Here is a 49,716-nt window from a genome sequence, read left to right as displayed (position 1 = left end):
ATGTTTCTTGATTTCTGTTCAATTTTCAAAGACCAAATTTTCATCGTTGACTTTCATGTCAACTTTTGTTTTATTGTGTCACCCTCAAGCGACTTAATCATTATAACATTTGATTTCTTTTCTGTCAACAAGTTTTTTAATGAGTTGAAATTGAATTTCTTAACTCTTTTCTTAACTTGTCCATCGCATATCTTTGCGACGTGTTTTATCTTAACATTATCCATAATATATATTTATATTAAATCACTCCATATTTATTAATTATATTTAGTATACTCTTTATTTCTCTTTTTAATTAATTTATTCTAATACTGACACACGTGGATAAGTTATTATTGTATTCTACTATTTTATTGACTCTTTCTATTGATATCACTATGTTAAATGCATAAATAACGCTATTAATTATATATATAATTTATCTTTATGCCATTAATAAGCTTTAATTATAAGTACATCTAATACATTCCCCCTCCTAATATATATATCAATTTTTTCTTTCTATATATTGAACTAATAATTTAACTAAACTATCTTATTTACAAATTAATATAGTTAAGGTAGACTATGGTTTTGTACGATTAATTTTGAAATAAAGGGGAAAATAAAAGATGCTGACATCAAGGATTACACAATGGTTAAATGGATTGAAAAAGATCCAAAACAAACTGATGATAGTTGTAAGTATTATTATAATAATAAGCTCTACATTGTCTTCAAGTATTATATTTAAATTTTTAGGAAATGAATTGTTTAAAGGTAGGCTAAAAAACTTTCAAGCAGAAACTAGAGGGATTTCTACTACCATAGAAAATCTTTTAGATAAAGAATTAGCTGAATTAAATCAATTTATATATGATGATGATTTTATTAATTTTACAAATGTTGATACAGAATCCTTAAAAGATATAAACTCTGATTCAAGTCAAACACAAAGTAAATTAAATATGTTATTGAAAGAGTATAGTAATAAAGATTATTTAGAAACTGTTTATTTTTTAAACAAAGATGGCCTTGTCATAGCGGCAAGTGATGATAAAGCTTTATTAATAGATGTATCAAGCCGAGAATACTTTACTACAATAAATAATGGTGAAAAATCTTACATATCCAATATAATTAAATCCAATGAAACTGGTAACTATATTAATGTACTTAGTAGAGGACTATATGATGATAATAGTGATCTTATAGGTATAATATGTAAAGATATAGTTGCAAATATATATACTTCAATATTAAGTAGTTATAATTATGATAGATTTAATGTATCTTTAACTGATAAAAAAGGATCCATTATATATGATGAAGATAAAAATTTAATAGGTAATTTAACTGGAATAAATGAAATAGATACTTCATCTAATGAAAAATTTGATGAAACTAAAACTATTTACTATTCATATAATGAAGAACCTAAAGTTGCTATGTGTAACAAAATTAAAAACTCAGATTGGACTGTCTACTCTTCTGCTTATATAGGTGATATTAAAAGTCCTATAAAAAGAGCAGCTAAATTGGTTACTTTATTATCTGTATTAATTTTAATGGTCATGCTAACAATAACTAAGTTCTTAGCTAAAAAGTTTTCTGTACCTATACAAAACTTAACAAAACACATGGAAATAGTATCCCAAGGTAATTTAAGTCTTGAAATAAACGGAATTAATACAGAAGATGAAATAGAAGAATTAGCATATTCTATAAATACTACTATTAGAAATTTATCTTCTATGTTAAAAGAAATTAAGGGTTCTATACATACTGTAAATTATAATTCACAAAATCTAGCTGCTATAAATGAAGAAGTTTCAGCTTCTAATTCAGAAATAACACAAGCTGTTAGTGGTATAGCAGAAAAAATTTGTATTGTAGCAGAAAAATCACAAGAATGTGAAAATATAACCAAAAATCTTGATTTAGCTATTAATGATTTAAAAAGCAATAACATTGAGATGAACACTCAAAGTAATGAAGTTATAAATTCTATTGAACAAAGCAGTGATAAAATAAATTCTCTAATAAAATCAAAATTAGAATCAGTAGAAAGTTTTGATGAGTTAAAGAAAACAATTGAAGGGTTGTTTTCAGGTATAAACAATATATCTAATTTTTTAAATGTAATAAGTAGTATTGCTGAACAAACAAATCTTTTATCATTAAATGCTGCAATTGAAGCTGCTAGAGCTGGAGATGCTGGCCGTGGATTTTCTGTAGTTGCTGAACAAATAAGATCATTATCAAATGAAACTCAAACAGCTACTAAAAATATTAGTACAATAATAAAAAATATAGATTCATTAGTACTAAATACAAAAAGTACATTACATAATACAGAAAAAATAAATGTTGAAGAGAAGCAAGCATTTGAAAATATGAATAGTTCATTTAATGATATGCAAGAAATATTAAATAAAATGGTTTTAATTTCAAATGAAATATATAAAAACATAAATATAGTAAATAATGAAAAAATACAAGTATTAGATGCAATAATTGACGTTGCAAATTCATCTGAACAGATAGCAGCTATTTCTGAAGAAGTTAATGCATCTGTAATTGAACAAGCAAATACATTCCAAACAGTAAATAATAGCGCGGAAGAACTTAAAAATATGGCTGAGACTTTAAATAAAGAAGTAGATGTCTTTATAGTTTAGATGCCTATAAAATAATCTAGTCCAAAATATAGTTGTAGTTAAAATCAATTATATTTTGGGCTATTTTATTAAGTTATTTCTTATATATCACTATATAACTAAATATCTATTGTTAATACTTTATATTATACTTATAAAACTACTACTGAAATATACTAGCTATTATGTCTTTTTTCAAGTTTAAAATAAATTTTATTTTTAGAAATATCCCCTATTGCACTATTTAAGACTATTTAATAAATTATCTAAGTTTTCTTTTAAAATTTTAGCTTGTTCTTGAGATATATTTATTTTACAACACATCTCATTAGGAACATTAACTATCTCCTCTTTTAACTGCATTCCTTTATCAGTTAATTCAACAATAACTACTCTATCATCATTTTTATCTCTATATCTATTAACTAATCCCATAAATTCTAATTTTTTTAATAAAGGTGTTAATGTACCAGAATCCAAATGCAATCTTTTACCAATGCCTTTTACTGTAATTTTTTCATCTTCCCATAAAACAAGCATTGCAACATACTGAGTATATGTAAGATTAAATTTATCTAAAACTGGCTTATATAATTTAATTATTTCTCTAGAAGCTGCATATAAAGAAAAACAAACTTGATTTTCTAATTTAATGCAATCATATTTACTCATAAAATTCTCCTATCATTAATATATCTAAATTCCAAATTAAAATATCAAAATTAAATTTTAACAAATTAAATCTATTAAAATAATATTATAATTATATGAATTTTATGTCAATACATATAAATAACATAGGTTTATCATATCCTATTTAAAATTAAATTTATTCAGCCTTCAAAAATTCTATAATTTAGTATACAAAAATATAAGCTTCTTATTATATAAATATAATAAGAAGCAGCTTTTTTATAAATTAGCTTCTATATTTTGTTTTAATACATCTTTAGGTAAAAATCCATTTAGTTTACTTACTTCTTTACCATTTTTAAATATCATAATAGATTGAATTGAAGGAATATCGTATTTGTTTACTAAATCTCTACTTTCGTCTATATTTACTTTCAAAAATTTTGCTTTATCAGCTACTTCATCTTTCACCTCATTAAATACAGGTGCAACTAACTTAGAAGGGCTTCCTAAATTTGAATAGAAGTTCACTACTGTGGTCCCATCTTCTATTTCTTTTTTAAAATCAAAACTATAAACTTGTTTTATCATAATTCTAACCTCCAATTTTTATATTTGCTTGTTAGAATTATTTTTAGCTTCTTTTCTTTCTATATACATAAATTTTAATTTTATTTTAATTATAAGAACTTGTTTAACAAATCAGCATATTCATTTTTTATATCTTCATATATTTTTATTAAATCATCAGTTTCTTGTTTTACTCTTCCAACTATATAATCATAATTTTCTACAACCAATTGAACTATGTTGTAATCTATTTTATTACTATTTGCCATATTTTTAAGTATTTCAACTATTCTATCTTTGCTAAATTCATTCTTATAGCTTCTAGCTCCCATTAATGCACTGAAAATATCAGCAATTGCTACTATTCTGGCTTCTCTAGATATTTCCTCTGCTTTTAATCCAAAAGGATATCCTGTTCCATCTAATTTCTCATGATGAGCCATAGCTATATTTCTAACATCATCTATATCCAAATTACTTAATATTTTGTATCCAATCATAGCATGGTCTTTCATTATTTCAAATTCTTCTTCTGTAAGTTTTCCTGGTTTCTCTAAAATATTTATAGGCGTAGCTATCTTTCCTATATCATGAATCATAGCTGAAAGTTTGATTTTGACACATAAATCATCATCAAAGTTTAACAACTTTGCTATTTCATAACTCATAGCTTGTACTATTATTGTATGTTTTACTGTAGATTCACTTCTAAAATCTATTGCATATGTCAACATTTTTACATAGTCTATAATTTCTTCTCTACTAATAGATCTTTTATCAAAAAATCTAATTAATTCACCTTTATATGTGTTATCCATAAGTTTTTTATTGAAATCTGTTATTTCTAAAGCTTTTAAATATAGATCTATATTTTCTTTTTTATAATATTTAATCTTATTTTTAATTAAAGATTCTTCTATTCCATCATGCTTTAAATGAACTAATGAAATATAATCTGATAATCCTAATAATAAAGCTTCATTGGGTATATTTTCACTATAATTTTCTTTAATTTCTTGTGCTGTAAAATGATGACCTAATACTACCTTATATAAATCAGAAACTGGTGAAAAATATTTTATAAATAATGAACCGTATATAGCATGATTCATTGGCTCTATAGAATCTATCTCCAATAATTTATTTCTTTCTGATACTTTGTATGCACCTATATCATGAAATATTGCTACTGTACATAATTTTAAGATTTCATCTTCAGTGTAATTCCCATCAGCTTGCAATAATTTTAATAATATGTATGATACTTTTTCCCCGTGATCTAACAACCTTTTATCCATAGCATTAAATGCTCTTTGCATTATTATTATTACATCTTTTAAAGTAACTTGTCTCATTATATCTCCTATTTACCCTCCTTTTAAACTTTCCATTTAAAACTATATTATGCTTATTTTATTTTAATTCCAATAATAAAGTTTATTAATATTTAAATGTTATTTTCTCTCTCTTAAAATATCGATTATTTTTGTCTCAGCTATAGTAGAAAAAACTTTTGATATTTTAGTGTAATTAAATTTTTATCTTATAAACCTCTAATTAAAAGATAAAAAAGAAATAATCCCCAAATTATTATTTAAAATTTGGAGATTATCTCTTTTTTATTTATTGAATCTATTTTAAGCGTGTGTTGGTATCTTTAATAAATTAGATTGCGTTATAATCAGACTCATCCTTATCTCACAACATCTTGCTAAAACATAACCTACTTATTCTATAAGATGACAGAAAAAAGCATGTTGTTTATTTAATTCTTTTTGATACCAATCTGTTTTTATTATACTTATATATCCATCTACTATTCTTTTTACTCGTTCTTCTTTAGTGAATTGTAGAATTAGCATAGTTAAAAAGAATCCTATAATTGCTATTATTATTACATATCTTATTGTACTAGACAAATTTAAGAATATACATAAAGAGATTGATGAAAATATTACTACAAATATTGATATATACGTAATAAAGCTTATAATTTTTTTAGTATCCTTTATTTTATTTACTAATTTGTCTACTGTAGATACATCCTTAAAAAACACATCTAATTTATCTTTGTATAACTCAATAAATTGAGCTATTATATGTTTATATATATCTTTATTTTTTATTTCCGAAATTCTCATACACATTACTAATGGATATTCATAATCACTTATGTCCTTATACTCATATTCATTTCTATTTTGAAGACTAGGAACTCTTACCTGCAATTGACCTCTTACATCTAAAACCAATTCATAATTATCGTTAACCAAGTTTATAAAGTTATCTTTAATAATTTCTAATGATTTTATAACCGATGGATTGCTTGAATATTTTTTTTCCAAAATATCTATAATTGTCATAATTCTATACCCTTTCAATAACAAAATTTACAAATATAAATAATCTAAATACTATATATTAAAATTATATCAACATTTGGACATATTGTCTAAATATTGTATTTGTATGTTATACCCATTAAAATAATCATAAAAAAATATAAATATATTTAAATATTTACCTCTATTTTAAATATCGAGTAATATTTAAATATATTTATATTTATAATTTTTTTATTTAATTATGACATACCTATAATCATGCCTATAACATATGGGATTAACCAAACAATCCATACAGTTATACTGAATTTATGAAAAATAGCTTTCTTATTTTCATCATCTTTATATAGTACTCATGTTGCCCACATTGCATGAAATAACATCAATACTATAGCTAAAAAACCAGTTACTCCATGAATAGTTTGTATTGCTGTATTTGCAATTTGTACTTGATATTTAGATATTTGCCCCATTAAAAGTGTACCTATGGTATCACATAAAAGACCTAACCAAAAGTTAATAACATGATTTTTTTAAGTGTTTTTGCCTTTCTTTCTCCAAATACGCCTATTGTATAAAATATAAGAGCTAATGTTATTGCGATAATTGCTAAAATTAATTTTAAATCCATACTAATAATTCTACTTTATTTTATTTCTAAGCCTTAATAAACTATTTTTAACTTCTACTATCTCTTCTTTAGTTATATTTTTAAATACCTTATCAAAACTTTCATTAATTTTATTTTTATATTCTTTTGCAAACTCTAATCCCTTATCTGAAAAAATAATATATGTATTTCTTTTATCATCTTCTGATTTAACCTTTTTAACATATCCTAGTGCTTCTAGCCTTGTAACTATTCCTGATACTGTTCCCTTAGATAATGACATTTTTTCACATAGCTCAGATATATTAACCTTTTTATTATGTGCTATTAGCTTTATAACCATAATTTGTTGATGTGTAAGTCCTACTTCCTTTAAACCACAACTTATTGCACCTACTGTACTTGAATATATTTCTTTTATAAGCATAACAATTTCAAATATAAAAATGCATATTATGTAAATCTTGCTATTATTAATTTTTAAATAGTATTTTGTTACAAAAGATATTATTTATTACAAATTCGATTTACTTAAAGTATTAAGTTCTACCATTTTATTGTAAATTAACTTGACAAAAATTACAATAAGCGCTACTATTTTGTTGTAAATTAATTTTACATAAATTAGAAGAGGAGAATTTATTATGAAAAATTTAAAAATTTTAACATCCACTATTTTATTAAGTTCAATGTTATGTACTAGCTCTGTTTTTGCAGCAGAAAGGAAAATACCTTTGCATATGGAGCCTGGAACTGTAATTCAATATGATTCCAATGAAAATATGAAAGTATTAAAGGAAGGTAGTATTGACATTGACATTGACAATGAAAAATTAAATACATCAAATGACTACAAAAAATCAAAAAGAAATGAAAAAGTTAATGTTCCTGAAATAAAACCTAATATGACTGTAGTTTATGATGCTTTAGGTGCTCCAATTATTGTTGGAGGAAGTTCTGATGCAAATGTTATAAGTGACAGTGATGATGATTATAAAAGTATACTTACAAGATCTAATCATGAAGATCAAGGTGAGGTTTCATGGTACAATATATGGGGTGAAAATACAGCATCTGGATCACAGGCAAGCGATGGTGCTGCACATAAAGCTATTGCATTTTATACAACTGTAACAGTTTTTAATGAAGAAAATGGTTGGGACAATACTCCAGTTAGAATATTAGATAGAGGACCATATGCAAATGGAAGAATTTTAGATATGTCACAAGAATCTTTTTCAAGAATTGCAAATACAGATGACGGAATTTTTTATGGTGCAATTCGTTGGTAAATTCAATCTTAAAAAAACTTATCATTACAACTAAAATTTCTAAAAAACTTATTTTAATGGTAAGTTTTTTAGGAATTTTATTAGTTGGCTGTAGTAATGCAAATGTAATTTCTGAATTAAATAGTAAAAAGATAACTGACTCATCTAAAGATAAACTTATTGTATCAACATTTTCTAGTGAAAATAAAGGTGATATATTATCATTAAATGTTAATGATAATACTGAAAAAATTCTTGTAAAAGATAAACAAGTGGGCATTACTGGAGATTTAAGCTCAGATGAATCTAAAGTAGCCTATGTTGATGCTGTAGGTGAAACTGATCCTTGGCAAATTTATTTACATAATTTCAATGATAATGAAACATCTAAAATTACTAATAATAAATTTGGTAAGTCACGCGCTAAAATTTCAGATGATAATTTTATATATTTTATAACTGGTTCCAAAGAAAACGTAGTTAAAGTAGGAAGAGTAAATATTGAAAATAGCTCATATGATATAGATATAATAGATACGACTGATTCAGATAGACAAGCAGATGCTTTTGATGTTAAAAATAATAAATTAATAATTTCAACAGCTTCAAGGAAATTGGAACTACAAAAATGGGAAGAAAATGATAAATATGTACCAATAACTCACACTATATTTGAAACAGATTTAAACGGAAATAATCTAAAAAAAATTGCTGAAATACAGGCTACATCAGTACAATCTATTTCTTACAACTACGATGAGAAAAAGATTATTATATGTGGTTACGATATAAATAATGATTCAGGATATGGTATTTATGAACTGTCTTTAGATACAGGAGAATTAAAAACAATACTGACAGATAATATATTAGCAAATACAGAAAATTCAATTGTCAGTGGAATTTCACATCCTCCTTTAGCTACAATGTCTAGAGATGAAAATCTTATATATTTTGCTGGAGTACCTAAAAATAGTGAACCAGCATCTATATGTGGGATGTCTTGTTATCCAACATCTATATTTACTTATAATATAAATACAAAAGAATTTAAAGAAATTTTTACTCCAAAATCTGCAAGTTTAATTTTTGATTTAAATATTAACTATGAATAAAATAATACTTAAATTTACAAGTGGCTATTGCATTTTTTTGCAATAGCCACTCATTACAAATTATAAAATTTTATTTTACTAATTCTTTAGAAACTTTTTTAATATTTTCAACAGTTAAACCATGTTTTTCTAATAATCCATCTGGATCTCCAGATTCTCCAAACACATCTTTAACCCCTATTTTCTTAACCATAGTTGGATAGTTATCACAAACTACGCTTGCTACTCTATCACCTAATCCACCTATTATTGAATGTTCTTCAACTGTTACAATTCCTTTTGTTTCTTTAGCTGCTTTTATTATTATTTCTTCATCTATTGGTTTAATAGTTGCAATATTTATAACTCTAGCATTTATACCTTCTGTTTTAAGTTCTTCAGCAGCTTTTAATACCTTATGAACCATTATTCCAGTTGCAACTATTGTTACATCATTTCCTTCAACTAAAGTACTTCCTTTTCCTATTTCAAAATTATAATCTTCTGTATATATATCATCTAATGCTATTCTTCCCAATCTTATATAAACAGGAGATTTAATTTCAGCTGCTGCTTTAATACATTTGCAAGCTTCAATATCATCAGCAGGTGATAAAACTACCATGTTAGGTAATGATGCCATAAGTGCAATATCTTCTATTGCCTGATGCGATCCACCATCTGGACCTACTGTTATTCCTGCATGAGTTGCAGCTATTTTAACATTAACATTTGGATAACATACTGAATTTCTTATTACTTCAAATGCTCTACCTGCTGCAAAAACTGCAAAAGTAGTAGCAAAAGGTATTTTCCCACCATTAGCAAGACCTGCTGCCATACCAATCATGTTTTGTTCAGCTATACCAACATTAATAAATCTATCTGGATGTGCTTTTGCAAAAATTTCTGATTTAGTAGCTTTTGAAAGATCCGCATCTAATACTACTATATTTTTATTTTCATTTCCTAATTGAGCTAAAGTTGCTCCGTATGATTCTCTAGTTGCTCTTTTCATGTGCTTTCTCCTCCTACTACTTACTTAATTCAATTATAGCTTGTTCTTTTTGTTCTTTTGATGGAGCCATACCATGCCATGCAACGTTGTCTTCCATAAAAGATATACCTTTTCCTTTGATTGTGTGAGCTATTATTACTGTAGGTTTTCCTTCTACTTGTCCTACTTTATTAAAAGCTTCATCTATTTCATCAAAATTGTGTCCATCACATTCTATAACATTCCAGCCAAAACTTTTCCATCTATCGCCTAATGGATCTACACCCATTATTTCTGATGTTCTTCCATCTAGTTGAATCCCATTTTTATCAACAATAGCAACTAAGTTATCTAATTTAAATTTAGCTGCTGCCATAGCTGTTTCCCAAACTATTCCTTCTTGTATTTCTCCATCGCCTAAGACAACATAAATATTTTCACTTTTATTATCCATTTTAGATGCTAAAGCTAATCCACAACTATTTGAAAATCCTTGTCCTAAAGATCCAGTAGAAATTTCAACTCCTGGACATTTTTTAGCGTCTGGATGACCTTGTAAGAATGATCCTAATTTTCTTAAATTCTTTAATTCTTCTCTTTCAAAGAATCCTCTTTTAGCTAATACAGCATATTGAGCTGGTGCTGCATGACCTTTACTTAATATAAATCTATCTCTACCTTCTAACTTAGGGTTTTTAGGATCTATGTTCATCTTTTCAAAATATAAATATGTAACTACATCTATTATTGATAAAGATCCACCTGGATGTCCTGAACCTGATTCATAAATCATTTCAATAATATCTTTTCTTAATTCTTTTGATATATTTTCTAAATGTTGCTTATTCATAGATTGTTACCTCCAATTTTATATTTGAAAAAATGAGGAATTTAATTCCTCATTTTTTTTATTATATATTTATTATTTTTTTATGCTTCTTTTTTCTTGCTTACCATTGTTAAGCCTATCATTATAGCAACTATTCCGAGTAATGTTGCAGTTAATCCTACTCCTCCAACGAACTCTTGAACTTTACCAAGGAATATACCAACTATTCCAAAGTCACCATCTGAGAATGTTGAGTTAGCAAAACCTAAGTTTCCTAGTACAGGTAATAATGCTACTGGTAAGAATGAAATCATAACTCCATTTACAAATGAACCTATCATAGCACCTCTTCTACCACCTGTTGCATTACCAAATACTGCTGCTGTAGCTCCTGTGAAGAAGTGAGGAACAACACCTGGGATTATGATTACTAATCCTAATGCTCCTAATACTAACATTGAAACTACTCCGCCTAAGAATGAGAAGATAAATCCTAATAATACAGCATTTTGTGCATATGGGAATACTATAGGACAATCTAATGCTGGTTTTGAATTAGGAACTAACTTAGTTGAAATTCCTTTAAATGCAGGAACTATTTCGTTAAGTACTAATCTAACACCATTTTGGATTAATATAAATCCAGCTGCAAAAGTTAATGCTTGAATCATTGAATAAACTATAAAATTCTTTCCACCTGACAACTCTGTTTCTACAAATTCTGGACCTGCTGCTATAGCAACCCCAACATATAATACTAACATTGTAAGTGAAATTGAAACTACTGAATCTCTTAAGAAACTTAGAGATTTAGGAACTTTCATTTCTTCTGTTGATTTTGAACCTTTTCCTACTAATTTACCGATTATAGCTGATACTGCATAACCAATTCCTGAGAAGTGACCTAATGCAACAGAATCATTTCCTGTAATTTTCTTCATGAACGGTTGTAATATAGCTGGTGATAAGATCATTATAAGACCAAGTGCTAATGAACCTGTGAAGATTAAGTGAGCTCCACTCATTCCAGCTGATCCTAATATAACTGCTATCATACATGCCATAAATAATGTATGATGACCTGTTAAAAATATGTATTTATACTTTGTAAATCTTGCTATTATTATGTTAGCTATCATACCAAAAGTCATAATTAAAGCTGTGTTTGTTCCAAACTTGTCCATAGCCATTGCTACTACAGCTTCATTGTTAGGTATAACCCCTGATATATTAAATCCTGCTTCAAACATAACTCCAAATGGTTCTAATGATCCAACGATTACGCCTGCAGCTGATGCTATAACTACAAATCCAACCATTGCTTTTAATGTAGCTTTTACTATTGCATCGGCTGGTTTCTTTTGAAGTACTAATCCAACTAAAACTATAAGACCTATTAATACTGCTGGTTCTGATAAAAAGTCTACTGCAATTTTTAAAATACCACCCATTGTAATTCCTCCTAAGCTTATTTAAATATTTAATTTTTGGAAAGTGGTAATTTAAATTACCACTTTATTATTTTAAAGACCTATTTTTTCTTGAATCTTTCTTTTTAATTCATCTCTATCTAATAAAGAGTCTAAAACTATAAGTTCTGGTAAGTGACTTGCACTATCTGCTAAATCTATTCCTGTTACAAATATATCTGCATCTGATGCTGTTACGTCAGCTAAAGATGTGTGATTTGCTTCATATTGATCATCTACGCCTAATTCTCTTAATACATCCGTAATGTTCATTTCCACCATAAAACTTGATCCTAAACCTGATCCACAAACTGCCATAATCTTTTTCATAATTAAAGTACCTCCTTGATTTCTTTTTCACATTTTGAATTTATTATTATATTCAATTTCTCTTTATTCATACAAACTTCTGCAATTTTTCTTAGTAAATCTAAGTGTGAGTCATTATCCTTTGCAGAAAGTGTAAAAAACACATTTATTTCTTTTCCCAAAAAGTCCACTGGATTGTTAAGTTTTACAACGCTAACACCCTCTTTTAAAGTTCCATCTTCTGGTCTTGCATGTGGCATTGCTACCCCATCAGCTATACAGAAATATGGGCCAAGATCTTCTATCTTTTTTAATATAGAATCATAATATCTTTTTTCAACAATTCCGTTTTCTTCTAATATATCGCAAGAAAGCTTTATAGCTTCTTTATAATCCTCTACTCTATCAACAACTTTTACTAGCATTTATATTACCTCTCTTAAGTTATACTTTTTATTTCATCATAGCTTGCTGCATTTTTAAGTTTTTCTATATTCTCGCCTTTTGTAATTATTTCTAATAAGTTTACTAAATTCATATTCTCAGTTTTATTTGCTAATACAACCATAGCTTTAACTGGAACTTTGTTCTTACTGCCAAATTGTATCTCTGATTTAAGAGTTAATAATGCCATAGAATTTTCTAAAACATTATCTGGTGTAGCATGAACGAATGCTACTTTAGGTATAAATACCATGTAATTGCCTAAGTTCTCTATAACCTTTATAATTTCTTTTGAATAATCTTTAGTTATCTTATTTTGATCTACTAATGGTTTTGTCGCTACTTCTATAGCTTCTTTCCAGTCATCAATGTCTACATCTAATTGAGTGACATCTTGTGGTAATAACTTAGTTATTTCACTTTCATTATCACTCTTAACTAAATCTATTAGATATTCACAATTTTTTTCATAACGTTTATTATAAATTTCAGTTTTAATTTTATCTACATCACTATTATCTAATAATGGATTTACTTTTATAACCTTGTATTTATCTGCTTTAACTGGAATAGTGCTTACTATAAAATCTATATCTGTATTTTCAAGTTCTTTATCAAGATCTTTTAATCTACATACATTTTTTATCTCTAATTCAGGAAGCATAGCCCCTATTCTTACTTTTAAAAGACTTGATGTTGCTAATCCTCCATTACATACTAGTAAAATCTTATATGTAAATTTAGATTTTATATTTCTTTCAAAGATAGCATCAAAGTACATTGCCATGTATGCTATTTCTTCTTCTGGGAACTTTACACCTATAATGTCTTCTTTGCTTGATAATATAGTTTCAGTTATTTGGTATATGAAAGACATCTTGTATTTTATTTCTTCTAACATAGGATTTTCTATAACTAAATTATTTTTTATTCTATGAATTGCTACCTTTAAATGCATTGCTATTTGGCTTGTAAATTCTAAATCATTGCTACAGTCTATATTAAGTGTTTTGCAAAGTTCATCTAATATTTCTTGTGTTATATTATTTACTTCTCCTCCAACAGCTCTTCTAGATCCATCAGATATTTTCAATAAATAACATATTTCTAAGTCATCTAAACTTAAAATTTCTTTTAAAACATTAAACTCTCTTCTCTTTATTAAACTGCTTTTTTCCTTTTCAGAATAATCAATTTTGAAATTATTATTATATCTATTTATTGATAGTAAAGTTATAATCTCTAATTCTTCTATTGATTCTTCAGAATATACTGTGCCTATGTTTTTTTCTATTTTCTCTATTTTTTCTTTAATAACAGAATGTTTTAAGTTTGTTTCTTGTATTAGTCTCTCTTGAATATCATGCTTCAGCTCATCACTTAATTTACTATATATACTGAAAAAAACATTTCTTATCTTTTCTTCATTGTCATTTATAGTTATTCCGTAATATGTTTTCTTTGAAACCTGTATATTGTATTCTTCTAATTTAGTAGTTACTAATTTAAAATCTTGAACTAATGTGTTCTTACTAACATCAACATCCTTAGCTAACTCTTCTATAGTTACTTTTCCTTTTATTATTAAAAGTAGTGTAATTATTGTTATTCTGTCATCTGAAGAATAGATTTTATAATCCTGCTCATTTATTACTTCTTGAATGTCTTGACCATTTTTAAGAATTAACTTAATTCCTACTCTTGGCTTTCTTTCAAGAATTATATTTGATTCTTTCATTAAATCTTCTATAGAGTCTAAGTCATTTCTAATTGTTCTAGAACTAACTTCAAAAAACTTAGCAATACAATCAATTGTTACGTATTCATCTTTTGATTCTAAAAAATTAATTATATCCTTCTGTCTCTTGTTAAGTGTAATCAACTTTTCCCTCCTCAAGCTACCTTATGTCATTATTGTATTCGATTTCATCAGTTTCTTCTATACCAATTTACTTCACGAATTGTGGCAACTTTTATAATATATTTAAATTTTCGTTTATATTTTAAGGCATTTTTATATTTTAATAATGGGATTATAGTATAAAATGTTCTTTTTTAGAATTACATTTAGATTATTTACTCAAAAATAAAAGTATTTCTATATTTCTATTATCTTAATATTAATTGGATTTTATTAATGTACAAATTCATTACATCATACTTAGTTAAAAGTGATCTAGTGAATTTAAATATACATTGAAATTTCCCAGGAAATTTTTCCCTATTATCTGTTTTTTAGTTTTTAAGCTGTATTTTAGCATAATGTTGATCTATGAATAAGAAGTACATATTTAAAACAGAGCCAATTTTCAAATAAAATTCTATAAACTCTAATTCTATAAATTTTTAATATCTAAAAATTATATAATTTTCTATACACCAAAAAAAGCTATAGAGACATTTCTTATCCATATAGCTTTCTCGAAATTTATATTTATAAACTTAAATATTGTGATTAAATAATGACAAAACATCTTAATTATTATTTCAATAACTTTTCAATATCATATTTGTCAATTGGAAAATAATTATAATTCACATAATACAAAAAAATAGTAGTAGCATCTTTATCTAATGCCACTACTACTTTTCTAATAATAAAACCTATCATTATATTTACTCTGTTTTAAATATCAAAAACCAATACTTGATAGCCTTGTAATGTTATTTTCTTGTCTTCAACATTTACTGTTTCATAATTATTAATTAATACATTCTTATAACTTGGTAATTCAATTACTTGTTCATCTCTTTGATAATTAGCTACTAACATTAACTTCTTATCTAAGCTCTCTCTATAAAAAGCAAAAATATTATCATGTTCTTCTAATATCGGCTTAAATTCACCATATACTACTGCATCTTTAAATTCATCAGATTTTCTTAAATTTATAAGTTTCTTATAGAATGCAAATATAGAATTTTCATCATCAATTTGTGATTCTGCATTTATTTCCTTATAATTTTCATTTACTACAAGCCAAGGTTCTCCTTCTGTAAATCCTGCATTTTTACTATCATTCCAATGGAATGGTGTTCTTGTATTATCTCTGCTATACTTATTTACAATTTTTAATGCTTCTTCTTCACTATATCCATGTTTAATTGCAACATTATATTGATCTATTGTTGAAATATCATCAATTTCTTCTATTGAATTAAATTTATTATTTGACATTCCAAGCTCTTGACCTTGATAAATAAAGGGAATTCCTCTTAACATAAGTGATATAGCTGCTAACATCTTTTTACTATGATCATTACAATATTCAGTAGGAAGATATCTGCTTACACCTCTTGGCTCATCATGATTTTCAATAATACTTGCTTTAAATCCAATATCAGCTGTTTTTATTTGGCTATCAAAAATCACCTTTCTTAATTCGTTTGGAGTAAAATCTCTATAACCATACCAACCCTTTTCATTTTCTCCTAGTATGTTCATGCTAAAATCAAACATAGAAGAGAAATAACCATCTTTGCCTATAAATTTATAAAGCTCGCCTTCTTTTTCATTAAATACTTCTCCAACTGTAAAAGCATCAAACTTGTCAAAAGTTTCTTCTCTTAATTCTTTAAGCATATCCCCAACACCTTCTGCTGCATCTAACATATTGTGCATACTACAAAGTCCGTCCTCTCTATCAGCTGGGAAATCTTCAAATCTTAAATCCTTTTTTATATTAATAATTGCATCAATTCTAAATCCTGATAAACCTTTTTCAAGCCACCAATTAATCATGTCATATAATTTCTTTTTTAGTTTAGGATTTTCCCAATTTAAATCTGGTTGCTCCTTTGCAAATAAATGAAGATAGTATTTATTACTGTTGGGTATCTTTTCCCATACACTGCCTCCAAAATATGAACGCCAATTACAAGGTGGATTTCCATCTCTACCTTCTCTAAAATAGAAATAATCAGCAAATTCCCCCTCTGGATCTGCTATTGCTTTTTTGAACCATTCATGTTGATCTGAACAATGATTAACAACTAAATCCATTAATATGTGCATATCCCTTGCTTTAGCTTCTTTTAATAACTCATCCATTTCTTCCATCGTTCCAAATCTAGGATCTATATTATAGTAATCAGAAATATCGTATCCTTGATCTACCATTGGAGAACAATAAACTGGAGAAATCCAAATTATATCTACTCCTAATTCTTTTAAATAATCAAGTTTATTAATAATTCCTCTTAAATCACCTATTCCGTCTCCATTAGAATCATTAAAACTTTTAGGATATATTTGATATGCTACTTTGTCATGCCACCATTTTTTTATCATAATTTATATTTAGTAAGAGATTTTAAATTTAATTTTTCTCTAATCCCTCACCAAAATTCACCTCCTCATAAGACTCTCATTTCTTTACTATGATTATATAATACAGTCTTAAATTCAGATTTTCTTACGTATTAATGATTTAAAGTTACGTTTTTATGACTTTTTATTGCCAAAATCTTTTCTATATTTCATTGGATTTATTCCTGTATGTTTCTTAAATACTTTAATAAAATTCCCCATATTATGAAATCCACACTCTAAACATATATCCATGACTTGCCTATTAGTTTCCATTAATAGTTCTTTAGCCTTCTTTATTCTATATTCATTAACATATTCCATAGGAGTTTTACCAATCATCCTTTTGAAAAAACGGCAAAAGTATTGTTCATTCATATTAATTTGCTGTGCTAAATCTTTTATATGTATCTTTTCTGAATAATTATTTTGAATATAAGAAATAGCTGTTTTAATATACTCTACTCTATAATCTTTATTTTTATTATTCTCTTTTATAAGCAAATTATTTTCATATAGTATCGCTAAAATTTTTAATAAAGATGCTTTTATTTTTATTTGTGAGGATAATTTTTCTGCAATATTACCTTCTGAATTTTGTGATATTTGTCCCCTTATTTTATAGGCTTCTAAAATCTCAGAATACTCTTTTAAAATTTCTTCTCCATATTTTTCTTTCTTAAAAATAAAATGTGGCATCTTTAATTCACCATTTAATAATGGTTGAATTAATGAGCCTTGTATAGAATCAAACATATCAAAACTAAGCATTTTTAAATCAAAAACAATAGCACTTTCCCTACATGGATGATTTGATTTGATAAAATGAAGCTCCTCACTATTAATAAAACAAATACATTCCTCATCTACAATATGCTTATCCATATCTATCTCTACTTGAAATTTACCTTTTTTCATGTGAATTAACTCTAACTGATCATGCCAATGATGCTTTACAATTAAGTCTCTTGACTCACTCTCTGTACAATAAAATGCACACGGAAAATATGCTGTACCGTGCTTTTTAATTTCCTTAAGTTGATTTTTTTCCATAATTTAACCTCTAACTTAAAATATAAATTAATTTTCCCATTACTTTTTATATAATTTTACCATATAAGAAATATGCAAAGTTTAAATTCCTTAACTTTAAATTAATTGCTATATAAACCAAATTTCTATAATACCCTTAGTACTAGGGCTTTATAATATAAAAATTTTATATAATTTATAACATAATAAAAAGAGTAACTACTTATTTTTAAATATCCTTAACATATAGGACATTAAAAATTTTAGAGCTACTCTTTTTTATTTAAATTTACTTATTTATAACTGCTTTAGCCATTTCAATCATTTGATCTTTATCAACATCATCATATGCCATATTCAGAATTAAATATTGAATACCATCTTCATACCAGCTTACAGATTGACTTTTGCATTCATCAATTTCATCACTACCAAAAGCCATATCTAAAAGTCCTTCTTTAATTAATTTTAAATCTTCTTCTGTTTGCACATAATCCTCTGGAACAAATTTACGTTGAATACTATTATAATATATTTTAATACCATCATATTCAGTAATATCTTTTTTATTTTCTATATCTTTGTTAAAATATTCTTCACTAATAGGAGTTGCACTCATAGATAAATATTGATTTTTTTCTGATCCAGATCTTGTATAATAAAAATATGCATCTTTAGTTTTTAAAACTGAATTACCATTATCATTTTCTAATGAGCTATCCGAAAAGTTAAATGATTGAAATTTAAATCCATTTGAAAATTCATCTACATATTTAGGACAATAGCCAACAGTATCTTTAACTACATCTTCTGTTGGAAACTTATTAATTTCATTCATTCTAGAGCTACTTGAACTCCAGTGTAATCCCCCTGTTGCTGCAACACAAGTTACAGTCGTTGCTATGCATAAAAGCCCAGCTACTATCATAGTTTTTGCTTTTAAAAATCTAATCTTCATATTAAATAACGCTCCTCTATTTTCATTTTTTTCATCTAAAATTCCAGCTCTAATTTTAAAAAACATATTTTCTGGAGCTGAAATTTCATCAGATTTTTTATTTAAACAATCTGTAATTTTTTTATCTAAACTCTCATTTAACTTTTTATCCATTAAACTCCACACTCCTTTGCTTTTGATATTTCACACTTTTTATCCTTTGATAAGGTTTCTTTTAATTTTTTCCTTGCAGTATAAAGCCTTGATTTTACTGTCCCCTCAAAGCATCCCATAATTTTTGCAATTTCTTTTACACTCAATCCATTAAAGTAAAAAAGTATTATTGCTGTTTTTTGCTTTAAATTCAAATGTTCAATTTCAGCATGAAGTGTTTCTGCCTCTTGGTTTCTTATATATATATCTATTGATTTATACATACTTTCATCATTTGCTTTTTCAAAAATATTTTCAAAAGGCAAAGCTTTTTTCTCTTTACCTACATGTTTCCAAGCAATTCTTGTAAGAATTTTAAAAAACCATGGTTTAAATTGTTCTATATTCTTTAGACTCTTAGCACTTAAATAACATTTTATAAATGTTTCTTGTACAATATCTTCACTAGTAAATCTATTACCTGTAATTAAATATGCATATTTTAATGCTTGATTTTTGTATATTTCAAATATTTCGCCTAAAGCATTCATATCACCAGACTGGATTTTTTTAACAAGTTCATTTTCGTTCACTTTAATATCTCCTTTCCTAAAGGCCTTTTTAGATGCATCTATATATAAGAGGTTTTAAATTCCAAAATGGTTCATTTATAATAATATTTTATTTTAAGTTAATATTAGTTTTTAATATTAAGCCATAATATCACTGCATTCTGCTTTTTAAAATAAAAAAGCGCCCTTTGGTTATAAAACGTACTTAAATCATAGAGTACATTTTATTTCAAAGATAGCACTTTTTATTATATAGCTATAAAATTACTTTTATTTCGTATGTTATGTATTTATTATTATATAAATAATTTAATTATCAATATAAGTAATGCTGAGAATATTGCTGTTATTGGAATAGTTAAAACCCATGCCCACACTATTTGTTTCGCTACTCCCCACTTTACATTTTTAAATCTTTTAGATGCCCCAACTCCCATTATAGTTGTTGTTATTATATGTGTTGTACTTACTGGCGCATGAAATAATGTTGCTGTTAATATTACGCAAGCAGCACCAGTTTGAGCTGCAAATCCATTTACAGGAGTTAATTTTGCCATTCCACTTCCCATAGTTTTTATTATTTTTTTACCACCTATAGAAGTTCCAAGTGCCATTGATAATGCACAAATAAAAATTACCCATGTAGGCACTTCAAATGTACTTATTAACCCACCACTTAGTAATGCCATAGTTATTATTCCCATAGATTTTTGAGCATCATTTCCACCATGGTTAAATGCCATAAATGCTCCAGCTAATACTTGTAATTTTAAAAATATCTTATTTACAACATTTCTCTTATAAGACTTTAATGCAAAATTTAATATTATTATCAATATATATCCAACTATAAATCCTATCACAGGTGAAAGAAATAACCATAAAATTACACTGTGAAAAAGGTTGTACCAATTAACAACATTAAAAGTACTAGTATATGCAATTCCTGCTCCTACAAGTGCTCCTATTAACGCATGAGATGAGCTACTTGGAATTCCAAAATACCACGTTAGTAAATTCCAAATTATAGATGAAATTAATACGCACATTATTACCCATTGTGGTATAGATGCATGGCTTACAATATTTTCTCCCACTGTTTTTGCAACGGCTGTCCCCATAAAAGCACCTAAAAAATTAAATATACAGCATATTATTATAGCTTGCTTAGGAGTAAGTGCCCTTGTAGTTATTGAAGTTGCAACAGCTGTAGCTGTATCATGGAAACCATTTATAAAGTCAAATGCTACCGCAAAAATTATTATTAGTATTGTTATAATTAACGAACTATGCATTTTTAATTACAACTCTTTCTACTATATCAGCTACTTTTTCACAATTATCCACTGTATCTTCTAAAATTTGATATATTTCTTTCCATTTCATAATTGCGATTGGATCCTCTTCATACTTAAATAATTGCTGTACAGTCTTTCTAAATATTTTATCTGCTTCACTTTCGATTTTACTTATATTCATGATTTTAGTATTTATATTTTTAGATTTACAACCATGTATTTTTAACTCTCTCATTAGTACTACAAGTTCTTCAGTAGCTTGTACTAACATATTACATATTTCTCTTAATTCTTCTGTACTTTCTGTTATATCAAACATTATAAATCTGTGAACTGTTGAATTAATGGAATCTAAAATATTATCCATTTCTTTTATTATTTCATATATGTCTTCTCGGTCTATAGGTGTTATAAATGCCTCATTTAATTCTTTAATTAAAGTGCGAACTAATTCATCACCAATGTTTTCTAATTCTGATGTATTCTTTACTTGTATTTCTCTTTTATCTAAACACTCTAAACTTGTTCTCAATTCAATAGCAGCTTCATTAACAATTTCAGCTGATTTTAATAACATCTGATAAAATTTATCTTCTTTACAATTAAAATTAAACATTTTTTCATCTCCTAGATTAATATAAAAATATTACATCTGATTTTAATCCCCCAATAATTATATTCCTTTTGTGGTAAATTTTTAAACTCATTTGAGTAAAATTTTATAAATTTAACATAAATTTAATATTTTATGTAAAGTATTCAACTTATAAATGCTGATAAAAATATATTGTTTTATAGTTTAAAATCTTAAATCTATAAAATTACAAATAATAACTATAATATTATTCATGCATAAACTATTCATATCTAACTAATTATAATAAATATTAGATAATAATTATGTGTGAGGTATGTACTTATGAAAAAATCCATTAGAATATGTTTTTTAATATTTTTAACTATAATCTTTTCTTTTAATTCCATATTATATTCTCCAAAATTTTTTTCAGATGTAAATGTTATGAAAAATTGTTCAAGTAATTATTCGCAAGATTTTAATACTGATATTTTAAAGACTAATGAACCTTATATTAAAAATTCCATTCAGCCAAAATACTTATATGTCATATCAGAAAATCACATGACTAAAGAAGAACAAACTATGATATCTACTCTACAAGGCATTATTGCAACTAAATCTGATCATCAAATTTATATTACTAGTCCTAATGAACCGGATTATGGCACTTGGCTCAAAGATTTAAAACATAATTATAATGTTAAATATAAAATTATTAAAAATCCTTGGAAATTATTAAATAAATTTAAATCATATATAGATGGATACGTATTATACAGTAAACTAAATTATCCTTCTATAAATAATGCTTGCACTCTTGCCTCTTTAAAAAATTCAATTGCCATTGATGAATCATTAGAAAACAAAGTTAAAACTTATGGAGTGAATACTTTAATTCAGGATTGCAAAGATACAGATAAATATTGGGCATATAATAATTTGTGGAATTTAGGATTAAATCATTCTACTGTGATAGAATTGTCTCCAGATAAAACTATGGCTTTAAGAGATTATGCAATACTATCAAAATCTCTAATTTTTTATGAAGATGATAAAAATGATAATTCTTTAAGAGAAACCATTTTTAAATCTATGGATAATAATTCACATTGCTTAGGTTGGGGACCTGATGAACATACTAATGTAACTATTGCTTCTAAGTTTGGTATAGATGTAATTGCTGCTGATTGGTCTTACAATCTTTCAGTATTAAGCTCATATCCATGTACTCCACAAACCCAAAAATCTAATATTGATATTTTATCAGAAGATGGTGTTCATTATGTTACATTTATTATGTCCGATGGAGATAATCAACAATGGTTGCTTGGTAGCAATTATAGTTCAAAAAATTGGTATGGATCTCCTTATAGAGGAAATTTCAATTTAGGTTGGTCTATAAGTCCATCTATTTATTATTTAGCACCTACAGTTTTTAGTAAATACTATAAAAGTGCTAGTTATTCAAAATATAGTGATAACTATATAGTTCCACCTTCTGGAAATGGCTATATGTACCCTAGTAAATTTCCTATTAACAAACTAGATGATTATACTGAAACGCTAAATGAATATATGCAAAAAGTTGATCAAAATTATGTTCTAATACTTGATGATAATGCTTTTTATAGAAAAGATTTGTGGGAAAAATATACTAAGCATAATAATATAAATGGACTTTTTTATCTTAACTATGAAAAAAATAATAGTTATGATGGGAAACTACTCTGGACAAATAATAAACCTATAGTATCCTGTCGTGATTTACTTTGGGGTGGATTAGAAGATGAAAATCAATTAATTAAAAATGTTAATGATAGAATTGACTTAGGTTATACAAATATAAACAATCCTAATTCTTATACATTTGTTTATGTTCATGTATGGAGTAATACCATGGATAATGTTCAAGATGTAGTAAATAAATTAAACGAAAATTCTAAAGTAAGAGTTGTCACTCCAGATACCTTTATGAAATTAATAAAAGACAATATAGAACCTTATTGATATTAATTATGTTTATTATGTCTAAATTTGAAATAAAAAATATTATATCTTATCCCTAAATAATTATATTCATTTTGTATAGTTTTTTAAACTAATTTGAGCAAATTTTCATAGATTTAACATAGAAGTTAATATTTTTTGAAAACCTTTTATGTGTAAAATAATTACTTTTTAGGTTATCTTCAATATATTAATATCCTAAAAAATAATTAAATAAACTAATTATTTACACAATAATTAGTTAAATTTATTATTTCCATAAATTATTTAATATAAAAGCCAAAATTTGATGTCTAAATTTGAGGTAAAAAAATCCTTAATTGATGCTTGCTAGAAATTAAAATCTGTAGTATCATTCAATTGTGATAGCAATATTAACCATAATTTAATAATATTTTATAGTAAGAGAGTTTATTGATCGCTATTTTTAAAGGTGCATTTTTTGCCTTTGTTAATAGCGCTTTTTTAATTTTATTATTACGAATTAAATGAAAACGTTTAGGAGTGGTATTAATGAAAAGAACACGTAAATTAGTAGCTTTAGCTACTGCATTAGTTTTAAGTGTAGGTCTTGTTGTTTGTGGACAAGTAAGTTGTAATGCAGCAACAATTTCAGCTTCAAAAGAAGCAAATCAAAGTATTAATAAATCTGATAAAATAATAATTGCTCATAGAGGAGCTTCAGGATATTTACCTGAGCATACTTTAGAAGCATACTCTTTGGCATATGCAATGGGAGCAGATTATATAGAAGCAGATGTTAATATCACTAAAGATGGTGTTCCAGTAGTAATGCATGACACTCATCTAGATACAACAACTAATGTGGCAGATCTTTATCCAAACAGAAAACGTGCTGATGGAAGATACTATATAGTTGACTTTACTTTAAAAGAAATTAAAAATCTTAGTGTACATGAACGTATAGATCTTGATACAGGAAATGCTGTTTTCAAAGACAGATTCACACTAGGAAATGCTCATTTTGAAGTACCTACTTTAGAAGAAGAACTTCAATTAATTCAAGGACTTAACAAGAGTACTGGACGTAATGTAGGAATATACCCTGAATTGAAATTCCCTAAATTCTATAAAGAAAATGGACATGATATTGGAGCTATAACTTTAAAAATGCTTGAAGAATATGGTTACAACCAAAAAAATGCTAAATGTTACATCCAATGTTTCGATCCAACTTATTTAAAGAGCTTTAAAGAAACTTTAAAGCCTAAATGTAAGTTAGTTCAATTAATAGGTCACTCAGATTGGGATGATAATGAGGGTGATGACGTTCCATACTTACTTTCTGCTAAGGGATTAAAAGAAATTGCAAAATATGCTGATGGTGTAGGTCCATCTATAGATCAAATATTAGATGAAGATGGAAATCAAAAGAAGAGTGCTTTAGTTGCTAATGCAAACTTTGTAAACGATTCACATGCTAATAATCTTGAAATCCATCCATATACAGTACGTAAAGATGATCTACCAAAATACGCTAAAGATGCAGATCAATTTATTAGAAAATTATTATTTGAAGTTAATGTAGATGGTTTATTTACAGATTTTGCTGACATCGGAGTAAAGGCAAAAAACGAAGGACCAATAAAATAATTTAAATAAATAGTTATTTTTTAGTCAAGTGTTAATCTATTCATAAGTACATCCAGACAGATTAAATAAAAATAAGTTACCGATAGTTTATATTTTTCTTTTAACTATCGGTAATTTTTTAATTAATTTTTATATATTATATCTAATACAATTATTAATTAAAATTAACTTAGCTTCTATAATATATCTTCAACTAATTCTTTAACATTTTCCATATCTTCTTTATTAGGATGAGATTTGGCTTCTTCATGTTTTTTAGTTATTCAACAATATGTTCATCATTTGGATTTTTTCATTCTTATAATAAAATCAAAAAAATAGTAGCTCCAGCACTGAACTGAAAAGCTACTACCTTATAATAATTCAATATGTATTACAACAAACTTATCATATGCTTATATTCTATCTAGCTTGTTGAGTTCTACCACTTTGTCTCTTTCCTTGCTGACTACCATTACCTTGGCTTCTTCTTTTATCACCATACCAATTTCTTTTTGGTTTTTTATTAGCATCAGTGGTCTTCTTATCTGCTTCTTTCTTTTGAGCTGGTTCTCTATTTATAACTATTCTTTCAAATTCAACATTCTTCATTACAGGAATGTTTTTTCCTATTGTCTTTTCAATATCCTTAAGTGCACTTTTTTCATCAACATCACAAAATGATATTGCTACACCGCTATGTCCAGCTCTACCAGTTCTTCCAATTCTATGTACATAAGTTTCTGGTACATCAGGTAAATCATAATTTATAACATGAGATAATCCATCTACATCGATTCCTCTTGCAGCTATATCAGTTGCTACTAAAACTCTTATTTTACCCTCTTTAAAATTGCTTAAAGCAAGTTGTCTTGCATTTTGAGACTTATTACCATGAATTGCTTGAGACTCAGTTCCAGTCTTAGCAAGATCTTTTACAATATTATTTGCTCCATATTTTGTTCTTGAAAATACTAATAATGACTTAATAGATTCATCTTTAAGAAGGTGAACAAGTAAAGACTTCTTATCTTTTTTCGTAACAAAATATACTCCTTGAGTAATAGTATCTATAGTTGATGAAACAGGTGCTACTTCAACTTTTACTGGATCTTTAAGAATACTGTTTACTAAGCTCTTAACTTCTGAAGGCATAGTCGCAGAGAATAAAAGATTTTGTCTAACCTTTGGTAACTTAGCTACTATTTTCTTAACATCACGAACCATTCCCATATCAAACATACGGTCAGCTTCATCTAAAACAAAGTGCTTAACATTACTTAAATCAATGTATTTTTGATCTATTAAATCAAGTAATCTTCCTGGTGTTGCAATTAAAATATCTACTCCCTCACCTAATATTCTAGTTTGAGGCTTTTGTGATACTCCACCAAATATTACTGTATTTTTAATATTAGTATGCTTACTATAAAGAGTGAAATTCTCTTCTATTTGAATTGCTAATTCTCTAGTTGGTGCTAATATTAAAGCTTTTATTGTTCTTGATTTATCTGATTTTTTTTGATTTTGTGCTATGTTTTGTAAAACAGGAATAGCAAAAGCTGCTGTCTTACCTGTACCTGTTTGTGCACATCCTAAAAAATCTTTTCCATTTAACAATGATGGAATTGATTGTTCTTGTATTGGCGTAGGATTTGTATATCCCGCTTCTGTTAAAGCCTTTTGAATTGGTTCTATTATATTTAAATCTTTAAATAACATTTTTTCTCCTTTTTAGGGCATTATAAAAATTCACTGCCCTCATAAATTATATTATTAAAATAAACTCTTATTTATTTCTTTACAAAAAACAAAGAAAGACACTAGCTATGTATAAGTAACAAACCCATACTTATAGCGAGAGTCTCTCATAATTATTATACAATTATTTTAGCAAAATAGCATTACTTATTTATTGGAATATTATTTTACTTTTATTCTTTATTTATGGTATGGTTCTCTACATTATTAGTAATTTCTAATTTTATTTACTAATAATAGAAATATCAAAAAAGGTTGTAGTTTAAACTACAACCTTATAACAATCTAAAATTATCTTCTATTTTGTTCTTTTTTAGCTCTTCTACAAGCTGCACATCTTGTTGGTTCGTTATCGAATCCTTTTTCTTTGTAGAATTCTTGTTCTCCTACTGAAAATATGAATTCACTTCCGCAATCTCTGCATACAATTGTCTTATCTGTCATAAATATTCCTCCTAAATTTAAGATTCTAAATGGATAATATAATCTCTAATTTACGAGAAACTATCTATCTAAATGAAACTTTTTTTGTTAGCATATTCGCTATTCATTTATTATATCATACTAATTAATTTATTGCAATACCTTTTTCATTATAATCTTTTGAATTAACAGAATGAACTGTATCATAAAACAATTTTATAATTTCCTTACAATCTTTTGATAGATACCTTCTTATATTCATTTTTCGCCTCTGAAATACTTTATGAACTGTAAATACTCTATTTTAAAATCCTATAACTCTCTTTACTATAAAAAACAAAATAGGCACAAATAAAGCTGGCAACATATTTAAAGTTTTACAATCTTTAATTTTCAAAATACTAATTCCGGAACTAGCTATTAAAACCCCACCAACAATAGAAAGTTCCCTCACCAAATCAGCCGAAAAGAAGGAGCCTGATAAATAATGTGCTACCAAATAAATACTTCCTTGCCAAACAAATAAAATAGGTGCTGCAACTATCATTCCTATTCCATATGTGGATGCAAATACCATTGAAGTAACTAAATCTAACGTAGCATTTGTAAATAAATATGTATTATCCCCATAAATAGCACTCATTACTGGACCTAATATAGAAAGAGTCCCAATACAGTAAAGCAATATTCCTGTTGACAATCCTTGTCCCAGATTGGACTTTGAATATTTTCCAATCAGTTTTTGAAACTTTTCATCAATATTTATCATTGAACCTATCAAACTGCCAATAGCAAGACTTACTATAAACAATACCGGATAATTACTGCTCGACATATTATTTACGATAGCATTAATACCTAGTGCCGTAGCTGCAAACCCCATGGAATTAAAAAGTGCTCCCTGATATTCATCCTTAATTCCTTTTTTAACTACACATCCTACAATGGTTCCAATAATGATGGTCCCAGTATTTATAATTGTTCCTAACATTTAAATCACCCCTATAAGTTTATAGATATAAAGATTATATTCCGTATTAATTGCGTCTTCAATCTGCGTAATGCGAGTTTGAATTTTTCGTTCTATTAGTTCCAACTCATGCTTTTTCCGCACAATTTCTTCCTGCTGTTCTTTTAACATATAAACTAATGTTTCTATGTCTCTATTTTCAAAAAAATCAATAATCTTAGATAGAGGCATATTCAGCGTCCGTAAATATTTAATAGTATTAAGACGTTCAAACTGTTTCGTTGAATAATAGCGATACTTAGAATTCGAGTCTATACATTCCGGTTTTAACAAATTTATCTCATCATAATACCTTAATGTTCTTATGTTTATTCTAAATAAATTTGCAATCTCCCCTATCGTAAATAGATCCTTCAAACTAACACCTCTTTTTATTTAATGATTCTAGTTGTTCTTTTTTATATAGTTTTATTATTTTTATTAGTTACTTTTATAATTCTATACTTTTTTTGTTTTTTACACGAGACAAAATTATAATTGTAATTATAATGCACGCCGTTCCTATCCATTGTGCTATTCCAAGCTGCTCATGTAACCATAATACAGATAATAAAGCTGCTGATAAGGGTTCTGCTGATGATAATACACTTGACTCTGTTGGTTTTATATATTTTAAACTTTCCAGGAAACAAGTAAAAGCAATTAGAGTTCCAAATAATACTACAAATGTAATAGCCAATATTGAAGTAATAGACCATTTACCAGTGCAATTCCATGGCTGCTGTATAAAGCTAAAAGCTATTCCCCCTATTAACATGCCCCATCCCACTACTAGTACAGAACCCCATTTTGTAAGAAGTGAATGAGGTTGTACAGTATAAAAAGCTGCTGCAAATGCTGAAGTAATTCCCCAGAATAATGCTAACTTAGAAATAGATATACTATGAATATTACCTTTTGTAATGATAAAAAATGTACCTAACATCGCTAATCCAATAGCAATAATTTCTTGCAAATCGGGAATTTTTTTAGTACGAATAGCTAAATAACAAGTAATTATTATTGGTGATGAATATTGAAGTATTGTTGCTGTTGCTGCATTTCCATATTTAATAGCAGCAAAATATGTATACTGCACACCTAACATACCTAAAATACTAAAAAATATAATACTCAAGCCATCATGTTTAGATTTCCAGATTTCCCATATATTTTGTTTACCTTTCATAAAAACATATAATAATAAGATTACCCCTGATACTAATAGACGGATCACAACAAGCCATTCTGGACTAAATCCTTTTTCCTGAAATAAGTATTGAGCAACAGTACCTGATATTCCCCATAGCATGGATCCTATGATTACTAGTGTTATTCCTTTTATCCGTGGCTGAAAGTTCACTATATTTTCACTCCTCTTTTGTAATTATTCTGAATAAATTTTTGATTGCAAGTGAGGTTTTTATTTATCTTTTTAAGTATATACTTCTTTTCCATTATAGTTTTTTCCATTTAGAATTTCTTCCCTTACCTACAACTTCTATTTTTCCTTCAACTCTAAGCTTTTCAAATACCCTATTTATAGTGGCTTCTCCTACATCTGGACATATAGTTCTTATTTCATTTTTAGTAAAATACCCCAACTTCCCTTCTATAGCCATTTCTATTCTTTCACTCTTACTGCCCTTAGTATTTTCAATACAGCCTACTCTATCCTCTAATTCCTTATATGCTTTTATAATAATGCCAAAAAAATATTCAAGCCATATATACAAATTATTTTTTCCATCATGCCATAACATAGATGATTTATTCAGTGCTTCATAGTAAGTTTCTTTGCTATCCTCAATAATTTTTTCTAAACTAATAAATCTTCCAACCTCAAAACCACTTTGATACAAAAGTAAAAGTGTTAATAATCTAGATATTCTTCCATTTCCATCATTAAAAGGATGGATGCAAAGAAAATCTAATATAAATGCGGCTATTAAAACTAATGGCTCTATCTCTTCTTTTGCAATCTCCTTTCTATATTCTTCACAAAGCCTTTCCATATAACTTGGTGTGCTAAAGGCATCCACAGGCTTAAATCTGATATATCTAGTTCCATTAGGCAATATTTCTTCAATCACATTATCAGTATTTTTATAGTTTCCACCCTTAGCTGATGAAAATTTGTATAAATCTCTATGTAATTGTAATAATACAGATGATTTTATAGGTATAGCATCAAAAGCACTATGAATAGTATTTAATACATCCCTATACCCAGCTATCTCACTTTCACTTCTATCTCTTGGTTCTATTTTGTTATCCATTATTTCACGCAATCTTTTATTGGAAGTATAAATCCCTTCTATTCTATTAGATGATTCTGCACTTTGTACAATTGCTACATCTTTAAGTGTATTTAATATTTGAGGTGATTGCTTTTTATACAAATCTTGCTTCCCTTTATATTCATTTATAGTAGTTAACATTCTTACTATACTCATTGGTAATGCTAAGTTATTTAATTTATTATTTTCAAAAGAAATCATTATACATTCTCCCTGGTTTATATTATATTTTATTATTATCATTTTATCATAAACATAATCATTTTAACTAATATGATTATATTTTTTAGGAAAATAACATATTAAATTTAAATAAACCTTATCATTTAATACTATATGATAATGTTCATTCTAAATATAAAATTATTCTAATTTTCATTTTCTATTTTAAAATTTTCACTTTATAACATCATGATAAATCATATCAACTATTTCATTTAAGCTTAATCCTTTATGTATACATACCTCAGGAATGATACCTAATAAATCTTTTTCATTCCACCATTTTCTCATTTCTTTTTCTCCAAATTCATGTGCATTAGGTTTTTGTTTATGACGATTTAAGGTTTCTTCAAAAGGTATATCGAAGTAATATGCAAAAATTTGATTACCAAATTCATCATGTAAATTTTCAAATAGTTTTCTATACCACTTTGAATTTAAAATGCCTTCTAAAATTACAATATTGCAATGCTTTTTCCCATATAGTACAAGTTCATTTAATAATTTAATTGCTTCTGTATCAGGACCATCTTTCACAAATAGCATTTCTCTTCTAACAACATCTTGAGAAATTAGCATTGTACCATGCCCAAATTTCTTTTGTAATGCCTTGGCTGTTGTGGTTTTACCACTTCCTGAATTACCTCTTAGTATTATTAATTTTATCTCTTTATCCATCTATTATATGTCCTTTCGAATTGATTAAATTCCTACTTTATCCTATATATTTAAAAGCTAGATTACCGCTACCTCACCTACTATTTAATATACATTTTATGTAAAAATTGTATATTAAAATCATTTTATATTATTACTTATGGTACGGTATTTTAATGTATAAAAATAGCTGCAACCAATTAATATCAATGGTTACAGTTATAAACCGCATTTATTTATGATATGGTTCTCCGTACCTCACCCAAGTGATAATGTTTTTTTATTATAGATCTAATGATTTATACCATATTTCACCCTTATCTATATCATTTCTTTCTCTATTTACAGGGATTATATTAATATTATCTATATTATCTAATCTTAATCTGTCTCTATAATAATTTTTTACGTTCTTTTCTCTATAGAAACTGCTCTCAACTAAATGTAATATAGTTATTTTTTTATTATAATCTTGTATTAGTTCTCTAAACATCCCATTTATATGTCCATCATCAGAATTAAAACCAAAACCGCATATTCCTATAATATCTGCTTCTTTAAATTTATTAAATAATTCTACATATCGTTCCGACATCTTTACAGACGTCAATGGTTTCACACCACTTTGTGTAAAAAGAAATGGAACTATTATATGCTTTCTATTTTCGTTCTCTTTAAATGAAATAATTTTATTTAGATATGGATCATAATAATCATCCACACAACCATTTAAGTACTCAACCTTAATTCCTGTTACTTCTTCAATAAATGTATTATAATTTGTTGTGCCCATACTACTAATATTACAGACTTTTTTCAATTCTAAAAGATCATGATAATATCCATTTCCACTATCAATTTTCGATTTACTATCTATTACTATATTAGAAATATACCTTCTAACTGTATGCAAAAAAATCACTATTTTACTAAATTTGCCCCAATCAGTTTGTGGATTGTATATATATCTCCAATTCATATCAATTAATGTTTGATAATCTAAAGCTCTAGAGTATATATCTTCTAAAATTAATAATCCAAATTTTAGTATAATATCTTCTTTATCTGATAATTTTTCGATATCCATATTTTCATTTTCTATTAATAATTCTAGTCCTTTCATCCCTGTATTTTTATAATCAAGAATAAATATTGAACCCAAATCATCAAATAAATCTATACTATCTGGACTTGTTTCAAATATTCCATCATTTAATCTATGTGTTAATTCTTCACCTATTGATCCTATTAACAATTCCAATATTGCTCTAGTTATATTTTTTAATGTATTTTTAAAATTGTAACTAAGATTATCTATCTGTATTGCTCTCAAAAATGCAGAAAAATACTCTGAAGAAAATAAATCATTAAATCCTTCATCGAATATATGATTTAACTTTATCTCTTTTCCATAAGTATATGCCCCTAAACTTTCACCTAATATTTCTTCCATAATATCATCAATACATATACCTTTTTTGTTTAATTTATCAACTATATAACTTATGTTATCATCAAAGTTCTTTAAATACTCTAATATTTGGTTTCTCTTATTTTCTAAACTACCTTTTACTAAGGAATCATATTGTCCTTTTGTAAATGCTGTTAATTTTTTATTTTTAATATCATCGGGTAGCCATTTTGCATATCTAGAAGTCAAATCAATATTATTTATTTGACTTTTTACTGATTCTTTATCTTTCAATGTATCCATTCTAAATATGTCTAATGCAAATTTTCCGCCTGATGGTAAACCATATGAACATTCTGCTCCTGCTCCAAAAAATAATACAATATTTTTCATAGTCAAATCCCCCTTTTAAAAATATACTTCAATAACATTATATACCATGAAATCTTAATTCTACTGCATAAACTACACAGAAATCTTTATATTAACAATATTTCTCCGTCTTATTTTTCTTGAAACAAAAAAGGAGAACCTCCTCCATCATCTGGATTTAGTTCTCCTCCGTTATTTAGATACATCAGCAAGTCATTATTGATGTTAAATTGTATTGAAGCAATTTCTCTATTCTTTAGCCCTTTGATTCTATTTTTGCCGTCATTTTTAGTGATGATTTCTTCCTATAGGCTTCAAATTCAAATAGCTTTTTCTTCTTATTATCAATCTTATTAAATCCTTCGTTATGTTTTCAAGTCTTATAAAATAGAATTTTCAATTTTAAATAATTTTTCATCTTGTGATAAGTTTACTACATAATATCTTTCATTCTTTAATTTCTGTGGTAATTTATCTTTTAAAATTGAAATAACAAGCTGTATATTTTTATCTTTTATATAATCTGAAACCTTTAATAGTTGGTTATCATGCATTAGTTCTTTTTTATCATTCAAAAGAAAATGTAAACATGGTATACCTAACGAGTCAGCAAACATTATATATGCTATATCAAAACATAATATTTCACCTTGCTTTTTACCTGAGCTTAGATTTGCATTAAATGAACTAAATTTGTATAGCTTTTGTTTTTTATTGTTCTCTATTATATCATATTTAATTGCATATCTTTCTCCATACAAACTATTAGAAACACTTGAAAAATATCTGTTAAATTTATTAATTTGCTCTTTTACATTTTTTTCAAAGTCTTTAGAAAATATTTTATCATCTATGCTATCAAGTTCTTTATTATAATTATCAATACTACCTTCTACTTCTTTTAATTGACTAATTACATTTTCATATTCGCCTTTTTGTCGGTATTTCTCATTAATCTCACCTATTAAATCTTCTAACTCTTTAAATGAATCGCTTTTAGCAATAATTTTAGATAAATTTTTTTCAATTCTAAGAAGATCTTCTAATTGTAAATTTTTATTTTCTATCTCTTTTTCTAATAAAGGTAAATCTTTTTCTATAAATTTAATCTTTTCAAATACCATTGTATTATGATAATTTACTAAATCCTCAAATGTTTTTTGTATATTTTCAATTCTAGCGATTGCTTGATTATATAAAAGCCTAAGCTGCTGTAAATCTATATTACAAACATTCTTGTTTAACTCTTCTCTAGATTCTAAAATCAGACTTTTTCTTATATTTAAATTACTTAATTCTGAGCTTAATTTATTAATTTTATATTTTGTATTATTTAATTCCTCTAAATCATTTTCAAAGTTTTCATTTATATTTAAATTTGATTTTCTTATATTAAGTTCACCTATCTCATCATTAATTAAAGATAATGCTGCCTCATATGCAGTTTTAGTTTGTTGCTTTTCTAATCTATCTTTATACAAAGTTTCTTGTTTTATCTTTGTTAAAATCTGTTGCTTTTCTTCTCCTTCTTCAAATACACATCCGAGTAAAAACAAATATAATGTCTCATATTCTGCATCTGAAGTAAACTTATCTAGATTTTTTAGTGTATTATTTATACTATTATCTTTATATCTTATATTATGTGATATAATCTGTCTAAAAGAAGGTTTACTTACTTGAGTATTCTTTAATAGTAATTTTTTTAACTCTGACTCAAATTCATCTTCTGTTTTTTGTTTTCCATTTATTTTTCTAATCAACTTTTTTCTTGATAAAAAATTTTTCTCTATTATAATATTATTTGCATTATCATTATCCAAATCTTCTGTTAAAATTAATGTTATTAGCACGTCATTATCTACTAAATAATCTTTTACTAGAGTATATATTTGTTTGCCTGAATCAGTATCAGAATATATGGATTTAGCCTTTGCTCCTAAACAAAAATCTATTAATTTAAGAACAGTTGTTTTTCCAACATTATTACCAGTTTTCTTTTCATTATCTAAATTTTCATCGTCTACAATGAGAGTTTCATCTACTATTAAATTAATTCCTTTTTTAAAAGACATTTCTCTTATTATAATCTCTCCACTAGATATCTTTAGTGATTTTATAAACATAACTCTATTTCACCTCCATCTGTATATTTTGCCAAATCTATTAAGTACAACCAATCTAAAGCTAACAAAAAAACTGAAAATGTAATGTTATGCTTAGATTTCACATTTTTATATAATTCTATCAACTCTTGCTTAGAATTTCTTTTCAAACAAGACAATACTATAGCACCATTATAGTATATGCTCATTTCTGGTTGCATATTATCTGGTAATAACATAATTATATCCCTCCGGATTCTTAAAAATTTTACATCTTATAAAAGCATCAACAACTATTATACATACACACATTTCTAATTCTTCAAATGGTATATTTTCATAATTGTTGCTTTCTAATATAATTTTTTTAATATTCTCTATTATGTTTAAGAATAGCATATCATTATTATCATAATCCTTCTTTATACACAATTTCATATATTGAGTTCTTATAGCTTGGAATACTGAAAAACTTTTGTTTACACCTTGATTATCAAATTCTTTGTACTTTTTTTCTAAATGACTGTAGTATATCTTGTAATCATTTATTATCATCTCTGTCATGTCTAACTCATTAAATTTTATTTTTTTTTCAATCTCAAAACTATTAACATTAATATCTTGACTAACATTACTTAAGCTTTCCTTAGATATTATATTTATAATTACTGCTAAATCTGAATCAACTCTTACAGTATCAACTTCTCTACCTAACTCTTTCTTTACAAATTCATATAATTCCTTTTGTTTATCAATTCCTAAAGAAGATATATGTCTTAGCATTACTGGAATATCATATATATCATTTTCACAATCAAATTTTATACTATACGGATTCTTAAAACTATTTTTTCTCAAATTATCAGCTGGTTTAGATATTGAAATAAATTTAAAACTATATCCACTATATTCTCTAAATATCTCTTTAGATAATGTACTTTCTATTTTTTGCTTGGTTGATGTAGATGAAACTTGTATTATCAATTTGTTAACTTCATCTATTAAATCAATACCCTCAACATTTTGACTAACTGTATTCAAGTTTTCTAAGCATAATCCATAAATTAGATTTAACAAATCCATATAGAAATTTTCACAATGCAGATTCAAGTCTAATATATTAATCTTTCCTCTTGCATTTATTCTATATGAAAGTGTATTCAATTTTTCTTCTATATAATTAAAGTATGTACCTCTATTCATTTATTTCCTCCCAATTATATCAATATATAAATTAACTTATTATAAGTATAACAAAATTTAGTAAGATTTTTTAATATATTTGATTTAATAAGGAGTAATTCTCTTTAAATATTAGCTCAACTATAAAACTTTTTATCTTTATAATAAATAAAACCCTATATATAAAATATAAGGTTTCAACTTTAAAATCAAATGCCTTCCGATATCCAATTTCAGTAAAATTCGCATTTATTTATGGTACGGTTCTCCATTACTTATTCTAAATGCTCTATATATTTGTTCTAATAGCATAACTCTGAAAAGTTGATGTGGAAATGTCATTTTACTAAAACAAAGACTATGATTAGATCTTTTTAAAACAGCTTCACTTAAACCTAAACTTCCTCCAATTACGAAGCATAAGTTGCTATTACCTCTTACTCCACGATTATCAATGAATTTAGATAATTCTTCTGATGACATCATCTTACCTTTAAGATCTAATGTAATTACATACATGCTATCTTTTATTGCGCTTAAAATCTTATTGCCTTCTTTATCTTTTATGATAAGTTCGTCCTTTTCAGATGAATTGTCTGGAGTTTGCTCATCTTGTAGCTCCACTATATTTAATTTACAATAACGAGATAATCTTTTTGAATACTCATCTATAGCATGTTTTAAATATTTTTCTTTAAGTTTTCCTACTGAAATAATCGTTATATTCATTTCTTTCTCCTTAGTATTAGTAATATGGTTTATTTTATTTTCACCTTATATTTTAAGTAATTCTTAATATTTTAGTACAAAAATAAGCTCGTAAAAACTAATCTTTTCTACAAGCTAAGATATATATAGAACTAAAAGTTCTACCTATACTAAAATATCAATATATACTTTAAACACAAATCTGTTTTTAATAGCCTAAAGTTTCATTTACAAATATTACATGTATTCTATCTTTATCTCTTTGTCTTCTAACTAATGTATATTCATTACAAATTCTTTCTTTGCTATCACAATCCATGCATTTTCCTATTTTTGAGCATGGTGTAGCTTTATTTAATCTTTTTGCATTTGCTGGTGCTGATACTTCTTTATTTCTTTTAATTGCATCATCTACAGTTGGAACTATCTTATTTACGCCTGCAATTATTATTACTTTTTTAGGTCCATAAAGGATAGCTGCTACCCTATTACCATTGCCATCAACATTATAAATTTCACCTTTTTCAGTAATAGCATTTGAACTTGTAAAATAAGCATCAGAAAAAAATGCTTGTCTATATAGTTCATTTACTTCTTCATGTGTGATATTAGTTTTATTTCTATCTAATAAATTGTATTTTCCGCTCTGAAGATAATCCATAACCCCACATTCAAATAAGGTCATTGATCCTCCAAATGCAATTTTATTGCCTGGTTCTATTATATTTTCTATAATACCTATTAAGTGATCTTTAGATTTAGCAAAATATCCATTCATATTACTTTTTCTTAACTCATCTATTGTTCTTAATATTTTTTGTTCATTTACCCACATAATATTATTGTCCATATTATCACCCCACCCTATATTGTATTTATAATCCCAATCACATTGAGTATAAATCATAATATCATTATACATAATTTACCATATAAAAATCAAATAATATCTATCTAATATTTTGACTTAATTTTAAAACTTATATTATCTTTTATTAATCCTAAAATCTAATAAAATAATTTTAATATTCTTAAGTTCCATTACTTTATCTAACTTTACTTATGTATATATTAACCCCTTACTAAAACATATGCTTATTTATTGATAAAAGGTTTACTATATTTATCAACTAATACTAAAAAGCAAAATAGTTAATTATGAATTTAGATTCTTATATATTTTAACCATGGTTGTCCATTAAAGTTCCCTATATATAAATAAAAGGGATCATTGTAGATCCCTTTTTAGAAAACTATTTACCACAGCACTTTTTATATTTCTTTCCGCTTCCACATGGACAATCATCGTTTCTTCCAACTTTTTCATTATTTCTAATGATTTTAGAATCTCTAAATTGTTTTTGAATTTCTTTTCTCTTTTCTTCTGAGAATATTCCATCCCATTGTGGTAAAGTGTAAAGATATTCAGCTTTTGCGTCTAACATATTATAATATAAATTTTCTAAATCAATATCTAATACTAATTCAGTATTTTCATCTAAATTTTCTAAATCATATTGATTTTTTAAACTATCATTTATTCCATCAATGAATCCCATTATGAATTCTAATGAAGAATCATATTCTTTTGCTAAACCAGCAATTGTTGTTTTCTTAGGTTCCTTATGTTTTGCTAATAAATCTTTATAAATGCTTTTTTCTAACTTACTATATTCTTGCCAGAAAGCATTTTCTCCTTTAGTTTTTACATAGTCTACAACCATATTAGTCCAATCTGTATATAAACTCATTTTTAAAATCCTCCCTTAATGTTGCTTTTGTTTTATATTTTAAATTTTTTATAGTAACCAATTTAAAATTCTATAAATTCACTAGGTTCATGCCTATTTGCCATAGCTAATGTTATGTCATTCTTTTCGTTAATTCCATTTTCTCTTAATACATTAACTACTGTTTGATATGCTAGATCGGGTTGATTATTAGTACTACTTAAATGTCCTAAAATAACCTTCTTATTAAAGCCATTCCTTAATATTTCTACAATGGCTTCACCGCAATCATCATTAGATAAATGTCCTATCTCACTTAATATTCTTCTTTTTAAGCTATATGGATATGGTCCATATTTAAGCATACTGACATCATGATTACTTTCAAGTAAAATAATTTCTGATTCTTTGATATTATCATATATTTCTTTTGTAAATGTTCCTAAATCAGTTGCTACACTAACTTTTTTATTTTTATTAACAATAGTATACCCCATAGGAGATATTGAATCATGAGGAATATTAAAAGCCTTCACATCTAAGTCTTTAATTTGAGTAACTGATCTTTTATCAATTACCTTTATATTATGCTCTTTTATCTTTCCAATTAATGATTCCATAGCATTCCAAGTGTTAGAATTTGCATATATCGGTATATCATATTTTCTTGATAAAACCCCAACACCCTTTATATGATCACTATGTTCATGTGTTACAAAAATACCATCTAAATCATTTGGTGACTGATTTATGGATTTCAATGCTTCATCAATTCTTTTACCTGGAAGTCCAGCATCTATTAATATTTTTGATTTTTCAGAAGCAACAAACATACTATTCCCACTGCTTCCACTGTATAAAGAACAGAATATCATTTAAATTCCTCCTATGATAACATAAAAAGCCACTCTATTCTACTGTAGTTCTCTTTATATCCGCTCCTAAAGCTCTTAATTTATTTTCTATATGTGGATATCCTCTATCTATATGTTCTATACTTGTTATTTCTGTTCTTCCTTCAGCTAATAAACCAGCTATAACCATAGCAGCTCCAGCTCTTAAATCAGTTGCTTTTACTACTGCTCCAGTAAGTCTTTTAACACCTTCAATAATAGCTACTCTACCTTCAACTTTTATGTTAGCGCCCATCTTTTTAAGTTCATCTATATGTTTATGTCTATTTTCCCATATAGACTCAGTAACTATACTTTTTCCAGAAATAACGCTTAATAAAGCTGACATAGGTTGTTGAATATCAGTCGGGAATCCTGGATAAGGGGTGGTCTTTACGTTTACTGTTTTTAGTGCTTCACTAGCACAAACCCTTATACAATCATCATCTTCTTCAATTACTGCACCCATTTCTTTAAGTTTTGCTGAAATTGATTCTAAATGCTTTGGAATAACATTCCTCACATAAACATCTCCACGAGTTGCAACAGCTGCTATCATAAATGTACCAGCTTCTATTTGGTCAGGTATAACACTATAAGAACAACCTTTTAGTTTTTCAACACCTTGTATTCTAATAATATCAGTACCAGCACCTTTAATATTTGCACCCATTGAGTTTAAGAAATTAGCTACATCAACTACATGTGGTTCTTTTGCCACATTTTCAAGAGTAGTAACACCATCTGCTAATGTTGCTGCAATCATAACATTTATTGTAGCACCTACTGATACTACATCAAAAAATATATTTGTTCCTTGTAATTTTTCTGCTTTTACTATTACAGCACCATGTTCTATAGTAACTTCTGCGCCAAGAGCTTCAAATCCTTTTATGTGTTGATCTATAGGTCTAACACCAATTGGACATCCACCAGGTAACACAACCTTTGCTTGCTTAAATCTTGCTAATAAAGCTCCTATAAAGTAATAAGAGGCTCTCATTCTTCTTACATCCTCAGTTGAGGCATCAAAATTACTTACATTTGTACTATCTATTTCTAATGTATTATTATCTATTTTTACTGTATTACAACCTAAACTTTCTAATATTCTTTCAAGGCAATGTACATCTTCAATATCTGGTATATTATCAATTACACATTTTCCTTCACTAGCCATTATAGCTGCTGGTAATATTGCTACAGCTGCATTTTTAGCGCCATTGATCTCAACAGAACCTCTAAGAATATTCCCTCCATTTATTATCAATCTTTCCATCGAATTCACCCTATTCATCAAATCTATATTTAAATACGTCAAACTCCTGATTATATCTATATTTTAATTAGACATTATTGTCCTATTATATTTATTAAAATCTACTTTTATCATTATATCATAAACTTAATTTATTTAAATATATTTTTTTCCTTATATTAATAGTTTTTTAAACATTTTACTTAATAAATTTCCTTTTTATAATATTAAATGTAATATAGTTAAATTTTAACGTTATAAATTATGGGTATTATGTTAAATTATTTATTTAATTACATTTTTATTATTATCATTCATATTTTAATTATTCTTCTATTTTTTTATTTGTTCTATTGTGTTATAATTTATTAAAACTTTGTAATAGCAAGACATTAGTTTAGATTGTGAGGTTTACATGAAGTATTATATAGTTGCGGTATTTGATGATGAAACATATCAATTAATTTCACCTATTCAAAAAAATATGTCAAAGAAATTTAGAGGCAATAGAAATTCACCTATGCCATTTATTCCTTTATGCATTATTGATAATCCTAATTTTGATAAACTTTATCCGATTGTAAATAAGATTATATCACCATATAAAGTTTTTAGAATTGATGCTTTGGATTCTGTTTATGTATACGATAATACTAGAAGCGTTAATTTAAGGGTTGATAATAGAGGATATATTAAGAGAATTTCTCGTGCTCTTAGTGACATGCTTATTTTGAGTGGGTTTAATATTAAAACATTTGATGAAAATTTTGTTTCTCTATCAAATTTAGGTTATATATCAAAAGACTATAAAAAGCAGGATATAAAATTAAATTTTCCATACCTATATAAAAACAATCCTTATATAAAATTAAAGATTAAAAAAATAGAAGTTTGGAAAATACCTACATCTAAAAAAGATTTACCATTAAAATCATTTGTTTTAAAAGAATTTTAAATATATTTATTTGTTTTAGTAAAAGAGAATTTGATAATTAATCATTCCCTTTTACTATTATTTTTGTATTTTTAAGAAAATTTAAAATATTTTTTATTGTAGTCGTTTTCTCTACTTTCTTTTATTTCAAAACTTTTGTAAAATAAAAATAATGATTTATACAATGATTTATAAAGTAGGGGGATTCAGTATGAATGTTAAAGACTTCTTTGAAACTCAAAGGATAATAAATAAAAATTTAACATTAAATAGTCAATTAGATGACTATAAGATTCAAACTAGAAAATATTTGGAATTCAACGTTAAGATTAGCGAACTAGCTAATGAAACTAAATGCTTTAAATACTTGAAGGATACTAACAATTTTATAGATATGCAAGTTGTATTTAGAAAATATGTATCCTGTTTATCGCAAATTATTACTATCGGACTAGATAATAATTATTCTGATATAACTGAGATTGATGTAGAACCTAATGACTACTGTTTAAGTGATCAATTTTTAAACTTATATATTGATATAAACGATTTAATTATATCACCATCGCAGGATCACTACCTTACTTTATTCGAAGACATATTAAGTTTAGCAATAACCTTAGGATTTACTCAAGCTGAACTTAAAAATGAATTTTCTAAAAATACTTACGAAAAAGTAGCTCTTTAATTTAGAGCTACTTTTTTTATTATTAAAAAAATTATAGAATTTATAATTACAAAAAATCTATGATTCCAAAAGTCACCTTTATATTTTTTTTATAACATTAATATTTGCCTAATAGTAAGGACATAATATTTTTGAGGTGATTTTTATGATGGGCATAATATATGCTATAATTTCTGGAATTTCAATGAGTTTACAAGGAGTATTTAACACAAAATTAGGCGAAAAAATAGGAATTTGGGAAACAAATGTTATAGTACAGCTTACTGGACTAATTTTAACTTTAGTTATATCTTTTTTTTGGGGAAAAGGGAGCTATTCTAATATAAAAAATGCTAATAAGCTATTTCTTTTAGGAGGAGCACTTGGAGTTGTTATTATATTTACTGTAATGAAAAGTATTGGTGGAATGGGTACTACATTCGGTATAGGAACTATATTAATAGCCCAACTCTTAGCAGCGGGTATAATTGATGCCTTTGGATTGTTTGGCACTGAAAAAATTAAATTTACTCTTCATGAATTTTTAGGAATAGCAATTATGATAGTAGGTATTTTAATATTTAAATGGAAACACTAACCCAATCGTTGTATAATATTTTTGAATTATACATTTTAAATATAGGAAGGACTTTCTATGTCAAATTTTTTTAAGAATATAAATTTTTTATTTAATTTAACTACTAACAATATAAAAGAATATTTTAAAAAGAAAAATACTATTAAATTTGACCAATTACAATTAAATTCTATTAATTGGTTTGGTCATGCTACAACAGTTATAAACTTGAGTGGAAAAGTAATTATAACTGATCCTGTCTTATCTAATGTATTAGGTTATTTTAAAAGAGTTGTTGAAAGACCTAATTACTTAAAAGATTTAAAAGTAGATTATATACTTTTATCTCATGGGCATATGGATCATATGCATTTCCCATCTCTTGGTAAACTTAATAAAGATGCTATTGTTATAGCACCTAAGGGATATAAAAAAATCCTTAGATTATTAGGATTTAAAAATGTATTTCTTTTGCATCCAAATGAAACTTATGAAGATGATAGTATTAAAATAACTGCATATGAAGCAAATCATGATGGAAGAAGATTTTATGTAGGAATTGATGATGAGAGTTTATCTTATCTAATTGAAAGAAACAATAAAAAAGTTTTTTTTGCTGGTGATACTGCTTTTACTGATAATTTTAAAGGTATTACATCTGATATTGCTTTAATGCCCGTTGGATGTTATATGCCTGAAAGATTTTCTCATATGCATTGTACTCCACTTGAATCTTATGAGATGTTTAAAATGATGAATTCCAAGGTAATGATACCTATTCACTATAAAACCTTTATAATATCATTAGAAGATTTTAATGAAACTGAAATTATATTAAAAGACCTAAAAGATGACAATATAAAAATAATTGATATTGGAGAAACTTTTATTTTCTAGCCTTATCCTTTATTCATATATATTAATAATATACATTTAATAATATATATTTAAATATTTTAGTTAACTTGTGTATTAACAAAACACTTATTATTCATATACTATATATTGAAATAACTAATTGGGAGAAGAATATGTTTGCATTTTCATATAAAAATAAGCTAGATCCTAATTTAAAGCACTATATGTCTAATAATTGTTATAAAAATTATCGAGTGCTAATAAAATATAAAAATTTCCAATCTTCTATAGAGAAAAAAGTTACATCATATAAAGGCAAATTACACCATATTATAAAGTGTGCTAATTTAATAAGCGCTACTTTGACTTCTAAGGGTATTGAAAGAATTATTGAATATCCAGAAATAGAAAAAATTTATTTAGACGAATATTTATTTCTTTGCGGTATGAGTGTTGCTACAGCTAATAAAGTATACTTTTCAGAAAAATATAAGTTGTCAGGAGCTGGTGTAGGAATTGGGATTATAGATAGTGGAGTATTTCCACATCCTGATTTAGCATCACCTAGCAATAAAATATCTTTATTTGTTGATTTAATTAATGATTTTAATTATCCATACGATGATAATGGTCACGGTACATCAACTAGTGGCATCTTATGTAGTAGTGGACTTGCTTCAAATAACATGTACAAAGGAATAGCACATAAAAGTAAATTATTTTGTTATAAAGCTTTTGATAAACTAGGAAAAGGTTTTGCTTCTGACATATTATATTCAATAGAATCTTTAGTGGAGATCTCTAAAGAAAATAACATAAAAGTATTATGTCTACCATTTGAATTATTAAGTCATAATACATTTATCATATCTTGCTTTGATTTGGCATTTAAATATGCAATATCAAATAATGTTATTCCTATAGTGCCTAGTGGAAGTACATTAAATGATTCGTCTGCCATTATGGGAATATCTACGTGTGATAATTGTATTACAGTTGCAGGCTTAAACAGTACCACTCCAATACTAAAGCCGTATACCTTTTCTTCATCAGGTCCATTTGGAAAGTCTGAAAAGCCGAATTTATCTGCTTCTTGCGTAAATATAGTTTCATTGAACAGTGATACTAATTACTTCAGTGAAAAAAACGGCTTAAAGATTTACCCTAAAAAGCTTGAAGCACCATATAAAACTTTTACTGGAACATCACTTGCTGTATCATATGTTAGTGGATTATGTGCTTTACTATTTGAAAATAATCCCAAACTAACTTTTAGTGATTTAACTTCACTATTAAAAGTTGCATGTGACCCTATTGATGATATTCCTAAAAATACTTGTGGTGAAGGTATTATAAATATTGATAGATTAATGCCCTAAATTAAAAATAATAAATACTATAAACATTTTAGTATTTATTATTTTTTTATTTGGCTCTGTATTAGCAGAATGTTGATATATGCATTTAAAACAAAGCCTTTTATTTATTGATTTTTAATATATGATTCTGGATTTATTGGAGTTCCCTTTGATCTTAATTCAAAATGTAAATGAGGTCCTGTACTTCTTCCAGTGCTACCAACAGCTCCAATAACATCTCCTTTTTTTATCTCTTGTCCTTTCTTCACATTAATTGAGCTTAAATGACCATAAAGTGTCTCTAATCCATCTTCATGTTTTATTTTAATCATATTACCATATCCACTTACGACTCCAGCATCTTCAATAACCCCATCAAAAGCCGCTGTAACAGGGTCGCCTGTATTGCCTGCTATATCTATTCCATTATGAGTCTTTCCCCATCTTGGGCCAAATTTAGATGTAATGTATCTACCTCTAGTTGGATATTGTAAGAATGTTACTTTAGCTCCAATTGGAGTTTTGCTACCTCTGTATTCAATTTTATCTTTAGCTTCTTTTGTTACATATTCTGAAATTACATTTTCATTTAGCTTTTCTCCATTACAATAAGCAACTTCAGCAGTAACTCTTTTGCTACCAGATTCGCCTTCCTTAATATTGCTTTCTCCTATATACATAGAATCATCTCTTTTTATTTGTGTTTTAGGCGCTACAGCTACTTCTTTTTCTTCTTTAATTTTAACATTTACCTTTACATTTCCATCATTTATCATATTATCAACTACTTGTTTAATATCATTTACATTTGAAATTGGTACTTTAATATCTGAATACTTTACATTAGCATTAATTTCAGTATCAAGTACAGACTCTAAGCTTATATTAAACTTATTTAAATTTTGCATTATGAAATCTTTAAAAACATCACTAGCCTCATTTTCATTGAATACTATTCCGTAATCTTTATTATTTATGTTTATTAACTTTGCATCAACTTCATCGTTAATAGTTTTCTTTATATTCTTTTTAATATTTTCTTCACTAGATTTTTCTACATTTTCTTTATTAGCCTTAAACTTTAATTTCTTATCTTGTACTAAATCAGTACCTAGTCTTTTATTTAATTCATCATTAACTTCACTATAAATCTTCTTAAATTCCTTTTTGTCATAAGTATAACCTACTAGTCTTCCATCAACATATGCTTCAAATACCTTATTAGAATTTGCATTTGTTATTAAAATTATTGAATTAAATATAACTGTAAGACAGATTATAAATTTAATCACTTTCAGTTTTCTCGTGTTCATAATTTAATCCTTTCACTTTTATAATTAAAAATACAATTTATAATCTATCCTATTACACTAAATTTATTCATTAGTTTAAAGTATTAGTTGTTTTCTATGTTTATTGTGGTTATAATATTGGTTTGTTATAATAATTTACAAAGACTTTATTATGAAAGGTAGGTAGTGATAAGTATGAGCACTTTTATGCTAAAAAATAAGGTACCAACATTTACTCCTATAAGTAATATTTTTATCGAAAAGTATATGCCTAAAGCTAGAGGAGAATTTATAAAAGTTTATTTATTAATGCTAAAGTATAATACTTGTAACGAATTAGGAGTCAGCTCATCAATACTAGCATCCTCTCTTAATTTATTAGAATCTGATATTATGAATGCTTTTAATTATTGGAATGATGAAGGTGTAATAAAATTCACTCCAATTGATAATATGGGGAATTTTAATATAGAATTTTTAACTTTATCAGAGGAAAATTTAGATGATACAAAACAAGTTGATTTACTTAATGCACTTGATGAAAATAATACAAAAGACATGTTAAAACATATAGAAAAATTACTTGCAAGACCACTATCCCCTAAAGAAATGTCAATTTATTTAAATTGGCAAAGAGAATTGGAGTTTTCTTCAGAATTAATTTTAATATTAATAGAATATTGTGTATCTAAAGGAAAAGTTGATGCAAGATACATAGAAAAAGTGGCTTTATCTTGGCATGATTTAAAAATAAAAACTATTGATCAGGCTCAAAATCTAATAAAGAAAACTGAAGATAAATGGTTAAACATAAGAAAAATACTAAATTATCTTGGTATAAAAAATACTGAAATTATGAAACCACAGCAAGATATTATAGAAAAATGGCTTTTAGTTTATAAGTTTCCTACAGAAATTGTATTTAAAGCATGTGATATATGTTTTGAAAGGCTAAATAGGGCAGACTTTAAATATATTGATGGTATATTATCTAATTGGTATAAGAATAATATAAAAACAGTAGAAGATATAGCACTTAAAGATAAAACTCCTAAAAATAACAATTATAAAAAAACTAATTATTCTTCAGAAAAACCACCTCTTAAGTTTAATAACTTTGAAGCAAGAGAATATGATTATGACTCTTTAGAAAAAAAATTATTAGGATGGGATAACAATGATTAATGGATATCAAGCAGAAATCTTAAAAATATATGAGAATATTAGAGAAACTGAAGCTAAGAATCTAAAATTAAGAAGATTAGAAGTGTCTAGTATATGCCCTGAAATTTTAGAGTTGGATAATGAAATACAAAGAATGTCTTTAAGAATGTCTTTAGAAATAATAAAAGCTGATGACGATGAAAAAACCTTAGCGCAATATAAGGAAAAAATTACAGACTTAAGAGTAAGAAAATGTGAAATGCTAGTAGCAAATGGCTATGATCCTGAATATTTAAACTTAAAGTATACATGTAGCAAATGTAAAGATACTGGATTTATAGGTGCAAATAAATGTTCTTGTTACAAACAGAAGCTAATTAGACTATACTACAAAGATTCTGAATTAGAAAATACTATAAAAGAAAATAATTTTAATAATTTTGATTTAAACTTATTTTCTACCCATAGATTAGGTGATGAAAAGTATTCTCCAAGAAAAAATATTGAAAATATTTTAGAATACGTTTTAAATGATTATATTCCAAACTTTTCATCTCAAAATGTAAATTTATTATTCTTTGGCAATCCAGGTAGTGGAAAAACTTATTTATCGTATTGTTTATCCAAAGCAATATTAGATAAAGGTTATCTAGTCGTATATAAAACATCTGATGAATTGATTAAAAATCTAAGCCAGATAAGATTCAATAATAATTATAATTTAGAAGCACTACTATTAAATTGTGATTTACTAATAATTGATGATTTAGGTGCAGAACATTTAAATGAATTTTCTATAACAGAATTGTTTAATATTATTAATAAAAGAATATTAAATAAAAAGAAAATGCTTATTTCTACTAATTTAACATTACCAGGTATAACAAAGCAGTATACAGAGAGAATTGCTTCTAGATTGCTTGGAGACTTTAAACTTTGTAAATTCTATTCAGAGGATATAAGAATTAAGAAGAATTTACAAAAAAATAGACAATAAAAAAGTAGCTTCTAAAATTATTAGAAGCTACTTATATATAAATGTAGTTATTGACTTTAAAAACAAAAAACTCTAGTGAAACTAGAGTTTTGTTGGCGACTCAGAAGGGGCTCGAACCCTCGACCTCCGGCGTGACAGGCCGGCACT

Annotated in this window: 47 protein-coding genes and 2 pseudogenes; 12 read left to right on the top strand and 37 right to left on the bottom strand. The window is 26.4% G+C overall.

The window, feature by feature from the left end; genetic code table 11:
- Positions 1 to 53 precede the first annotated feature (53 nt).
- Complete coding sequence (locus RYM86_RS13735; RefSeq protein ID WP_315081167.1) at positions 54 to 224, bottom strand: hypothetical protein; 171 nt, start codon at positions 222 to 224, stop codon at positions 54 to 56.
- A gap of 387 nt (positions 225 to 611) precedes the next feature.
- Between RYM86_RS13735 and RYM86_RS13730 the strand changes: the two genes are divergently transcribed.
- A complete protein-coding gene (locus RYM86_RS13730) occupies positions 612 to 2,660 on the top strand; it encodes a methyl-accepting chemotaxis protein (protein WP_315081166.1) in 2,049 nt (682 codons plus the stop codon).
- A gap of 219 nt (positions 2,661 to 2,879) precedes the next feature.
- Here RYM86_RS13730 and RYM86_RS13725 read toward each other — a convergent pair whose 3' ends face one another.
- The 6 genes and pseudogenes from RYM86_RS13725 to RYM86_RS13700 all read right to left on the bottom strand — a co-directional run bounded on the left by RYM86_RS13725 (position 2,880) and on the right by RYM86_RS13700 (position 7,224).
- Positions 2,880 to 3,311 (bottom strand): MarR family transcriptional regulator, encoded by a 432-nt coding sequence (locus RYM86_RS13725; RefSeq protein ID WP_315081165.1) that lies wholly within the window; start codon positions 3,309 to 3,311, stop codon positions 2,880 to 2,882.
- A 240-nt stretch (positions 3,312 to 3,551) separates the two neighbouring features.
- Positions 3,552 to 3,863: a thioredoxin domain-containing protein gene (locus RYM86_RS13720; protein WP_315081164.1), complete on the bottom strand. Its 312-nt coding sequence runs from the start codon at positions 3,861 to 3,863 to the stop codon at positions 3,552 to 3,554.
- Positions 3,864 to 3,952: 89 nt separating this feature from the next.
- The gene (locus RYM86_RS13715) at positions 3,953 to 5,197 is read right to left on the bottom strand and encodes an HD domain-containing phosphohydrolase (RefSeq protein ID WP_315081163.1); all 1,245 of its coding nucleotides are present in this window, start codon (positions 5,195 to 5,197) and stop codon (positions 3,953 to 3,955) included.
- A 372-nt stretch (positions 5,198 to 5,569) separates the two neighbouring features.
- Positions 5,570 to 6,205: a hypothetical protein gene (locus tag RYM86_RS13710; RefSeq protein WP_315081162.1), complete on the bottom strand. Its 636-nt coding sequence runs from the start codon at positions 6,203 to 6,205 to the stop codon at positions 5,570 to 5,572.
- A gap of 221 nt (positions 6,206 to 6,426) precedes the next feature.
- Positions 6,427 to 6,818, bottom strand: a pseudogene (locus RYM86_RS13705) (HsmA family protein).
- Between the two features lie 10 nt (positions 6,819 to 6,828).
- Complete coding sequence (locus RYM86_RS13700) at positions 6,829 to 7,224, bottom strand: MarR family transcriptional regulator (protein ID WP_315081161.1); 396 nt, start codon at positions 7,222 to 7,224, stop codon at positions 6,829 to 6,831.
- A 217-nt stretch (positions 7,225 to 7,441) separates the two neighbouring features.
- Here RYM86_RS13700 and RYM86_RS13695 point away from each other — a divergent pair, with 217 nt between their 5' ends.
- Together RYM86_RS13695 and RYM86_RS13690 are read left to right on the top strand one after the other, a co-directional pair.
- Positions 7,442 to 8,089, top strand: coding sequence for an RlpA-like double-psi beta-barrel domain-containing protein (locus RYM86_RS13695; RefSeq protein WP_315081160.1), 648 nt, complete (start codon positions 7,442 to 7,444; stop codon positions 8,087 to 8,089).
- Positions 8,083 to 9,183, top strand: coding sequence for an S-layer protein (locus RYM86_RS13690; protein ID WP_315081158.1), 1,101 nt, complete (start codon positions 8,083 to 8,085; stop codon positions 9,181 to 9,183). Before RYM86_RS13695 ends, RYM86_RS13690 begins: the two co-directional genes overlap by 7 nt.
- A gap of 70 nt (positions 9,184 to 9,253) precedes the next feature.
- Here RYM86_RS13690 and RYM86_RS13685 read toward each other — a convergent pair whose 3' ends face one another.
- The 12 genes from RYM86_RS13685 to RYM86_RS13630 form a co-directional block, all read right to left on the bottom strand.
- Positions 9,254 to 10,180, bottom strand: coding sequence for a transketolase family protein (locus RYM86_RS13685; protein ID WP_315081157.1), 927 nt, complete (start codon positions 10,178 to 10,180; stop codon positions 9,254 to 9,256).
- A 16-nt stretch (positions 10,181 to 10,196) separates the two neighbouring features.
- On the bottom strand, positions 10,197 to 11,009 hold the full coding sequence (locus RYM86_RS13680) for a transketolase (RefSeq protein ID WP_315081155.1): 813 nt from the start codon (positions 11,007 to 11,009) through the stop codon (positions 10,197 to 10,199).
- Between the two features lie 80 nt (positions 11,010 to 11,089).
- Positions 11,090 to 12,439, bottom strand: a complete 1,350-nt coding sequence (locus RYM86_RS13675; protein WP_315081153.1) for a PTS ascorbate transporter subunit IIC — start codon at positions 12,437 to 12,439, stop codon at positions 11,090 to 11,092.
- 72 nt (positions 12,440 to 12,511) lie between these two features.
- Positions 12,512 to 12,787 (bottom strand): PTS sugar transporter subunit IIB, encoded by a 276-nt coding sequence (locus RYM86_RS13670; RefSeq protein WP_003373783.1) that lies wholly within the window; start codon positions 12,785 to 12,787, stop codon positions 12,512 to 12,514.
- A gap of 2 nt (positions 12,788 to 12,789) precedes the next feature.
- Positions 12,790 to 13,191, bottom strand: a complete 402-nt coding sequence (locus tag RYM86_RS13665; RefSeq protein WP_315081150.1) for a PTS sugar transporter subunit IIA — start codon at positions 13,189 to 13,191, stop codon at positions 12,790 to 12,792.
- Positions 13,192 to 13,205: 14 nt separating this feature from the next.
- Positions 13,206 to 15,092, bottom strand: coding sequence for a PTS sugar transporter subunit IIA (locus RYM86_RS13660; protein ID WP_315081149.1), 1,887 nt, complete (start codon positions 15,090 to 15,092; stop codon positions 13,206 to 13,208).
- A 744-nt stretch (positions 15,093 to 15,836) separates the two neighbouring features.
- Positions 15,837 to 17,501, bottom strand: coding sequence for an alpha-glucosidase (locus RYM86_RS13655; RefSeq protein WP_315081148.1), 1,665 nt, complete (start codon positions 17,499 to 17,501; stop codon positions 15,837 to 15,839).
- 153 nt (positions 17,502 to 17,654) lie between these two features.
- Positions 17,655 to 18,572, bottom strand: a complete 918-nt coding sequence (locus RYM86_RS13650; protein WP_315081146.1) for an AraC family transcriptional regulator — start codon at positions 18,570 to 18,572, stop codon at positions 17,655 to 17,657.
- Positions 18,573 to 18,840: 268 nt separating this feature from the next.
- Positions 18,841 to 19,662, bottom strand: a complete 822-nt coding sequence (locus RYM86_RS13645; RefSeq protein ID WP_315081145.1) for a hypothetical protein — start codon at positions 19,660 to 19,662, stop codon at positions 18,841 to 18,843.
- Positions 19,662 to 20,234, bottom strand: a complete 573-nt coding sequence (locus tag RYM86_RS13640; protein WP_315081143.1) for an RNA polymerase sigma factor — start codon at positions 20,232 to 20,234, stop codon at positions 19,662 to 19,664. The genes RYM86_RS13645 and RYM86_RS13640 overlap by 1 nt, the downstream gene beginning before the upstream one ends.
- A gap of 275 nt (positions 20,235 to 20,509) precedes the next feature.
- Positions 20,510 to 21,508, bottom strand: a complete 999-nt coding sequence (locus tag RYM86_RS13635; RefSeq protein WP_315081142.1) for an inorganic phosphate transporter — start codon at positions 21,506 to 21,508, stop codon at positions 20,510 to 20,512.
- Complete coding sequence (locus tag RYM86_RS13630) at positions 21,501 to 22,127, bottom strand: DUF47 family protein (RefSeq protein ID WP_315081141.1); 627 nt, start codon at positions 22,125 to 22,127, stop codon at positions 21,501 to 21,503. Before RYM86_RS13630 ends, RYM86_RS13635 begins: the two co-directional genes overlap by 8 nt.
- A gap of 303 nt (positions 22,128 to 22,430) precedes the next feature.
- Between RYM86_RS13630 and RYM86_RS13625 the strand changes: the two genes are divergently transcribed.
- Both RYM86_RS13625 and glpQ read left to right on the top strand, forming a co-directional pair.
- The gene (locus tag RYM86_RS13625; RefSeq protein WP_315081139.1) at positions 22,431 to 24,098 is read left to right on the top strand and encodes a GxGYxYP domain-containing protein; all 1,668 of its coding nucleotides are present in this window, start codon (positions 22,431 to 22,433) and stop codon (positions 24,096 to 24,098) included.
- Positions 24,099 to 24,611: 513 nt separating this feature from the next.
- On the top strand, positions 24,612 to 25,712 hold the full coding sequence (gene glpQ / locus RYM86_RS13620) for a glycerophosphodiester phosphodiesterase (protein ID WP_315081138.1): 1,101 nt from the start codon (positions 24,612 to 24,614) through the stop codon (positions 25,710 to 25,712).
- Positions 25,713 to 26,114: 402 nt separating this feature from the next.
- Here glpQ and RYM86_RS13615 read toward each other — a convergent pair whose 3' ends face one another.
- The 17 genes and pseudogenes from RYM86_RS13615 to RYM86_RS13535 form a co-directional block, all read right to left on the bottom strand.
- Positions 26,115 to 27,413: a DEAD/DEAH box helicase gene (locus tag RYM86_RS13615; RefSeq protein ID WP_315081137.1), complete on the bottom strand. Its 1,299-nt coding sequence runs from the start codon at positions 27,411 to 27,413 to the stop codon at positions 26,115 to 26,117.
- A gap of 330 nt (positions 27,414 to 27,743) precedes the next feature.
- A complete protein-coding gene (locus RYM86_RS13610; RefSeq protein ID WP_003373161.1) occupies positions 27,744 to 27,896 on the bottom strand; it encodes a zinc-ribbon domain-containing protein in 153 nt (50 codons plus the stop codon).
- 148 nt (positions 27,897 to 28,044) lie between these two features.
- Positions 28,045 to 28,137: pseudogene (locus RYM86_RS13605) on the bottom strand (GNAT family N-acetyltransferase); the annotation flags it as partial.
- Positions 28,138 to 28,179: 42 nt separating this feature from the next.
- Complete coding sequence (locus RYM86_RS13600; RefSeq protein WP_315081136.1) at positions 28,180 to 28,866, bottom strand: DUF554 domain-containing protein; 687 nt, start codon at positions 28,864 to 28,866, stop codon at positions 28,180 to 28,182.
- Entirely contained in the window at positions 28,867 to 29,262 is a 396-nt protein-coding gene (locus RYM86_RS13595; protein WP_399547790.1) for a helix-turn-helix domain-containing protein, read from the bottom strand.
- A gap of 73 nt (positions 29,263 to 29,335) precedes the next feature.
- The gene (locus tag RYM86_RS13590; protein WP_315081135.1) at positions 29,336 to 30,247 is read right to left on the bottom strand and encodes an EamA family transporter; all 912 of its coding nucleotides are present in this window, start codon (positions 30,245 to 30,247) and stop codon (positions 29,336 to 29,338) included.
- A 94-nt stretch (positions 30,248 to 30,341) separates the two neighbouring features.
- Positions 30,342 to 31,385: a Fic family protein gene (locus RYM86_RS13585; RefSeq protein WP_315081133.1), complete on the bottom strand. Its 1,044-nt coding sequence runs from the start codon at positions 31,383 to 31,385 to the stop codon at positions 30,342 to 30,344.
- A gap of 195 nt (positions 31,386 to 31,580) precedes the next feature.
- On the bottom strand, positions 31,581 to 32,084 hold the full coding sequence (locus RYM86_RS13580; RefSeq protein WP_315081132.1) for a kinase: 504 nt from the start codon (positions 32,082 to 32,084) through the stop codon (positions 31,581 to 31,583).
- Between the two features lie 262 nt (positions 32,085 to 32,346).
- The gene (locus RYM86_RS13575; RefSeq protein ID WP_315081131.1) at positions 32,347 to 33,867 is read right to left on the bottom strand and encodes a hypothetical protein; all 1,521 of its coding nucleotides are present in this window, start codon (positions 33,865 to 33,867) and stop codon (positions 32,347 to 32,349) included.
- A gap of 359 nt (positions 33,868 to 34,226) precedes the next feature.
- Positions 34,227 to 35,972: a DUF2326 domain-containing protein gene (locus tag RYM86_RS13570; RefSeq protein ID WP_315081130.1), complete on the bottom strand. Its 1,746-nt coding sequence runs from the start codon at positions 35,970 to 35,972 to the stop codon at positions 34,227 to 34,229.
- Positions 35,963 to 36,190 carry an ABC-three component system middle component 6 gene (locus RYM86_RS13565; protein WP_315081128.1) on the bottom strand — a complete coding sequence of 76 codons (228 nt, stop codon included), beginning with the start codon at positions 36,188 to 36,190 and terminating at the stop codon, positions 35,963 to 35,965. Before RYM86_RS13565 ends, RYM86_RS13570 begins: the two co-directional genes overlap by 10 nt.
- The gene (locus RYM86_RS13560) at positions 36,174 to 37,154 is read right to left on the bottom strand and encodes an ABC-three component system protein (RefSeq protein WP_315081127.1); all 981 of its coding nucleotides are present in this window, start codon (positions 37,152 to 37,154) and stop codon (positions 36,174 to 36,176) included. The genes RYM86_RS13565 and RYM86_RS13560 overlap by 17 nt, the downstream gene beginning before the upstream one ends.
- 228 nt (positions 37,155 to 37,382) lie before the next feature.
- Positions 37,383 to 37,862 (bottom strand): 23S rRNA (pseudouridine(1915)-N(3))-methyltransferase RlmH, encoded by a 480-nt coding sequence (gene rlmH, locus RYM86_RS13555; RefSeq protein WP_315081126.1) that lies wholly within the window; start codon positions 37,860 to 37,862, stop codon positions 37,383 to 37,385.
- 187 nt (positions 37,863 to 38,049) lie between these two features.
- Complete coding sequence (locus RYM86_RS13550; RefSeq protein ID WP_315081124.1) at positions 38,050 to 38,691, bottom strand: lactate utilization protein; 642 nt, start codon at positions 38,689 to 38,691, stop codon at positions 38,050 to 38,052.
- Positions 38,692 to 39,094: 403 nt separating this feature from the next.
- On the bottom strand, positions 39,095 to 39,592 hold the full coding sequence (locus RYM86_RS13545) for an SEC-C metal-binding domain-containing protein (protein ID WP_035783332.1): 498 nt from the start codon (positions 39,590 to 39,592) through the stop codon (positions 39,095 to 39,097).
- Between the two features lie 62 nt (positions 39,593 to 39,654).
- Entirely contained in the window at positions 39,655 to 40,446 is a 792-nt protein-coding gene (locus RYM86_RS13540) for an MBL fold metallo-hydrolase (RefSeq protein ID WP_315081120.1), read from the bottom strand.
- Between the two features lie 34 nt (positions 40,447 to 40,480).
- Positions 40,481 to 41,743 carry a UDP-N-acetylglucosamine 1-carboxyvinyltransferase gene (locus RYM86_RS13535; RefSeq protein ID WP_315081118.1) on the bottom strand — a complete coding sequence of 421 codons (1,263 nt, stop codon included), beginning with the start codon at positions 41,741 to 41,743 and terminating at the stop codon, positions 40,481 to 40,483.
- 394 nt (positions 41,744 to 42,137) lie between these two features.
- Between RYM86_RS13535 and RYM86_RS13530 the strand changes: the two genes are divergently transcribed.
- The 5 genes from RYM86_RS13530 to RYM86_RS13510 all read left to right on the top strand — a co-directional run bounded on the left by RYM86_RS13530 (position 42,138) and on the right by RYM86_RS13510 (position 46,137).
- Positions 42,138 to 42,677, top strand: a complete 540-nt coding sequence (locus RYM86_RS13530; RefSeq protein WP_315081117.1) for a hypothetical protein — start codon at positions 42,138 to 42,140, stop codon at positions 42,675 to 42,677.
- Positions 42,678 to 42,867: 190 nt separating this feature from the next.
- Complete coding sequence (locus tag RYM86_RS13525; RefSeq protein WP_315081115.1) at positions 42,868 to 43,344, top strand: dUTP diphosphatase; 477 nt, start codon at positions 42,868 to 42,870, stop codon at positions 43,342 to 43,344.
- Positions 43,345 to 43,489: 145 nt separating this feature from the next.
- Positions 43,490 to 43,921: a DMT family transporter gene (locus tag RYM86_RS13520; RefSeq protein ID WP_315081113.1), complete on the top strand. Its 432-nt coding sequence runs from the start codon at positions 43,490 to 43,492 to the stop codon at positions 43,919 to 43,921.
- Positions 43,922 to 43,978: 57 nt separating this feature from the next.
- Positions 43,979 to 44,797 (top strand): MBL fold metallo-hydrolase, encoded by an 819-nt coding sequence (locus RYM86_RS13515; protein ID WP_315081111.1) that lies wholly within the window; start codon positions 43,979 to 43,981, stop codon positions 44,795 to 44,797.
- Positions 44,798 to 44,931: 134 nt separating this feature from the next.
- Positions 44,932 to 46,137: a S8 family serine peptidase gene (locus tag RYM86_RS13510; RefSeq protein WP_315081110.1), complete on the top strand. Its 1,206-nt coding sequence runs from the start codon at positions 44,932 to 44,934 to the stop codon at positions 46,135 to 46,137.
- 104 nt (positions 46,138 to 46,241) lie between these two features.
- Here the strand turns inward: RYM86_RS13510 and RYM86_RS13505 are convergent, their stop codons facing one another.
- Positions 46,242 to 47,429, bottom strand: a complete 1,188-nt coding sequence (locus tag RYM86_RS13505; protein WP_315081109.1) for a peptidoglycan DD-metalloendopeptidase family protein — start codon at positions 47,427 to 47,429, stop codon at positions 46,242 to 46,244.
- A 174-nt stretch (positions 47,430 to 47,603) separates the two neighbouring features.
- Here RYM86_RS13505 and RYM86_RS13500 point away from each other — a divergent pair, with 174 nt between their 5' ends.
- Together RYM86_RS13500 and RYM86_RS13495 are read left to right on the top strand one after the other, a co-directional pair.
- Positions 47,604 to 48,593 carry a DnaD domain protein gene (locus tag RYM86_RS13500; protein ID WP_315081108.1) on the top strand — a complete coding sequence of 330 codons (990 nt, stop codon included), beginning with the start codon at positions 47,604 to 47,606 and terminating at the stop codon, positions 48,591 to 48,593.
- On the top strand, positions 48,586 to 49,569 hold the full coding sequence (locus RYM86_RS13495) for an ATP-binding protein (protein WP_315081107.1): 984 nt from the start codon (positions 48,586 to 48,588) through the stop codon (positions 49,567 to 49,569). The genes RYM86_RS13500 and RYM86_RS13495 overlap by 8 nt, the downstream gene beginning before the upstream one ends.
- Positions 49,570 to 49,716: the final 147 nt, after the last annotated feature.

The sequence above is a fragment of the uncultured Clostridium sp. genome, from assembly GCF_963527835.1.
Classification (GTDB): Bacteria; Bacillota; Clostridia; order Clostridiales; family Clostridiaceae; genus Clostridium.
This window is presented reverse-complemented; position numbering and strand designations above follow the sequence as displayed.

Bases quoted from the DNA above. Each gene is read 5' to 3' on its own strand.
- RYM86_RS13535 (WP_315081118.1), bottom strand. From the start codon at position 41,743: ATGGAAAGATTGATAATAAATGGAGGGAATATTCTTAGAGGTTCTGTT.
- RYM86_RS13500 (WP_315081108.1), top strand. From the start codon at position 47,604: ATGAGCACTTTTATGCTAAAAAATAAGGTACCAACATTTACTCCTATA.
- RYM86_RS13710 (WP_315081162.1), bottom strand. From the start codon at position 6,205: ATGACAATTATAGATATTTTGGAAAAAAAATATTCAAGCAATCCATCG.
- RYM86_RS13540 (WP_315081120.1), bottom strand. From the start codon at position 40,446: ATGATATTCTGTTCTTTATACAGTGGAAGCAGTGGGAATAGTATGTTT.
- RYM86_RS13630 (WP_315081141.1), bottom strand. From the start codon at position 22,127: ATGTTTAATTTTAATTGTAAAGAAGATAAATTTTATCAGATGTTATTA.
- RYM86_RS13525 (WP_315081115.1), top strand. From the start codon at position 42,868: ATGAATGTTAAAGACTTCTTTGAAACTCAAAGGATAATAAATAAAAAT.
- RYM86_RS13625 (WP_315081139.1), top strand. From the start codon at position 22,431: ATGAAAAAATCCATTAGAATATGTTTTTTAATATTTTTAACTATAATC.
- RYM86_RS13645 (WP_315081145.1), bottom strand. From the start codon at position 19,662: ATGGATAAAAAGTTAAATGAGAGTTTAGATAAAAAAATTACAGATTGT.
- RYM86_RS13670 (WP_003373783.1), bottom strand. From the start codon at position 12,787: ATGAAAAAGATTATGGCAGTTTGTGGATCAGGTTTAGGATCAAGTTTT.
- RYM86_RS13635 (WP_315081142.1), bottom strand. From the start codon at position 21,508: ATGCATAGTTCGTTAATTATAACAATACTAATAATAATTTTTGCGGTA.
- rlmH (WP_315081126.1), bottom strand. From the start codon at position 37,862: ATGAATATAACGATTATTTCAGTAGGAAAACTTAAAGAAAAATATTTA.
- RYM86_RS13665 (WP_315081150.1), bottom strand. From the start codon at position 13,191: ATGCTAGTAAAAGTTGTTGATAGAGTAGAGGATTATAAAGAAGCTATA.
- RYM86_RS13720 (WP_315081164.1), bottom strand. From the start codon at position 3,863: ATGATAAAACAAGTTTATAGTTTTGATTTTAAAAAAGAAATAGAAGAT.
- RYM86_RS13680 (WP_315081155.1), bottom strand. From the start codon at position 11,009: ATGAATAAGCAACATTTAGAAAATATATCAAAAGAATTAAGAAAAGAT.
- RYM86_RS13725 (WP_315081165.1), bottom strand. From the start codon at position 3,311: ATGAGTAAATATGATTGCATTAAATTAGAAAATCAAGTTTGTTTTTCT.
- RYM86_RS13575 (WP_315081131.1), bottom strand. From the start codon at position 33,867: ATGAAAAATATTGTATTATTTTTTGGAGCAGGAGCAGAATGTTCATAT.
- RYM86_RS13505 (WP_315081109.1), bottom strand. From the start codon at position 47,429: ATGAACACGAGAAAACTGAAAGTGATTAAATTTATAATCTGTCTTACA.
- RYM86_RS13650 (WP_315081146.1), bottom strand. From the start codon at position 18,572: ATGGAAAAAAATCAACTTAAGGAAATTAAAAAGCACGGTACAGCATAT.
- RYM86_RS13695 (WP_315081160.1), top strand. From the start codon at position 7,442: ATGAAAAATTTAAAAATTTTAACATCCACTATTTTATTAAGTTCAATG.
- RYM86_RS13520 (WP_315081113.1), top strand. From the start codon at position 43,490: ATGATGGGCATAATATATGCTATAATTTCTGGAATTTCAATGAGTTTA.
- RYM86_RS13570 (WP_315081130.1), bottom strand. From the start codon at position 35,972: ATGTTTATAAAATCACTAAAGATATCTAGTGGAGAGATTATAATAAGA.
- RYM86_RS13685 (WP_315081157.1), bottom strand. From the start codon at position 10,180: ATGAAAAGAGCAACTAGAGAATCATACGGAGCAACTTTAGCTCAATTA.
- RYM86_RS13655 (WP_315081148.1), bottom strand. From the start codon at position 17,501: ATGATAAAAAAATGGTGGCATGACAAAGTAGCATATCAAATATATCCT.
- RYM86_RS13615 (WP_315081137.1), bottom strand. From the start codon at position 27,413: ATGTTATTTAAAGATTTAAATATAATAGAACCAATTCAAAAGGCTTTA.
- RYM86_RS13715 (WP_315081163.1), bottom strand. From the start codon at position 5,197: ATGAGACAAGTTACTTTAAAAGATGTAATAATAATAATGCAAAGAGCA.
- RYM86_RS13565 (WP_315081128.1), bottom strand. From the start codon at position 36,190: ATGTTATTACCAGATAATATGCAACCAGAAATGAGCATATACTATAAT.
- RYM86_RS13515 (WP_315081111.1), top strand. From the start codon at position 43,979: ATGTCAAATTTTTTTAAGAATATAAATTTTTTATTTAATTTAACTACT.
- RYM86_RS13510 (WP_315081110.1), top strand. From the start codon at position 44,932: ATGTTTGCATTTTCATATAAAAATAAGCTAGATCCTAATTTAAAGCAC.
- RYM86_RS13545 (WP_035783332.1), bottom strand. From the start codon at position 39,592: ATGAGTTTATATACAGATTGGACTAATATGGTTGTAGACTATGTAAAA.
- RYM86_RS13550 (WP_315081124.1), bottom strand. From the start codon at position 38,691: ATGGACAATAATATTATGTGGGTAAATGAACAAAAAATATTAAGAACA.
- RYM86_RS13610 (WP_003373161.1), bottom strand. From the start codon at position 27,896: ATGACAGATAAGACAATTGTATGCAGAGATTGCGGAAGTGAATTCATA.
- RYM86_RS13700 (WP_315081161.1), bottom strand. From the start codon at position 7,224: ATGCTTATAAAAGAAATATATTCAAGTACAGTAGGTGCAATAAGTTGT.
- RYM86_RS13585 (WP_315081133.1), bottom strand. From the start codon at position 31,385: ATGATTTCTTTTGAAAATAATAAATTAAATAACTTAGCATTACCAATG.
- RYM86_RS13560 (WP_315081127.1), bottom strand. From the start codon at position 37,154: ATGAATAGAGGTACATACTTTAATTATATAGAAGAAAAATTGAATACA.
- RYM86_RS13735 (WP_315081167.1), bottom strand. From the start codon at position 224: ATGGATAATGTTAAGATAAAACACGTCGCAAAGATATGCGATGGACAA.
- glpQ (WP_315081138.1), top strand. From the start codon at position 24,612: ATGAAAAGAACACGTAAATTAGTAGCTTTAGCTACTGCATTAGTTTTA.
- RYM86_RS13530 (WP_315081117.1), top strand. From the start codon at position 42,138: ATGAAGTATTATATAGTTGCGGTATTTGATGATGAAACATATCAATTA.
- RYM86_RS13675 (WP_315081153.1), bottom strand. From the start codon at position 12,439: ATGGGTGGTATTTTAAAAATTGCAGTAGACTTTTTATCAGAACCAGCA.
- RYM86_RS13730 (WP_315081166.1), top strand. From the start codon at position 612: ATGCTGACATCAAGGATTACACAATGGTTAAATGGATTGAAAAAGATC.
- RYM86_RS13600 (WP_315081136.1), bottom strand. From the start codon at position 28,866: ATGTTAGGAACAATTATAAATACTGGGACCATCATTATTGGAACCATT.
- RYM86_RS13580 (WP_315081132.1), bottom strand. From the start codon at position 32,084: ATGGATAAAGAGATAAAATTAATAATACTAAGAGGTAATTCAGGAAGT.
- RYM86_RS13495 (WP_315081107.1), top strand. From the start codon at position 48,586: ATGATTAATGGATATCAAGCAGAAATCTTAAAAATATATGAGAATATT.